This window comes from Ruegeria sp. CDSA193, assembly GCF_059611885.1.
Genome location: NZ_JBXWPN010000002.1, coordinates 515,221 through 559,460 on the forward strand (window position 1 = coordinate 515,221; position 44,240 = coordinate 559,460).

At 53.8% G+C, this 44,240-nt stretch carries 41 protein-coding genes and 3 pseudogenes (1 of these 44 running past the window's edge); 18 read left to right on the plus strand and 26 right to left on the minus strand.

All coding sequences use genetic code 11. The annotated features are described in order from the left end of the window. From AC2FLG_RS05340 to AC2FLG_RS05365, 6 genes are all read left to right on the plus strand, one after another. On the plus strand, positions 1-13 hold the 3' end of the coding sequence (locus AC2FLG_RS05340; protein WP_496705321.1) for a glycoside hydrolase family 25 protein. 704 nt of this gene lie to the left of the window's left edge; only the last 13 of its 717 coding nucleotides appear in the window; its start codon lies beyond the left edge, outside the window; the stop codon is at positions 11-13. Between the two features lie 371 nt (positions 14-384). Then, complete coding sequence (locus tag AC2FLG_RS05345; protein WP_496705323.1) at positions 385-1,218, plus strand: type IV pili methyl-accepting chemotaxis transducer N-terminal domain-containing protein; 834 nt, start codon at positions 385-387, stop codon at positions 1,216-1,218. Positions 1,219-1,434: 216 nt separating this feature from the next. Continuing rightward, positions 1,435-3,048 (plus strand): phosphate ABC transporter substrate-binding/OmpA family protein, encoded by a 1,614-nt coding sequence (locus AC2FLG_RS05350; RefSeq protein WP_496697221.1) that lies wholly within the window; start codon positions 1,435-1,437, stop codon positions 3,046-3,048. 82 nt (positions 3,049-3,130) lie between these two features. Beyond that, positions 3,131-4,768: a phosphate ABC transporter substrate-binding/OmpA family protein gene (locus AC2FLG_RS05355; protein WP_496705325.1), complete on the plus strand. Its 1,638-nt coding sequence runs from the start codon at positions 3,131-3,133 to the stop codon at positions 4,766-4,768. Positions 4,769-4,869: 101 nt separating this feature from the next. After that, entirely contained in the window at positions 4,870-6,690 is a 1,821-nt protein-coding gene (locus AC2FLG_RS05360; protein ID WP_496705327.1) for a serine/threonine protein kinase, read from the plus strand. Between the two features lie 175 nt (positions 6,691-6,865). After that, the gene (locus tag AC2FLG_RS05365) at positions 6,866-7,687 is read left to right on the plus strand and encodes a PP2C family protein-serine/threonine phosphatase (RefSeq protein ID WP_496705329.1); all 822 of its coding nucleotides are present in this window, start codon (positions 6,866-6,868) and stop codon (positions 7,685-7,687) included. A gap of 100 nt (positions 7,688-7,787) precedes the next feature. On the opposite strand, the gene AC2FLG_RS05370 is transcribed toward AC2FLG_RS05365, so the two are convergent. After that, entirely contained in the window at positions 7,788-8,300 is a 513-nt protein-coding gene (locus tag AC2FLG_RS05370) for a cold shock domain-containing protein (protein WP_496705331.1), read from the minus strand. Positions 8,301-8,748: 448 nt separating this feature from the next. On the opposite strand from AC2FLG_RS05370, the gene AC2FLG_RS05375 reads away from it, so the two are divergent. Continuing rightward, on the plus strand, positions 8,749-9,045 hold the full coding sequence (locus tag AC2FLG_RS05375; RefSeq protein ID WP_496702388.1) for a hypothetical protein: 297 nt from the start codon (positions 8,749-8,751) through the stop codon (positions 9,043-9,045). A gap of 149 nt (positions 9,046-9,194) precedes the next feature. Here the strand turns inward: AC2FLG_RS05375 and AC2FLG_RS05380 are convergent, their stop codons facing one another. From AC2FLG_RS05380 to AC2FLG_RS05400, 5 genes are all read right to left on the minus strand, one after another. Then, positions 9,195-9,818: a class I SAM-dependent methyltransferase gene (locus tag AC2FLG_RS05380; RefSeq protein WP_496702492.1), complete on the minus strand. Its 624-nt coding sequence runs from the start codon at positions 9,816-9,818 to the stop codon at positions 9,195-9,197. 9 nt (positions 9,819-9,827) lie between these two features. Then, entirely contained in the window at positions 9,828-10,574 is a 747-nt protein-coding gene (gene pssA / locus AC2FLG_RS05385; protein WP_496705332.1) for a CDP-diacylglycerol--serine O-phosphatidyltransferase, read from the minus strand. Positions 10,575-10,586: 12 nt separating this feature from the next. Then, positions 10,587-11,261, minus strand: a complete 675-nt coding sequence (locus tag AC2FLG_RS05390) for a phosphatidylserine decarboxylase (protein WP_496705334.1) — start codon at positions 11,259-11,261, stop codon at positions 10,587-10,589. A gap of 347 nt (positions 11,262-11,608) precedes the next feature. Further along, positions 11,609-13,042, minus strand: coding sequence for an NCS1 family nucleobase:cation symporter-1 (locus AC2FLG_RS05395; RefSeq protein WP_496705335.1), 1,434 nt, complete (start codon positions 13,040-13,042; stop codon positions 11,609-11,611). Between the two features lie 222 nt (positions 13,043-13,264). Further along, positions 13,265-14,722 carry an NCS1 family nucleobase:cation symporter-1 gene (locus AC2FLG_RS05400; protein WP_496705336.1) on the minus strand — a complete coding sequence of 486 codons (1,458 nt, stop codon included), beginning with the start codon at positions 14,720-14,722 and terminating at the stop codon, positions 13,265-13,267. Between the two features lie 109 nt (positions 14,723-14,831). On the opposite strand from AC2FLG_RS05400, the gene AC2FLG_RS05405 reads away from it, so the two are divergent. After that, entirely contained in the window at positions 14,832-15,398 is a 567-nt protein-coding gene (locus AC2FLG_RS05405; RefSeq protein WP_496705337.1) for a recombinase family protein, read from the plus strand. Between the two features lie 46 nt (positions 15,399-15,444). Here the strand turns inward: AC2FLG_RS05405 and AC2FLG_RS05410 are convergent, their stop codons facing one another. Next, positions 15,445-16,398: an autoinducer binding domain-containing protein gene (locus AC2FLG_RS05410; RefSeq protein WP_496705338.1), complete on the minus strand. Its 954-nt coding sequence runs from the start codon at positions 16,396-16,398 to the stop codon at positions 15,445-15,447. Positions 16,399-16,852: 454 nt separating this feature from the next. After that, positions 16,853-17,319: pseudogene (locus AC2FLG_RS05415) on the minus strand (IS6 family transposase); the annotation flags it as partial. A 178-nt stretch (positions 17,320-17,497) separates the two neighbouring features. On the opposite strand from AC2FLG_RS05415, the gene budA reads away from it, so the two are divergent. Continuing rightward, on the plus strand, positions 17,498-18,292 hold the full coding sequence (gene budA / locus AC2FLG_RS05420) for an acetolactate decarboxylase (protein ID WP_496705340.1): 795 nt from the start codon (positions 17,498-17,500) through the stop codon (positions 18,290-18,292). A gap of 123 nt (positions 18,293-18,415) precedes the next feature. Further along, positions 18,416-20,068: an NAD-dependent malic enzyme gene (locus AC2FLG_RS05425; RefSeq protein ID WP_496705341.1), complete on the plus strand. Its 1,653-nt coding sequence runs from the start codon at positions 18,416-18,418 to the stop codon at positions 20,066-20,068. Positions 20,069-20,165: 97 nt separating this feature from the next. Here the strand turns inward: AC2FLG_RS05425 and AC2FLG_RS05430 are convergent, their stop codons facing one another. Next, positions 20,166-21,389 carry a YbfB/YjiJ family MFS transporter gene (locus tag AC2FLG_RS05430; RefSeq protein ID WP_496705343.1) on the minus strand — a complete coding sequence of 408 codons (1,224 nt, stop codon included), beginning with the start codon at positions 21,387-21,389 and terminating at the stop codon, positions 20,166-20,168. 145 nt (positions 21,390-21,534) lie between these two features. Here AC2FLG_RS05430 and AC2FLG_RS05435 point away from each other — a divergent pair. Next, a pseudogene (locus AC2FLG_RS05435) lies at positions 21,535-21,741 on the plus strand (isochorismatase family protein); the annotation flags it as partial. Between the two features lie 900 nt (positions 21,742-22,641). On the opposite strand, the gene AC2FLG_RS05440 reads toward AC2FLG_RS05435, so the two are convergent. After that, positions 22,642-23,946 (minus strand): tetratricopeptide repeat protein, encoded by a 1,305-nt coding sequence (locus tag AC2FLG_RS05440; protein WP_496705344.1) that lies wholly within the window; start codon positions 23,944-23,946, stop codon positions 22,642-22,644. A gap of 135 nt (positions 23,947-24,081) precedes the next feature. On the opposite strand from AC2FLG_RS05440, the gene AC2FLG_RS05445 reads away from it, so the two are divergent. From AC2FLG_RS05445 to AC2FLG_RS05465, 5 genes are all read left to right on the plus strand, one after another. Further along, positions 24,082-24,360 (plus strand): hypothetical protein, encoded by a 279-nt coding sequence (locus AC2FLG_RS05445; RefSeq protein WP_142639695.1) that lies wholly within the window; start codon positions 24,082-24,084, stop codon positions 24,358-24,360. Between the two features lies 1 nt (position 24,361). Further along, a complete protein-coding gene (locus AC2FLG_RS05450) occupies positions 24,362-25,999 on the plus strand; it encodes a sulfatase-like hydrolase/transferase (protein WP_142639693.1) in 1,638 nt (545 codons plus the stop codon). Positions 26,000-26,101: 102 nt separating this feature from the next. Next, positions 26,102-27,769 (plus strand): sulfatase-like hydrolase/transferase, encoded by a 1,668-nt coding sequence (locus tag AC2FLG_RS05455; protein WP_496702366.1) that lies wholly within the window; start codon positions 26,102-26,104, stop codon positions 27,767-27,769. 60 nt (positions 27,770-27,829) lie between these two features. Continuing rightward, entirely contained in the window at positions 27,830-29,074 is a 1,245-nt protein-coding gene (locus AC2FLG_RS05460; RefSeq protein ID WP_496702510.1) for a DUF3179 domain-containing (seleno)protein, read from the plus strand. A gap of 70 nt (positions 29,075-29,144) precedes the next feature. Continuing rightward, a complete protein-coding gene (locus AC2FLG_RS05465; protein ID WP_496705346.1) occupies positions 29,145-29,897 on the plus strand; it encodes an outer membrane protein in 753 nt (250 codons plus the stop codon). Between the two features lie 510 nt (positions 29,898-30,407). Here AC2FLG_RS05465 and AC2FLG_RS05470 read toward each other — a convergent pair. From AC2FLG_RS05470 to AC2FLG_RS05490, 5 genes are read right to left on the minus strand one after another with little or no spacing between them, the layout of a single operon-like run. Continuing rightward, positions 30,408-30,977 carry a TetR/AcrR family transcriptional regulator gene (locus AC2FLG_RS05470; RefSeq protein WP_142640372.1) on the minus strand — a complete coding sequence of 190 codons (570 nt, stop codon included), beginning with the start codon at positions 30,975-30,977 and terminating at the stop codon, positions 30,408-30,410. A 3-nt stretch (positions 30,978-30,980) separates the two neighbouring features. Continuing rightward, positions 30,981-32,039 carry a flavin monoamine oxidase family protein gene (locus AC2FLG_RS05475; RefSeq protein ID WP_496705348.1) on the minus strand — a complete coding sequence of 353 codons (1,059 nt, stop codon included), beginning with the start codon at positions 32,037-32,039 and terminating at the stop codon, positions 30,981-30,983. 3 nt (positions 32,040-32,042) lie between these two features. Then, positions 32,043-32,726 carry an SDR family NAD(P)-dependent oxidoreductase gene (locus AC2FLG_RS05480; protein ID WP_377192788.1) on the minus strand — a complete coding sequence of 228 codons (684 nt, stop codon included), beginning with the start codon at positions 32,724-32,726 and terminating at the stop codon, positions 32,043-32,045. Continuing rightward, complete coding sequence (locus AC2FLG_RS05485) at positions 32,726-33,394, minus strand: cupin domain-containing protein (RefSeq protein ID WP_496705350.1); 669 nt, start codon at positions 33,392-33,394, stop codon at positions 32,726-32,728. Before AC2FLG_RS05485 ends, AC2FLG_RS05480 begins: the two co-directional genes overlap by 1 nt. A 33-nt stretch (positions 33,395-33,427) precedes the next feature. Continuing rightward, positions 33,428-34,048, minus strand: a complete 621-nt coding sequence (locus AC2FLG_RS05490) for a glutathione S-transferase family protein (protein WP_496705352.1) — start codon at positions 34,046-34,048, stop codon at positions 33,428-33,430. 355 nt (positions 34,049-34,403) lie between these two features. On the opposite strand from AC2FLG_RS05490, the gene AC2FLG_RS05495 reads away from it, so the two are divergent. Continuing rightward, a complete protein-coding gene (locus tag AC2FLG_RS05495; protein ID WP_496705354.1) occupies positions 34,404-34,799 on the plus strand; it encodes a hypothetical protein in 396 nt (131 codons plus the stop codon). Between the two features lie 79 nt (positions 34,800-34,878). Here AC2FLG_RS05495 and AC2FLG_RS05500 read toward each other — a convergent pair whose 3' ends face one another. From AC2FLG_RS05500 to AC2FLG_RS05550, 11 genes are all read right to left on the minus strand, one after another. Further along, complete coding sequence (locus AC2FLG_RS05500; protein ID WP_496702351.1) at positions 34,879-35,322, minus strand: YqfO family protein; 444 nt, start codon at positions 35,320-35,322, stop codon at positions 34,879-34,881. An 80-nt stretch (positions 35,323-35,402) separates the two neighbouring features. Next, positions 35,403-36,107 (minus strand): ArsR/SmtB family transcription factor, encoded by a 705-nt coding sequence (locus AC2FLG_RS05505; RefSeq protein ID WP_496705355.1) that lies wholly within the window; start codon positions 36,105-36,107, stop codon positions 35,403-35,405. A 1,107-nt stretch (positions 36,108-37,214) separates the two neighbouring features. Further along, positions 37,215-37,472 (minus strand): hypothetical protein, encoded by a 258-nt coding sequence (locus AC2FLG_RS05510; RefSeq protein ID WP_496691457.1) that lies wholly within the window; start codon positions 37,470-37,472, stop codon positions 37,215-37,217. A 13-nt stretch (positions 37,473-37,485) separates the two neighbouring features. After that, on the minus strand, positions 37,486-38,187 hold the full coding sequence (locus tag AC2FLG_RS05515) for a NapC/NirT family cytochrome c (RefSeq protein WP_496702294.1): 702 nt from the start codon (positions 38,185-38,187) through the stop codon (positions 37,486-37,488). 29 nt (positions 38,188-38,216) lie between these two features. Beyond that, the gene (locus AC2FLG_RS05520) at positions 38,217-38,654 is read right to left on the minus strand and encodes a nitrate reductase cytochrome c-type subunit (protein WP_496702553.1); all 438 of its coding nucleotides are present in this window, start codon (positions 38,652-38,654) and stop codon (positions 38,217-38,219) included. Between the two features lie 12 nt (positions 38,655-38,666). After that, positions 38,667-39,584: a quinol dehydrogenase ferredoxin subunit NapH gene (gene napH, locus AC2FLG_RS05525; protein ID WP_496705356.1), complete on the minus strand. Its 918-nt coding sequence runs from the start codon at positions 39,582-39,584 to the stop codon at positions 38,667-38,669. After that, positions 39,581-40,399, minus strand: coding sequence for a ferredoxin-type protein NapG (napG, locus tag AC2FLG_RS05530; RefSeq protein ID WP_496702557.1), 819 nt, complete (start codon positions 40,397-40,399; stop codon positions 39,581-39,583). The genes napH and napG overlap by 4 nt, the downstream gene beginning before the upstream one ends. A gap of 27 nt (positions 40,400-40,426) precedes the next feature. Continuing rightward, positions 40,427-42,919, minus strand: a complete 2,493-nt coding sequence (napA, locus tag AC2FLG_RS05535; protein WP_496702287.1) for a nitrate reductase catalytic subunit NapA — start codon at positions 42,917-42,919, stop codon at positions 40,427-40,429. Continuing rightward, on the minus strand, positions 42,916-43,209 hold the full coding sequence (locus tag AC2FLG_RS05540; RefSeq protein ID WP_496702285.1) for a chaperone NapD: 294 nt from the start codon (positions 43,207-43,209) through the stop codon (positions 42,916-42,918). Before AC2FLG_RS05540 ends, napA begins: the two co-directional genes overlap by 4 nt. Continuing rightward, positions 43,206-43,721 carry a ferredoxin-type protein NapF gene (gene napF / locus AC2FLG_RS05545; RefSeq protein WP_496691462.1) on the minus strand — a complete coding sequence of 172 codons (516 nt, stop codon included), beginning with the start codon at positions 43,719-43,721 and terminating at the stop codon, positions 43,206-43,208. The genes AC2FLG_RS05540 and napF overlap by 4 nt, the downstream gene beginning before the upstream one ends. 183 nt (positions 43,722-43,904) lie before the next feature. After that, a complete protein-coding gene (locus AC2FLG_RS05550) occupies positions 43,905-44,123 on the minus strand; it encodes a transposase (RefSeq protein WP_496705357.1) in 219 nt (72 codons plus the stop codon). Positions 44,124-44,128: 5 nt separating this feature from the next. On the opposite strand from AC2FLG_RS05550, the pseudogene AC2FLG_RS05555 reads away from it, so the two are divergent. Further along, a pseudogene (locus tag AC2FLG_RS05555) lies at positions 44,129-44,240 on the plus strand (IS110 family transposase); the annotation flags it as partial.

Genomic DNA, 44,240 nt, shown 5'->3' on the forward strand with positions numbered 1-44,240 from the left:
TCGAAACTTATAATTGTCACAGTTCGATTCACCAAAATGTTCAGTTGCTAACTTGGGCAAACCCAAAAAACCGTAGTGCAACTCTGCAAAGGATTTGTGTGATCCCGGTTGGTTAGGATTGTTTTTGACCTGTCGTATGCGTCGAACAAAATGGCCCATCTACCTTATGAATCACCAGTTCTGGCTCGGTTTGGGTGACGTGGCGTAAGTCCCGAAATCAACACAATTTGATCTTGGGCGTTCCACATTGCCACCCGAAAGAAGAGGTCACGTTCGAATGTGGTGGGTTAAATGTGAACAGGGGTAAGGTTAACTGCAATGAGAATGAATCGACGAGTCTTCGTTAACTGCGCATCAGTCGCGACAGTTGCGACATTATTGCCAGTGGGGGGAAATGCACTGGCAATGGCCGCAGGTCAGGTAGCACACCGTATACTGGCCGCGGATAAGCTGAGTTTCCTCACAGAGAAGGTCGCCAAAGCCGTTGTGCTTTTGAGCCTCGGTGCTGAGGTGGAAAAAGATCTTGTAGAGCTGCAACATGCTCATGATGAGTTCGACAACATCCTTTTGGGGTTCCGCGAAGGCAAAGGGTCTTCCGGTGTGGATCGCGAAAGGTTTGTGTCCGTCAACAATGCTCTGAAAGAGGTAGAGACGCTTTGGGCGCCCTATCGCACAGCGGTTGAAGAAATCATCGCGGCCGGGTCTGTCGATGACGAACATCTTCATATGATTGTCGACAATGACGAGGTTCTGGAAAAGGCCTGTCACCATGTTGTTCGCAAGCTGGAAGAAGCTTACGGGGACGTGGACATTGATCTGGCGCTTGCGATTGCGCTGGACTTTGCGGGTCGCCAACGAATGCTGACGCAGAAAATCTGCAAAGAGATCGCTCTGGCTGCCACAGGCAAAGACACCGTTGAGCACCACGAGAAGTTCAAAAAGAACGCCAAGAAGTTTGGCAAGATCGTGGATGTGCTGATCGAAGGTGGTAGCAGTTCGATAACAATCGCCAAACCGCCAAGCAAAGCTGCGCGTGAAGCATTGACCGAAGTGCAGACGCATTGGGTCAAGTTGCAGCCCGTCGTCGAACAGCTGGACGGTGTTGATGTTCCGAATGTCGCAGATGTAACCTATTTCTGCGCCGAGATGGACGTTCTTGAAATCGAAGCCGAAAGGGCCGCGCTTCTGTACGAAGAGGCAATCAAGCTCGATTCCTGATCACCATCAGGGGCTTGGGTAACGCCTGGGCCTGAGTTCGGGGATATTTGCAATCCATGGCATTGCAATCACCGAGAAACTGTAAATCGCGCGATTTGGCTCATTCACCTCTGCAACGCATATCCACAAACCGCAGTGCAGCCACATTCGCGTCTTTTGATGCACAAAAACATGCATCAAAAAAACACCAAATGAGTGCTAACTCGAGGAGTTAAGATGTTAAATTCGACATTCCAGCGGCTGTTCGCCGCCTCTGTAATCACAGGTTGTATCACCACAGGCTCACTCGCGCAAGAGGTGCGTCTGGTCGGGAAAGACAGCAATATCGATGTTATTGGCAATCTTTTGTCGTCGAAAGACGGGAAATATCTGGTCGAAACCGATATTGGCGAGTTTGTGATCAACCAGGATCTTGTGACCTGTGAGGGCGAAGCCTGTCCGACCGAACAGACATACGTCTATGATCTTGAGATTTCCGCACCGGACGAAATCGCCGAAGTTCTGGTTCCGATTATTGCCGAGGGCTATGCCGCGGTCGCGTTGGAAGCCGAAGCCCAGCTGTATGACGAAAACGGTGAACCGGTTGATACCGAGACTGTCGATGTGGGCGACCACAAGTTTGGCGAAGAACATGACTTTGCCTTGGTGCTGAACGATCTGGAAGGCGACGACGTTGCCACGTTCGGCATTCATACGGCGAATGGTGCGCGCTTGTTCGAGCGGATGGCCAAGAAAGACGCGTCGATCATCTTCTCGGAAACACCGGCCGGTAAAGCGGATCGTTCAATCGTATCCGAAGGCGGTGGTGGAAATCTGCGCGATTTCGATCAGGAACGCGTCATTGCCGTGGACGGATTTGCGATGATCGTGAACCCTTTGAACCAGATCCCTGATCTGAGCGTTAAGCAGGCGCGCGATATCATGTCCGGCGACATTACAAACTGGTCCGAGGTTGGCGGGTCCGATGCACCCATTCACGTGTATTCCTTCGACCCTGACACCGAGGCTTATCACCACATTGAAAAGCTTCTGTTCAAAAAGTCGGACAAATCTCTGACAACTGAATCCAGTATCGTCCATGACAGAACCGAATTGACGACCGCGATCATGGAAGATGTCGCTGGCTTTGGTATCGTGAACTATGCGGCCAAGCGCTCGGCGCGCGCTGTTCCGCTGCGCACAACCTGCGGGATCATTCAGGACCCGAGCACCTTTAACCTCAAGACCGAAGAATACTATCTGCAGGAACGGGTTGTGGTCTACAACCGCGCGGATATCGACGGCTATGCGCGTGAATTGGTTGATTTTCTGGACACTGACGGGCTGGATGGACTGGTTGCAAAGGCTGGATATATCGACCTGTCGATCACAGCGGACAGTCAGGAGCGAGCTTCTGAACGGCTGGCGGCCGAGCTTGAAGAAGGTGAAAATGAATACGAGGCCGAACTGGTCGAGAGCCTTCTGAAAAACATGAATACCCATGATCGTCTTTCGACAACGTTCCGTTTTGCGCCCGGCTCTAAGCGTTTTGACAACAAGGCCGAGCGGGATTTGGCACGGATGATCAAATACCTGGGTGAGAGCAAACCAACCGAGGTCGTTATAGTTGGGTTTACAGATAACAAAGGCCCCTTTGACTCGAACCTGCTGATTTCGCAGGAGCGCGCCGAAGCCGCATTGGATCATCTGATCGAAGTGGCAACGGGTGGCGAGCTTGAAGGCATAACGCTGAAGGCATCCGGATACGGCGAGCTGGAACCCGTGGCCTGCAATGACAGCCCGCGTGGCCGCGCAATCAACCGCCGTGTTGAAGTGTGGATCAAAGAATAATCACATGATTGGAAGCCGCGGCCATTGTGCTGCGGCTTCCGCGTCACGCGTTAAAATTTATCCGGGGTTTTAGACGAGTATGATGAGTTTGTCCAAATACGCAGCTGCAGCAGGCTTTGTGGTCATTGCTTCTTTGGGGCATGCGCAGGATGTCACGCTGACCGCGAAAAACGGGTCCAGGTCGGTGACAGGTGAGCTGGTAGATATCCAGCCAGGGAAATTCATTGTCCGTTCCAATGTTGGTGTGCTTTCTCTGAACGCGTCTGAATTTCTTTGTCAGGGTTCAGGCTGCCCGAAAAGTTTGCCTTCGGATACCGACATGGTGGTTTCTGGCGCAGGAGGTCTGGCGGATATCCTCCTTCCTCTTGTCGTAGATGGGTTTGCCTCCGAGCGGGAACTGTTCTCGGACACCTTTGATCTGCAGGGTGTACCATTGGGAGAGCAGCACGGATTTGACACAGATGCCGGCAAGGTTTCGACGATCGAAGGACGAAAGGCCTTTGATATCCTGATCACCGATGACTCGGCTGAACCAGTTCACAATATCCTTGTCAAAGAAGCGACCGGGCAGGACTTGTTCGAGTCTCTCATTGCCGGTCAGAGCGATTTGATTATCAGCGAGGAGCCGGTTTCAGCTGAAATGTATCGAAAGGCCAGGAAGAGTGGTCTTGGCGATCTTACAGCTTTGCAGCAAGAGCATGTGCTGGCGGTTGATGGCTATACGGCTTCGGTCAATCCTGCAAATGGCACGAAGGCTCTGACGGTTGATCAGATTTCGCAGATATTGTCCGGTGAAATTACCAACTGGAAACAGCTCGGCGGGCCAGATCAAAATATCAACGTCTACTCGCTGCCCAAATCCTCTGGGGCGTTTCACCGAATTGAGGGTTTGATCCTGTCTCCATTTGGGCGTGAGTTGTCCCCCGGTGCCGAAATCGTAAATTCTGATCGCGCACTTTCCCGTGCAATCGAATCCGACCGGTATGGCTTTGGTGTCATGCGGTATTCTACGATCCGCGATGCGAGGGCGGTGCCTCTGCTCAGCGAATGTGGCATTGTCCATCTGCCAAACCAGTTTTCGATGAAAACCGAAGAATATGGGCTACAAAATCGGGTGACCGCCTATAATGGTCGCGATTCCGGAAGCTTTACCACAGCCTTGGTGTCCTTTTTGGATAGTCCTGAAATTGACGGGCTGGTTTCAAAGTCCGGGGTCACAAGCTTGTCTGTTGTCGAACAGGAAGAGGACGCAAAGTTCGAACAGCTGAAGGCGAGCATCGAAGCCATGGCGGTTTCGGCAAATTCGGCTGAGATACGGTCCTATGTTGCGGAAAAATTAGCGACCAGGCGCCTTTCAACGACGTTCCGTTTTGCGCCCAGCTCGTCCAGCCTGGACAACAAGGCGAAGCGGGATATCGCCCGAATTGCTGAATATATCCGGGATGTCGAACCCTATAAGATCGTTTTGGCCGGTTTTGCCGATGCCGGCGGCAGCTTTGGCAAAAACCGTCAGCTTTCGTTGGCGCGCGCCAAAAAGGTGCTTCAAGAGCTGAACAAAACCATCGAACCAAATGGCACTTTGGTCGAGGTGCGTGGTTACGGGGAAATGGCCCCGGTCGCGTGCAACACCAACTCGATTGGCCGTGCCAAAAACCGCCGTGTCGAAGTTTGGAGCGAACTAGAACGGCCCGATGCCGAAGTAACCGCATGGGGAGAGTAAAGCATCATCCCCAGGTTCCTGACACCACTTTTGTACAGATTTTGTGAGCAACAATCGGCCGGCACCGGAACCAGCTGACCAAGGTAGGGTAAATATTTCCAATGGTACAACCAGTCCACTCAAACGAACATTTCCCGGACGAACTCGCTCCGGGCACCCGGCTATTGGCCGGCCAATACACGATTATTCGATTTCTCAACAGCGGCGGTTTTGGCATCACCTACTTGGCCAAAGACAGCCTTGAGCGCACGGTCGTGATCAAAGAGTGCTTTCCCGAGGCAATCTGCAGACGGAGTCAAACGGCCGTTCGTCCCCGTTCACAGTCTCATACGTCTTCCTATGAGGCACTTGTCAGGTCGTTCGAAACAGAAGCGCGCAATCAGTCGAAGCTTGTGCATCCGAACATCGCGGGTGTGCACCAGGTGTTCCGGGACAACGAAACCGCCTATATGGCGATCGATTTCATCGAAGGCAAAGACCTTCTGGATACGATCGAAGAGCGCGGCATCCTACCTCCGGAAGAAGTGAAAAACCTGCTGCGCACCACGCTCAAGGCGATTGGATTCATACACAGTAAGGGCATGCTTCACCGGGATATCTCCCCGGATAATATCTTGATCGACAAGGATGGCGAGCCCGTGGTGATCGACTTTGGTGCCGCGCGCGAAAGTGCAGCTAAATCCGACCGGGCCATGTCGATGTTGCGTGTCGTCAAAGAAGGGTATTCACCGCAGGAGTTCTATCTGCAGGGCGGTGAGCAGGATCAATCCAGCGACCTTTATGCTTTGGCTGCTACGTTTTACCATGTCATCAAAGGGTCCGCTCCGCAGGATAGCCAAACCCGTCTTGCTGCCTTGGCCCAGAACGGATCGGATTGTTACGATCCACTAGAAGGCGCCGTAGAAGGTTATCGCCCCGCTTTCCTCAGGGCGATAGACCGCGCTCTCAGCATCCCACCCGAAGACAGATTCAAGTCCGTGCAGGAATGGCAGGACGCGATGGAAGAAAAGATGCCGATCGAAGCAAAGCCCGTTTTGGAATCTGCTGTCGAATTCAACGATACGGTTTCAGTCAACAAGAAGCCATCGCGTGGTCGGTCAGGTCCCATTGCCCTGGTCGCGCTTATCGCCGTCGGACTGGTCGGAGGCGCCGGCTATTATTTCAGTCAGGGTGGAGAATCCGGGCAGGGTGAAACGATGATCGCTGAAACCAATGCGCCAGTAGTCGCCGAACAGGCCAAAGAAACTGTGGTTGCGACGGTGGTCGAGGCCACGCCTGCCGCTGTCGAGCCCGTAGCAGAAGTTGAAACTCCGGCCCCGGCTTCGCCCGGCGTAAATTGGATCAGTTGGACCGGCCCCGCCGTTGATTTGCCTTTCACGACTGTCACAACTGCGCAGCCACAGGGCAGCTTTTCCATGGTCACACTTGTGCGCTCTGATCTTGATCAAGCGGCAACGGAATGGCTGAAATCTGGAACAATCATTTATGTGGTAAATGGCAATCTGGTAGTGGATGACGCCTCAATTATTCGTGCGATCCAGTCCAGTCAGACCGCATCGGATAGCGGTGAAATATCTGTGGACTTGCGGATTAGAACCGACGCCGACAGTCCGGTTACCGAACAGACCTTAAACGTCCAGATCGGACATGTGGTCGAACTGGCCAATGGCACTCAGTTCATTACCGTCAGTCAGGGAAATGGGAAGTGGATCACCAAGGTTCTGCGCGCACCATCATCCGTCGTGCCTGTCCGCGTCGGCGACATTGTTGTGTCCGAAGCCGCTTCGCAAATCGCGGTTGAAGGTGAAAACGACATAGCGCGCGTATTTGAGGAACTGACCAAAAATGGTGTGGAACTTGCGCAGCTGACAATTGCCCGTGATGGAGAATTGCAGGCTGTGGATCTGCCGCTCAATCCCTGATGCCTTCATGACCTGTGGTATAGGGTGGCGCCTGAACAGCCAGTAGCGGTCGCACTGGAGCTTTGATTGTCGCCTTTCATGTTTTGGTCCAGATCATTGAGAAGCCCCAGCACTGCAGGAAAGTACAGAATTTATTTGGAAGGGTTTTCTTCTTTCACTTTCGGAGAGATTTCTTATGCAGATTGGAAATGCTTTAAAACATCTGGCACGGGAACGTGCTGTCGAATTGTTTGACGTTGCGACAGCGATCAACCAGGGCGCACGTGACTATCAGGAAGATGCCATTCTGACCGACATCCCGGCCGGATCCGATTTCGGAATTATTATTCTGTCCGACGGTATGGGGGGGCACGCAGCAGGTGATGTTGCATCGAACCTCATCGTCCATGCGGTGATGAACTGCTGGAGATCCACCGGCCTGAGCTGTGAGTCATCGAATGCTGAGGTCACAGATTTCCTTCATCGCGCGACCCAAGAGGCAAATAGCCAAGTTCACCTTGCCAGCATCAAAGAGCACAAAACCAAAGGCATGGGGGCGACTTTGGTTGCGCTGGTCTGCATCCAAGATCGTGTGTTTTGGCTTTCGATTGGGGACTCGCCGCTCTATCTCTGGCGTGACCAAAAGCTGATGCAGCTGAATGAGGATCACTCGATGGCGCCTCAGATAGATATGATGGCGAAACTGGGAATGCTGGACCCCGAAGCCGCGCGCTGTCATCCCGACCGGAACACGCTTATATCTGTCGTTTATGGCGGGGATATTGCCAAATTGGATTGCCCCGCTGATCCGCTGATACTTTGTGCCGACGATATTCTGATCGTCGCCTCCGATGGCCTTCAATTTCTACGCAATGATGAAATTTTGGATGTTGTCACACAAGATTGCGAAAAGCGCAGCGCTGCTATCGCGCAAAACCTGATGGGGGCTTTGACAAAGTTGAACCATCCTGATCAGGACAATGTGGTGTTTTCGGTGGTGAAGTTCGGCGCGCCGTAAGGCCCAGCAGCTTTGGCGATGAAGATGGGTCTGGGCAATTTTCGGGCGCTAAATCCGTGTTTGCGATGCACTTTGGCTGCCGACTATTCTCGGGACTATTTCATGTCCAGGCCTGAACCGAAACCACAACTCTGCCGCCGGGTTCATCGCTCACCTCAACGCCCAATGCCTCTCCGACGCTCACCAATCCAAGACCGGCTTCTGCTAGTGTGTTTGCGTGCAAAAAACAGTCCCTGCCGTCATTGAAAACATTGACGAACCCATAGTTCTTTTCCTGACTAAACCACTTGACCCTGGCCGGCAGAACCGAGGTCGAGGCTATCTGCCGGGAGGCATTGCCATTCTGCTTCGTCGCTGCGGGGGCGGCTTCTGACTGGATGCGCAGGATTTCGACAATTTGGAACCCCTTTGTCGCTTCGCGTGTCAGTGCCTCTACCGTGCATCCAGTGGCGATTGAGGTCTGGCCGAAATCGTGCAGCGCACTTTGATGCAGCAAAGCATCCTTGCCGGTCACAGAGCAGGTTAAAAAGCCATAGCCTTTTTTAGCCGAAAACCACTTCAATGTTCCTGTGATGTGCCCCAGTGAAACATCACCTAGTCTTGATCCGTCCATAACCGGTTACCATTAAGCGTCACAACCTTCGCCTGCAAACCTGATCAGTAAATGTGGTATTTATTAGTCATGTTTAAAAATATCTGCCTGACGCAAAGTCAAATTTGCAGTTGCTATTCCCGGGCGCCGGGCCGCGTGTGATCTGAGCGACCGGGTCAGAGCAAGCGGTGCAGATATACCGCTCTAATTGGCTCAATCCGATCCCTCGCGGGTTTCAAATGACTCTCTCGCTCCCGGGACACGCAAGGTCATAGAAACCTGTGGCGGTTTCTCTGAAAACCGCTGTGTATAGGTAATTGAGAACGACCCCATTGCTCGGATTACAACGAAAGTCTCGGGCTTCGAGGTGGCGTGAGGGTCTGGATTTCTGAAGGTGTTGTGCAGAACTGGGCGTCACCTCGACGCAAGTAAGCCGATCACCTTCATAGTGGACATCACGGGTCTGAAAATGCGTAGCGGCGACGGTTGGCATGAAGAAAAGCACGGCATCAGGAAAGCCCGCAAAGCCTGGCGCAAGCTGCATATCGGGCTTGATCCGGAAACCGGCGATATCCCCGCAGCGGAGGTGGTCACGGAACATGTGGGCGAGAAACTGCGGCCAGATCTGCTCACCGATGTTGATGCCGATGTGAGCCGGTTTCTGGCGGGTTGTGCCTACGACGGCCATGGAGATCCGAGGACAGTAGCAACCCCTGCATCGAAATTCGCGAAGAAATTGAGCAACAGCAATGAAAACACACCGTAAAAAGCTGAAGACACCGCAAAACGGTTTGGTAGCAAAGCGTTGTGGCTACACGAAGAAGCATCGTAAGCTAAATTTTGTTTAAATATCGAGGAAAGCTGGTGTTTCTCAGTTTCCTGTTTGCAGCCGTACCAAGTTCTTTCACCGAACCGTTACGTGACAACTGATTTTTTCAGTACCAAAAATGTCATCATCCCCAGAGGTGGAAGGGTTCTTTGCTCCTCTACGGCAAGCGCATCCTCTTGCAGAACTGTTTCAATATCGAAATCAGAATGCCAGCCAATCGTATTTGCGACCGGAGCAATCGCGCGTTCCAAGGATGCGAGCAACCCCCGCTTTCGTTGGAAATGGTTGGTAATCACTACTTTTCCACCCGGTTTACAGACCCGCGCTATTTCCGCCATTACCCTTTCCGGTTCCGGTACGACGGATAGCACGTGCATTGCCGCGACCGTATCGAAATAGTTGTCGGGAAAATCAAGCGTGCGGGCATCCATTTGCCTCAGCTCGACAACATGGTCCAGCGATAGATCTTTTGCTTTGTCGCGCGCCTTTTGCAGCATGTCCTCACTGAAATCGATTCCGGTCACTTGCGTTTCGGGCCCGTAATGTTCCAGCGAAAGTCCGGTGCCGACGCCAACCTCCAGAACTTTGCCTGGACGTCTATTGATAAAATCAACCGCCTGCTGCCGCCCGACATTGGTAACTGCCCCAAACGTCTTGTCGTAGATGGGGGCCCAGCGAGCATAGGAAGTTTGAACGGCTTTGATGTCCATATCGAGTCCTTAATGGTTAGAAGGTATTCCCCTGTCGAGCCACGCCCAGGCGACCGTGCCCACATATCCGAAACAAAGCACAATCAACGTAGCCCAGGCGAAAGTCAGCAATGCGGCCCCCGCAACAGCGACACCGATGAGAAAAAACTTTGCGTTCTCGCGCGAGATTCGCGTCGTCTTGAATGACCAAGTCGGTATTTGGCTGATAAGCAGAAGACCGATGATCACCATATAAAGGCAAATCAATATACTGGGCAGCAAAGGGGCATCGGCGAAGGCGAAGGACAGATACATTGGCAACATGACAAGCAGCGCCCCTGCAGGGGCGGGTACTCCCTCGAAATAGGCCCCATCTTGATCGCAGGTTTCGGATTTGCCGCCCACATTGAACCGGGCAAGTCGCATGACGCAGCACACCGCAAAAAACAGAACCGCAATCCAAGCCGCACTGCGTATATCCTGCAAGGCCCAGAAATAAAGAACGAGCGGTGGGGCGACCCCGAAGTTCAAGAAATCTGCAAGTGAGTCTAGTTCGGCCCCCAGTTTGCTGTCACTGCTGAGAAGGCGCGCAATACGGCCATCCAGCCCATCCAGCACACAGGCGGCAATTATCAACTGGACAGCGAGCACGTAATTGCCCTGAACGCCAAATCTGATTGCTGACAGGCCCGCGCATATGGCCGTTATGGTCAATGCATTCGGCAACAAATGGATCAGCGCAAACTCGGTCTCTTCCTGTTTGGGTGGTTTTTCCACTGATCCAGTTACCTACTTTTCTTCAGGCATGGGCAAACTGGCAAGGACGGTTTCGCCCGCAATCATCGTTTGCCCTACACGCACTTGTAGGACCATGCCATCAGGAAGATAAACATCCAGCCGCGACCCGAAGCGGATCAATCCAAATCGTTCTCCAGTTTGCATAGCTGCGCCTGGCTTCACGAAGCAGACAATCCGTCTGGCCACCAGGCCGGCAATCTGGACAACAGCCAGATTCTGACCGTTTTTCATACGAATGCGCAGGCTGTTGCGCTCATTATCAGCACTGGCCTTGTCCAGGGATGCGTTGAAAAACTTGCCGGGGCGATATGCAACAGCGGTAATCTCACCTTCAATTGGCGTGCGGTTCACATGACAGTTGAAGACACTCATGAACACACTGACACGGGTGAGAGGCGTGTCAGGCATTCCAAGCTCGTTCGGCGGCACCGCCGCTTCGATCAGCGAAACCACCCCGTCCGCTGGGCTGACGATCAACCCTTCTCCTGTGGGTGGCACGCGTTCCGGGTCGCGAAAGAAATAGTAGCACCAGATCGTGAGGCCGACACCAATCCAGCCCAGAATGTTAGACAGGAGAAACAGGCCGACCGTAATGGCGGCAAAGATCGCGACAAACCGAATACCTTCCGGGTGCATCGGTTTGATGAACGTATCGCGCATGCGCATCGCAATCTTTCCCTTAGGTCAACTGATTGAACTTCATAAGTGGATTGGTAGGGAAGGCAAGTGGGACTATTGCGGTAGGCAACGATTGATGGCGGGGTGTTACAATTTGATGGGTTCTACTGACAGCTTTTTTGATGCCCAGGTATTGGGGGTTGGACCAGGCGCCAGATTTTCGCTGTGGCATTCCGCACCGTTATAGATCCCTGATCCATGCAAAAAGCTCCAAATGCTCCATACTGCGATCTCTTTAGCACTCCATTGCAGGCAGCTTTTGGTCAGAGCCACTGTCAACAACCTCAATACCTGATGGCAGGCGGCGCGCCGCCCGCCATCTATCTTCTGAAAGATTAAGTGTTCTTCTTGGCCATAGCGTTATAGATAACACCGCCAAGTATCGCACCGATGATCCAGGCATATCCTGACAGAATTCCCAGTGCTGGCACCCAAACAGTAGCGACCGAGAATACTGAAGCAAAACCAAAGGCAATTAGTGCCGAGTCATTCCAACCGTTACCATAATGGTAGGCACCGCCTTCCATGTTGTAGAGGTCGTCCACATTCAGCTCTTCCTTCCGAATCTTGTAGTAATCTACGATCATGATCCCAAAGATCGGAGCCAGAGTCGCACCGAGCGTGTTCACGAACCCGGCAATGCCGATATTCGAGATAATGGCCGTCCAAAGACCGCCAATTACCAAGGCAAAGACTGAAGTGGCCAGACCTGCCTGACGGAAGCTGATCTTACCAGGGGCCAGGTTGGCTATGCCATTCACCGCCGGAATGAAGTTCGCGACCAGATTGATGCCAACGGTTGCAGCGAAGAAGGTAATCGCTGCGATGATGGCCAGCAGAACGCTGTCGGTCTTCTCGACGATCTCGGTCGGGTTGATGATTTCTTCACCAAAGACCACGGCGGCACCGCCAGTCGTCAAAAGCGCCAATGCCGAAAAAAGGATCATGTTCAGCGGCAAACCGGCAAGATTACCGGCCTTCATGGATGCCTTGTCGCGGGAATAGCGCGAAAAGTCCGAGAAGTTGATCATCACGGCTGAGAAATAGGCAACCATAGTTCCGAATATGGCGATGAAGCCTTTAACTTCAGATCCAAAGGTGCCTTCTGGGTTGGCGAAGATGGTCGCGGTTGCGTTCAGAAGCTGCCCGTCCGCGCGCTGCCATAGCACGATGACTAAGCCTATCATTACCGCATAGACGAATGGTCCGGCAAAGTTCAGAAATGTCTCGACCCAACCCATGCCGCGCCAGAAAATGACGATGTGGAACACCCATACGAGGAGAAAGGCAAGCCAGTCGATGCCCGTCAAACCTAACATCTCTGCACCACCGCTGATGCCTGTTATCGAACGGATCAACAATGAAAGGGCGGTCGAAGCGAAATAGACCTGAACGCCATACCAGAAGACAGCGACTGTGGCCCGCAATACTGCCGGTAGCTTGGATCCGGTTGTGCCCATACTGGCGCGCGCCAGAACCGGATAGGGGATACCGTATTTTTCTCCGGGCGCGCCGGATAAGTTCACCATCCACATAACGAACAGCCCCGCGAAGATGAGTGCCAGGAAAGCTGTCCAACCCCCAACGCCGTAGGATATAAAAAGTGACGCAACTAGCGAATAGCCAAACAGTGATTGAACATCGTTGGCCCAGATGTTGAAAATTGCAAACGCGCCCCAGGTTTTTTCATTGGGCGTGACCGGATTTAGCGTGTCACCTTCCGGATCTGTAGTACTTGCATTTTTTGCAGTTGTTTCTGCGGTTACCATAATGGTCCTCCCATTTTGATTTCGGAGGGCGAGCCCCCAAGATTTGCGGCAATAGCCGCCCATCGATTCAGGGTTTGTGGCCTGAACCGTTTCCGTTGCATGGTTGCGACGTTCGTTCCCGTGTCGGCTTGTTGTCTGAGACAAATCGATCCAGTCCGATTGCATGTATCTGCAATCGGTTGCTCTGCCCGTAGGCATCAAACTGGTGGATGTCTCAGCCTATCAGCGCTTTGCAATTGCCCAGTAGAAAACACCTCCAAATCCTGCGCCAATCACCCATGCAAAGCCTGACAGCGTATTCAGCATGGGAACCCAGACTGTGAGTACCGAAAATGTAGCCGGAAGGATGAACGACACGATCGCGGCCATATTCCATCCGTTACTGTAGAAATAGGGGCCGTCGCGGGCCGCCGAAAAAAGCTGATCAACGTCCAGCTCACCGGATTTCACCAGATAAAAATCTGCGATGATGATCCCATAAACAGGTGCCAGAATGGCGCCTAATGTGTTCACAAACCCCAAGATACCGATCTGGCTGATCGTCGATACCCAAAGCCCGCCAATCACCAGCGCGTAGGCCGAGGTAATTATCCCGGCAACGCGGAAATTGATCCGACTGGGCATAAGGTTCGCCAAATCGTATGCGGGTGGTATGAAGTTGGCGACGAGGTTGATGCCGACCGTGGCGGCCAGAAATGTCGCCGCCGCCAGGAGTGTTAGTGGCAAGGAATCGACCCTTGCAATTATAGCGGTCGGGTTGGTTAACGCCTCGCCCCAGATTGCGACAGTACCTGCCGTTACAATCAAAGCAATCAGGGAAAAGAAGGCGATATTGATCGGTAGACCGATCAGGTTACCCTTTCGCATTTCATCTTCTGACCGTACGAACCTGGAAAAATCGCCGAAATTGATCACCACGGCCGAAAAATAGGCGGTCATTGTGCCCACGACTGCAGCGAATGCGCCAAGTGAGTTGCCCTTGTAGTCGCCGGTTCCGCGGAAAATAGTGCCGACCTCCAGCCAGAGATCGTTGCCGACTTCGACCCAGATCATGATGGCCAGCGCCACCATCACCGCATACACAAATGGGCCAGCGAAATTGAGAAAACCGACAATCGGATCAATACCGTTCCAGAAAAGTGCAATCTGAAAGGCCCAGACTGCCAGAAAGGCACCCCACTCGATGACGCTGAGGCCCAGAAAGATTGCAGGGCCATTTTCCCCGATCAGTGCGACCATGGCCAAGGCAAGTGCAGTCGATGCAAAATATGTTTGTACACCGTACCAGAAGATGGCCACGACAGCCCGGATGAGGGCAGGGAAATTCGCCCCGCGAACGCCCATGCTGGCTCGTGCCATTACAGCAAATGGAATTCCATATTTGACACTGGGTTTGCCGATCAAGTTGACGAGCCCCATGACAATGAATCCCGCCAACACGATACCCGCAAACACCGCCCAGCCATTCAGCCCGTAAGTCAGGAACAGCGACGCCGCCAATGTGTACCCAAACAGCGATTGAACATCGTTGGCCCAGACATTGAAGAGCTCAAACCAACCCCAATCGCGCTTTTCGATAGGAACGGGGGCCAGGTCCTCGTTGTAGAGGCTGGAATCCTTTGTAGCTTCTGTAAGAGAATGCTGCATTTCGTCCCGGTCATTCGCTGCGGCGATTGTCATTGCACAGATTCAGCGCTATTGTCGTGCAGAACTGCGTGCAATAAAACGGTCATAAATGCGTGCAAAAGTCAAGAACTACTGTGATCCAATCCTACGAGACTGATTTAAAATGGTAAAAATCGGATATGCGCGGGTATCATCGAAATGGTACCGAAGTGAGGTTCAACTCAGTGAGCTTAAACGTCAGGGATGCGACCGCATATGGAGCGATACCGCGCAAGACGGGACCAACCGAGGCGAAACGCTGGAGGAATTTCTGACGGATGTTTCGGCTGGTGACGTAATCGTCGTGTCTCGTCTGTCTGCGATTGCTGACTCGATCGCAGAGCTATTCAATCTGTTAGAACGGCTTCACGAAAAAGGAGCGGCATTTCGGTCAATGTCTGAACCCTGGATCAATACCGCAGACGGGCGCGCGAGTATGGTCTTGGAAGTACTAGGCGGAGTCATCGACTATGAGCTTGGGTTGGCTGACTTGGAAAGCCGTGCAGTGGAAGATCGGCCCAAATCCTTCGGCCTGAGTAAAGGACGACCACAAAAACTGAGCGCAACGGAACGCGAAGAGGCGATTTCCCTGCTATCGATGGGCAAGACTGCGGCAGAGATCGGTCGTATGCTGGGTGTGAGCAGATCCACAATCTCTCGGCTCAAGACTGCGCAAGCCGAACCCGGGTAAGAGAAATTATGTGTAATTTGCGCCTTTGCGCTTTTTCAATGCGAATTCAAAGATACCTGACCCACAATCTTTGATCACGGTTACACCCAAGTTCTTCGACCATCTTTTTTGAACTCAAGTTGAACTCTCTCGCGAGGTCTGTGATTTGGGCGGACCGAAAACTATCAATGTTTCGAGCGAGTCTGCCGTCGTCAAAGGCGATCAACTCATGGGACCTGCCGCCCCAACGGACGATCCCACCGCACAGCCGCTGACGTTCTGGATTGACTATTTCTGCCACGGGGTCGGCAAAGAAATCGCTCCATTTGAGGATACCGGTACTGACAGCTCGGGCAACCGCCTGTTCGATCGTCCGACTCTTGAGCTTGGTAGTGATGGAGGCAGTCAGAACATCGATCGTTCTCGAAGCGTGCCGCGTTTTCCTGGCAATGACAGTCGGTTTCAAACCCGACGCGAACATCTTCAACACATCCAGTTCATCCGCAGACAGGGAATCCGATGGAAAGTTGAATACGGTTTCTATGACATCGAGGGCAAGCAGATGCAGGACCTGCGCTTCCTGGCGTAGGGCAGGGAGCTTTTTCGCGATAAAGGCGCTCCACTCAGGACGAGCCATATTGGACGTGACGGTAAACACGCCGCGCTCGCCAAAAGGGTTGATCACTGGAATGGAAAGACCGTTTTGCCCCACTCCAAACCTTCTGGCCGCTTGAAAAAGCGCTGCATAGTCGGCTTGGTCGTCGAACACTGCCCAGTCGATTGGTGCGATAATTTGGGCGCCGAAACGAATGAGGGGATCGGCCAAAACGAGATTGTTGTCGACGTAATACTTGGCCCATTCCTCTGGAAATGTAGTGCAGCCATGAACGACATTATGATGCTTGTCGATGTGGGCGTAGGAGGCGTTTTCAAATCCAAACTTTTGGCAAATTTCCAGAAGAAGAGCTTCCCCAGATTGCCAGAGATCCAGTTCAGAATTGCCAATATCTGCAATTTTCATAGATCGTCTTTCTGTCCTGCGTTGCCGTCGGGGCGGAGTAGCAACCTAAAACTGAACTAACTATTCGGGAATTCCCGTAGCCAACCGAACATTTGAATACGGGTCTGTTATGGGGACGGTAACAGAGCGGAAAGCCGCTGATGAGACACATGAAATTGACTAGCTGGCAGCGCAAAACTCGTCACGGCAATAACCGTTTTTGTGGTCTTGCGCGGTTCAGTTTCCGTAGGTCGTGGGCATCTTGAGCGTGTGATCTAAGCCCATCCGGCGTCATGTATTTCATCTTGTCAGCACGCGGCCAGGAACGAAATTCAGCCTTCATTTCGTCGACATCTGCAGCAGGGCAGGGGAGCGCAAAAAGCGCCGCTAGGGCTATGTGTCAGATAGCGATAAAGCCGTGAGCGATCACCGCGCAGCAAAAAGGTTCCTGAGACGGAACGCAGATGGTGAGATCATGTCGATGGTGATCCGCGTGCGGCGCAAGATCGTAGATTGGCTTGAAATAGCTTCGCAACTTATCCGTGATCACGACACGGGGTTTGCCGAACTGCGAGATCAATCGCTCTAATAGCGCCTGGCCGCCTTGGCGTTTCGCTGTGGTTGGACAAGAAAATCAAGGGTATTCCCATTCGCATCCACTGCCCGCCAGAGTCGGCATTTCCAACCGGTGATCGGTAAACAACTTAGTGCAAATGCCATTTGTCGGTCGCCTTTGGCCGGTCCCGCTTGATGCAGTCGGCGAAATGACGGCCAAAGCGGTTAACCCATTGCCGGGCTGACGATTACACTGCGCTCAGCAAGCAAATACTCGACAGTGGCCGTGCTGTGGGCGAAACGGTGATAAGCCCATACAGCTTAGGCGATGATCTCGCGGGGAAAGTGAAAGCCCTTCCGGCGCGGCATTGTCCGTGGCGTTCTCATGATGATCGGTTATCCCGGCGCAATCCCACGATCATCTTTGCAATGCCCTATGAAGCTGTAAATTATCAAATAATCTCTTGTGTTGCCCGATCTCGAGAGGCACGCGATACTGGAAAGCAAGACAGTTTCGAATGGTCGAAAATGTATAGACGCCAGGCAGATAGATTGGTGAAACAGCATGCGACAAGATAAAGAGCTTACTTTTGCAACGGCCCTGGCTAGTCATTCCAGAGAACGGGGTTTCCAATCGGAAAAACATGCACATGAGTATTATCAGGCTTCGTTGCTGAGCGCAGTTATGCAGGGCGTTTACGACGGGACCGTTTTCATCGAACAGCTGCTGGAACATGGAAACTTCGGCCTGGGTACGTTCAATGCGCTCGACGGAGAAATGATCGTGTTGGATGGCGTTGCCTATCGCCTCGACGGGAATGGCAATGCTTCGGTCGCAAGCGACAAGGCTCTGACACCTTATGCTGCCGTCATCAATTTCGAACCAGCGGTTTATCTAACTTTGGACAGAGAAACACAAAAGGATGCTCTTGAGGCCCAGCTTGATGCATTGGCGGAGGCAAGAAACCTGTTCTATGCCGTTCGATTTACCGGCGACATTAAACACATAAAGTACAGAAACGTTCTACGGCAGGAGAAACCATACAAACCTCTGCTGGAGGTCGTAAAAACGCAGGCTGAGTTTGAGCTGAACAACGTCGAGGGGACAATTCTGGGGTTTCGGTGCCCGGATTATGCCGTCGGGATCGGCGTCCCGGGTTACCACCTACACTTTATTTCCAGCGATCTGAGCAAAGGAGGACACGTCCTGGATTACACTCTGACCAACGGTCGAATAGAAATTGATCATACGTCTTCTCTGCATCTTGAACTTCCAGAAACCAGATCATTTTCAGACGCTAATCTGTCTGCAGGCGCTTCGGCCGACAGCATCCTAAGTGCAGAGAGTAACAATACTTAGGCACTTCTATGCAAGATGGTTATATGCAACCGTGCTCTAAGTTCGTTGCAATTGTCGTCTTATAATGCTGACTTTACTGGACGTCGCGTGCAAACAGTGCGTGCCGATCCGAAAGCGTAACCTATGGTCGATTCCGGTCCTGTAAATTTACAGTATTTGACAAACCCACTCTTGAACAAAGGTACTGCCTTTTCTCTACACGAACGAGAAAAGCTTGGATTGCTAGGTCTTCTTCCGCCACACATCGAAACGCTCGAAACCCAGGGAGATCGTGCCTATGCCGCCTTTGAGCGCGAAGAGACACCGCTGGACAAACATGTCTATCTGCGTGGCCTGCAGGATGACAACGAGGTTCTGTTCTACGCTCTGTTGGTGCGGCATCTGACCGAGATGATGCCGATAATTTACACACCCGTTGTGGGTGACGCCTGCAAGCAGTTCAGTGAAATCTATGATCACCCACGCGGATTTATCATTTCGTACCCAGAGCGTGGCCGGATCGATGACATACTTGAGAACGCCATCCTGCCCTCTGTCGAAGCCATTGTCGTTACCGACGGAGAGCGGATTTTGGGTTTGGGTGATCAGGGTGCAGGTGGTATGGGGATCCCTATCGGGAAACTGTCGCTCTATACCGCCGCCGGCGGAATTCCCCCTTCTGTGACACTCCCCGTGGTACTGGATGTCGGCACCAACAATCAGGAACGGCTGGAAGATCCCCTTTATATCGGCTGGCGTCATGAGCGCATGACCGGGGATGACTATTTCGAGTTCGTCGATCTTTTTGTGCAGGCGGTAATGCGCAAGTGGCCGGATGTGTTGCTGCAATTCGAGGATTTTGCACAGCAACATGCGGCACCCCTGCTTGCGCGGTATCGCGATCAGCTCTGTACATTCAATGATGATATCCAGGGCACGGCTGCGGTAACGGCGGGCACTTTGCTGGCTGCCTCAGATGTCACCGGCATTCCACTAAAGGACGCTACCATCGCGTTCCTCGGCGCCGGGTCAGCGGGAGTGGGTATCGCAGAACAATTAGTTCAACTCATGATCCGGCAAGGACTATCCGAAACCGAGGCGCGTGAGCGCGTCTACATGGTGGATCGGAATGGCCTGTTAACCGATGCGATGACAGATCTTCTGCCGTTCCAGAAGCAGGTTGTCCAACCCTTCAACAAAGTGAGGAACTGGTCCAATGGTGAAATTTCCCTGTTGGATGTGATTAATCAGGCCAAACCCAATATTTTGGTGGGTGTCAGCGGTCAGGCAGGCTTGTTCTCTGAAGAAATCATCCGTGCAATGGCGGCTCAGACTGATCATCCTGTCGTGTTGCCGCTTTCGAACCCGACATCGCGAATTGAGGCCGCGCCCGCAGATATTATCAACTGGTCAGATGGCCTTGCAATAGTCGCCACCGGAAGCCCGTTTGATCCCGTTGTCTACAACGGCAAGACGCACCATGTCGCGCAATGCAATAATTCCTACATTTTCCCGGGTATGGGCTTGGGTGTGCTGGCGGCAGGCGCGCGCCGAGTCACTGACGGAATGTTCATGGCCGCCGCCGAGGCCTTGGCTGCATTATCGCCTGCGAAGTCTGATCGCACCGCAAGCCTGCTGCCCGATGTGGAGGACATTCGCCAGGTCAGCAAGGCTATTGCATTTGCCGTTGGTCAACAGGCGCAATCGGACGGGGTTGCGCCTAAATCCTCAGAAAATGACCTGAAAGCGGCGATAGAGGCGAAGTTCTGGATCCCGCACTATGAGGCAATGGCCTGAAGCAGACCCGCGCTGGAGTGACCAGAGCGCTATTCTTCGCGCAGTCAGAACCCATCTAGTCTGTTGTAGTGAATGAGCGCAGTTCGGAACAGGACGGTTACGCCACCGCACGCCCGAGTGGTTTTTGCATCGCAGCACAAAGGGCACCCACCAGCAGGACGGCAGAGGCCACTACAAGGCTATCTCCAATTTCTCCGGTTATGTCTCCGATGACGCCGGCTCCGATCGGTCCGAGTGTTTGTGAGATAGCGAAAACAACTGTAAAAAAGCTTACGGTTGCACCCCAATCCTGCTGATCCAGATTCTGGCGGACAAAGCTGGTGACAGCACTGGGCGGCATAAAGACCGACAGCCCAAACACGAGCGCCGACATGATCAATCCATATCCGTTTGGAACAAGGATCGGCAGGGCTGAACCACAAGCGACGCCGGCTAAGATCAACGCCAATGGCGTCCCAGAAGCGAAGCGGGCTAATATCCCACGCCAAACAAATGGCGACGCCATAATGCTGAATCCAAGGATCATCCACGTTGCCGTGGTCAACAGGGCACTGGAATGCTGCTCCTTCATCCAGACAGCGATAAAAGTTACGTAGACTATGTAACCCAACCCAAACAGCGCGTATCCGCCGAGTTCGCCTAACATCCTGCGCACCGGAGGAATGGAAGGAAGCGCTGCGTCGTGCTCGGCTTTGTTTAGCTTTGTGGACGCCCAAACGGAAAATGGACAAATGATCAGAGCTGCAATCCCAACTCCGATCCACGCCCAGTCCCAGAATTGCGGCCCGAAAACGTCCAGCATAGTCGGAAGGGTTGCGCCACATAAGGCGATACCAAACCCACCGCCGCCGCCAAAGTACAAGGCGATAGCCAGTGCATTCCTTCGGGCGCAGTTCTGGAACAGCGATGCCGCCAGAACGCCGCCTGATACAAAGGAAAGAGCGCCGAACAACCCGACCAATGTACGACAAGCGGTTTGAAATACGAGGTCCTCATTTAACCCGGTTATTAACAGACACAGTGCGGTCGCCACAGTGCCGCCAGCAAACAGCCGTGACGGCGAAATATGGCGGATCAGGAAAAGTGTTAGGATTGCACCCATTATGTAGCCAATCGAATTGGCGGTGTTTAGCCAACCAGATTGAGTGAGGTTCCAGCCGAGGCTACTTTTCATTGATGGTAGAATTAGGCCGTATGCAAAGCGGCCAAAGGCGTTGGATATGCTGACGCCAAGCGCAAGGCCCAGCAATATGAGCCAAGGGTTAGTAGTTTTTGCCGAATTCATGAATATTCTTCCAGGTTGAACAACACCGTGCCCCATTGTGGGTGGCTGTGCAATCTCAACAGATCCTAGTCAGCCCCGTGCGGCTTAACCTGAGAAACAGCAGATTAAATATTCTCAACAAGCTGCCGCGCTGCTTTCGTCTACGCTATGTGAGTTCAACTGAGCAACGACCTGCCAGTTTGGATGGCCGGGTGTTGAGCTTGCTTCAGAGGTCGCTCGACTGCGAGACGACATTCTGCTTCGTCGCAATCGTCTGTCGGCTTTTCAGTCGGCACCTCCGAGTCACCTGACTCCTGGTGAAACGCTGTACGTTTGTGGCATTTCGACGAGCATATGCGTGTCGTCGACGGCCATTGCGGGCGAATCTATCAACAATCTCTTACAATAGCACGCCACCACGACCGGGAACCGCTCGAGAAACGCAAACCTTGCGAATGCTGCGATCGGTCGTCAACGACCGCTTTGGGGAAGCTGCACTGCGGCGCTAACCAAGCTCACGAACGCCAGGTATGTGCCCGTCCGGGAATTCTGTTTGAGGTGGGGCAGGGGATAATGCTGCACCGGCTGTGACGGCCGCTCTGAGCCCAACGTCACGAATGCTGCGCTTTGCGCGAGCGTCCGCTTTTCACCGGTTGTCCAAGAAGCAGAACTACAGAAATACAAATCTTCCAACTGGCATCGCGATGTTGGATCGGCTACGGGACGGTTATGTGCGGATTCTCTTCCAAACTCTCTGTGGTGTATTGTGACTGCTTTGACAGTCGCACTCATAGCTGAGGGCTTTGCGCATCGGACAGCTCCCACGTCTACGACCCCGGAACTCACCGCCTATATCGCAGCAGGCGGGCAGTTGAGCGGCATCTGCGGAAATATAGATGGCGACAGCGCACCAGTGACCGTTGATTGCGAAGCTTGCCGCATCAGCAACACGTCCGTTCTGCTTCAAGACAGTTGTCCACGCTTCGTACAGACCACAGCAACGCGAACTTTCGAATTTATCGCCAAACGCGTTGCCGAGCGCAATGATCTCGATCCCACGCGTTTGACCCGCGCCCTGCCTCACGCCTGATTTCATTACCTTTTATTGAAATCAAAGATGCCCGTATCCCGCTGGATGCGGCGCGATTGTGCTTGGAGGCCGTTAAATGACTATTACCGATACACCTGCGCAGTCCGGGGGCGGCGCAAACAAACTCTACTTCGCGGCATGGCGCTGGCATTTTTACGCTGGTCTTTATGTCATTCCAATCTGAGCAAATTGATTGTGACACATCCTACTGCTTGAGAATCAGGGTCTGATGGTTCCTGACCAACCCGCAGCCTTCATTGCACTGATCAGCTCTTGAACTGGCTGTGGGTCTACAAACACTCGAGCCTTCAGTGCTTCGAGAGGGAAGCTTGGCCAAGTGTCCGAAAATACTTTTGCAAGCCGCTGTGCCTCTGCTTGTTCTCCGTTCCTCCAGTGGGCTGCCATAAGGTAAGCTGCGGAAATTGGTCCGAACGGCCCACCACGCGATATTGTTTCATCAAACGTCCTGATTGCGGCAGCATAGTCTCCCGTATGGAACTGAGCCGCACCCAATGCATTGTCAAATACAAGTCCCCCTCCTTGTGGGGCCAGGACTCTATATCGCGCTGATTGAGACAAAACTCGTTCAAAATCAGATGTATAAAGGGAAATCAAGGCATCGAATTCAGCAACATGTGAATCATCGGGTGCCAAACCTAAGGCCCGTTGGGATAATCGAACTGCGCTATCGTAATTGCCCACCCCAAATTCAAACCAGGCTCGCGCTGAAAGCGGCCATGCTGCATCCGGAGCCAATTCCAAAGCATAAGCACTATTCTTGTCGGCAGCGTGCAAAAACTCATCAGAACCTGGATCGCCAGATTTCATGATGGCGAACATGGTTTCGACCTGAGAAGCGCCAGCATACCCCCCGTAATAAAACGGATCTCGTTCAATTGCTGTTTGGAATATCAACAACGCAGGTTGAAGGCGTGCCAAATCTGTAACCGGAAAAATCAAATCCCGGCCAGCGTTGCTTAGGTTCATTGCTTCGACGCGGGCTGGCGACACGTCGTAGATCGCAGTTTTGCCAGTTATTGGAGCAACAGATTTCGAACCGCGGCCGATCAGAACACCGACTAGAATACCGGCTACTAGAAGTGAAAGCGAGATAACGACTGCGTAAGCCTGTCGCCTTCCGCGTAATGGTTGTCTGCTTCGATTGGAGCCCGGCAAAAACTCGGGTGCGTAACTTCCGACAGGCAATGAGATTACCAATTCGTCAGCGATCCCATTACTTTCATAATAAGCTTGGAGTTTTCGCCGAACACGTCCCGCATCCACGCGTACGACGCCTTCGCGTTTCAATAGCTCATCCGCGTCGTATCCATAAACATCCATCGCAATGGTTTTGGCGCGTATCTCGTTGGAACGACCCTCGAGCGATTCCATCACAACATAAGACAGAAAAGATCGCATGCGGGCGGACCCTTTGAATTCATCTGACTTCTGAACCCTATCCAACGCATCGCGCACCTGCTCGGCCGAGAACTGTTGAGTGTCATTCTGTTCCTGATCGTCCATGCTGACGGTCAAAGAACTATCCTTTCGCAATAAGGGTTTGTCGCCATGGTGCTACGGTAGCATGCGGCTTTATACGTTCAATACATATTCTGTTGGATGCATGCTTGGCAAACGATTGCCTGAAGGGCGCTGCCAATGACGGATGATGAGTTCTTTGAATCCCAATTTCCCGAAGCGGGTCGCCTGCTGCAGGACCTGCGGGCAAAAGACCAAGAGTTTGATCGAATTTGCCGCGACTACAAAGAGGTCTTCGCCGAACTGGCGGTGCCGCCAAGGTCGCAGTCTGTTCTTCAGATGCGCTATCTCGCCGATCTGGCAGAAAGCCTTTCGGACCTGCGCAGCAGTATTGACGGACGGTTGCAGGCGCATGGCCTTGATTCGGAATCGGTACGGAACAAAGATTTGGAGGTTTGACATGAGACTTAGATACATTTTGCCTGCGTTGTTGATTGGTGCCGGCTCCGCGCTTGCTCAGGAAACCCCGATTGTTCATGACGGCGAGTTCGAATTCCTTCGCGCGCAGTTTGGTGAGGCATGGGATGCGCAAGACGTTGAAGTCGACGCCAAGCTGACCGAAATTCGTGCGGCCAATGGCGGCAAGCCTCCTAATTTCCTCTACATCTTGATCGATGATGTAAGCTTTGGTCAGATGGGTGACCGCAAGATGAATTACGTCATGGGGATCGAGACACCCAGCATCAATCAGTTGGCTACCGAAGGCATGTCGCTGATGCGCATGTATACCGAACCCTCTTGTACTCCCACACGTACCGCCATGCTGACGGGGCGCCACCCAATACGCGCCGGTGTCGAAGAGGTCAAAGTGGCTTTGGTTGGAGAAGGTCTTCCGACCAGCGAAGTGACACTGCCGGAGATACTGAAACAAGTCGGCTACAATACGGCGCATATCGGCAAATGGCACCAAGGTGACATTGAGCAATCGTACCCACACAATCAGGGATTCGACTGGGCCGCATTTCCACTACACCAGCAAGTGCAGCTGAGCCTCATGATCCCCGAGGCAATGAGGTCCAACGCCATGCTCGGCTACGTGCCCGAGGGGCAGAACAATCAGTTCCTGCTGGATGAGCGCTTCAAGCCATATGGTCTTGTCACCGGTGTCGAGGCCGAAGCCGGTGGGCCCGCCCTGGAAGTAGACATGTCAGCCGGTGAGGTTTGGACGCAGGCCAAATATGAAGAGATGAACGAACGATATCAACGGCAGGCGCTGGAGCAACTCGAACGTGTAGCCTCCGAGGATGCGCCATTCTTCTTGCAATACTGGCCGCTGTACCCGTTGAACTTCGTCTACCCGGATCAGGCAATTTCACGAAATGGCGGGTTTCATGCCGACAAGCTGCAACTGCTTGATGGATGGATTGGAGATCTCTTGGCCAAGCTTGAAGAAACCGGCACGGCAGACAACACAATTGTTGTTCTGATGGCAGATAATGGTCTGATGTATCACTATGAAGGCTCATCCGGCCTGAACCAACTAATCTATCGCGGAGGCAAAACTCAGCATCTTGAAGGCGGAGTAAGAACCGATGCGTTCATTCGCTGGCCCGGTGTGATCGAACCCAACACTGCAGCTGGCGACATCGTTCATGTTTCAGATATCTTCACCACAATGGCGCGAATTGCCGGAGCCACCGCCTTTATCCCAAGGGACCGTGTGATAGACGGCATTGACCAGACGGCGTTACTGTTGAACGGCGAGGGGAACGGTCGGCGCGACTATGTCTATGTCTACGAAGGCCCTGTCTTGCGCTCGGTCGTTAAACAAGAATTCAAGATGCACCTTCCTGCCCCTGGTCAACCCGGCGCGGCTGCTCCAACCTATAACATCTATCGGGACCCTCGTGAGGAACACCCGTTGGTTGGCTACTCGCTTTGGGCCGGTGCATCTTTTCAGGATATGATAAAGCGCCACCAGAAGATGATCGCCAAATATCCACATTCAGAGATCGGCAAAGGTACCCCCTATGAGGGCATCGAAAACCTGCGTCCGGAAACTGAACTGACCCGTGATGTATTCATGAGCTGGCAGTGACGTCGCAAATTTAAGTAAATATCTGAATATAACGATGTTACAATTGGTTAACGCATCAAAGATCAAACACCGAAGCTCGGCTTCAAACCTGGGGGAGACGGAATGAAACTACAATGGCTTCTGGTTTTTTGTGCAGGCGTTACGGCACCACCTTTGCAAGCGCAGGAAGACCCAATTCAACACGATGCCGAATTCTATATTCTGCAGGCACAACATGCAGAACAATGGGCACAGGATGATACCGCTGTTGATGATGCTCTGGCCGCTTTTCGTGACGGTAACAATGGGCAGCCCCCAAACATAGTCAGCGTTCTGATCGACGATATGGGCTTCGGCGACATGGGCATCCCCGAGCTAAACGCTGTGCGAGGTTATGAAACGCCGAATATCAACGACTTTTCCGATCAGGCGATGCGAATGGTGCGCATGTATACTGAACCTTCGTGCACGCCGACCCGCGTGGCACAAATGACCGGGCGGTTGCCCGTACGCATGGGTATGGGCGACACAACGGTGGACATTGCCGGGTTTGGCTTACCGGAAAACGAGGTCACCTTGGCCGAAATTCTGAAACAGGCGGGTTATGCGACCAGCCATGTCGGCAAATGGCACATGGGCGATATCGCCGAAAGCTGGGCGATGAATCAGGGTTTTGACTATGCCCAGCACGCCATCCACCAACAGGGCCAGCTGACGATCTTCAATGATGATGCGATCAAAGAACAGGTCTCGGTCGCGATCCGTGACTATGACGACAAATATACGCTGGACGGCTGGTTCCGGCCGGACTCTGCCGCGATGATGACAGTCATCGAAGGGGAAACCGGCGGGCCCATCCGCGAAATTCGCATGGAAACCGGCGAACGCTGGAACGCTGCGAAGTACGATGAGATGAACCAGGGGTTTCAGGACAAGACGATGGAAGAATTGGATCGCCTAGCAAATGGTGAAGACCCGTTTTTCTTACAATACTGGCCGATGATCCCGCTGGACAACACCCGTGCCGGGCGGTCGGGGCCAGAGAGCGTTAATGGTGGCCTGTATGTGGACAAAATGCAGTTGCTCGATCAGTGGTTGGGCGACTTGTTTGCGCGGCTGGAAGAGTTGGGCTTGACGGAAAACACTGTGGTTGTGGTCATGGGTGACAATGGCCATTTCACCAAATACGCGCCGCAATCCGGGTTCACCCCGCTGATCTATGCTGGCGGCAAAGGTGACACGACTGAAGGCGGTATACGAGTTGACGCCTTCATCCGCTGGCCCGGTATGATCGAGGCTGACGGGTTGCTTAACAGCATCATCCATGTCTCGGACCTCTATACCACTTTGTCGCGCTTTGCCGGAGCAGATCAGTATATTCCGCGGGATCGCCTTGTGGATGGGGTGGACCAGTCGGCCGCCTTGTTGTTCACCGATGAATCCAAATCTCGCCGCGATCACGTCATCGTCTATTCGGTGAACAAGCCCGAGGCGGTCGTGAAAGACCAGCTAAAGCTGAAACTGCCGGGACCAGGCGAAAGCGCCATTCTTGCAAAGTTCTTTGATCTCTATCGGGACACGCGCGAAGAATACTCGGTCTCGACCGAGGTTGGCGCCTGGGGAGGGCAGGAATTCGCACGGATTTTGGGCCGCCACATGGCCCGCAAAGAAAAATTCCCCGATACCGCGCCCGCCTATGGCGTGCCCTATGAAGGGATCGAGAACATCCGCCCCGAAACCCAACAGGCAGTTGAGGCTTTCATGATCAAGCGCGCGTCACCACAGAAGTAAGCCTAATCCTTCGCAATAAACCTGTGAAGGACTGTGTTAATCAAGGTCGAGGGTCACAGCATGTTTGGTAGCATAATATTCGCACTGGGATTGATTGTGTCTCTCGGCATCGGGTTTGTCTATTTTCGCGATCTGGGCGACGTCTCTCAAATGCTGCTGAAGGTAAAGCGCGAGAATATGGTGCGCTTTATCCGCAATGAATATCGCCTGATCGGTATCGGACTTGGCGGGTTTGCAGCGGCAACACTTGCGCATTTCCTTTTGGGCGGTGGCCCTTTCTGGCTTTGGCTCATAGCGGCTGTGCTTACTCTTCTTCTTTATGGGTTTCCCTACGTTTGGGTGCATTTGGGTCTAAGGAACCAGCTCAATGACGCACAGTACTTTCCAATTGAAGAAGCCCGCAAATATGTCGGACCAACTGCGCCTGTCATAGTCATCGAAAACAACGGCCAAGCGCGCGCGCACCCGGATGCGCAGATTATGCGCCCTCATCTGGCCGGGAATGTAGATGGCTTGGGTGGCGAAGACGTGGTCATGACCTACTGCGCTATGGCCAATCTGGGTCAGGGTTACATTCCGCGAATAGAAGGACGACGGTTGAATCTCGAGGTTTTGGCCCAGCATGGCAATAACCTAATCCTGCGCGATAACGACACGGGCGAGCCGATCCAGCACATCTATGGTTTCCGCGAGGCGGACCGCGACCCTAACTCCGACGGTCCTGCCTGCCCCCTTCGACCCGAAGCGCAAATGGAGCCCTGGCCAACCTTTCGAATGACGTTCCGCGGGTTTCAGAAGGCCTATCCTGACGGTGAGGTATTTCTGAACAAGCCATCCCCGAACCCATTTTTGCGCCTGCTGGATATGATGACCGAGATCACGTTTGGCTGGGGCATCGGACGCCAGCATCAGGAAGACGCGCCCGTGATGGACAACATGGATCGTTCAGACGATCGGTTACCAAATAAAACCTACGTTTGGGGAATTACGATCGGTAAGGATGCGGTTTGCTGGACTGATGATTTCATCGTCGAGAACGAGTGGATCGTGAACGCCAATGTCGGCGGACGAGATGTCGTGGTCAGCTTGGATCCAAAGTATGAAAGCCTAGGCGTTTGGTACAACGACTTTGGTCAACCTGTGAGCCATTGCGATTTTTGGGGCCATTCAGATCAGGGTCAGCTAAAACGTGTCGAAACCCTGCGCGCAGGCGCATTCTGGCATGTCTGGTCCGAGTTCTTCCCGAACACTGATATTAATCGTGTCGGCAGCGGTTCCATGGCAACCGAAGGAGCTGTAGAATGAGGCCCATGGCCAAACAACCACAAACCAAAGACCATTTATTCAAACTTGATTGTTTGACGGGAGGGACAGAATGATTTCGTCAATTTGGGTGAAAAGCTGCGCTTGCGGAGTAGCTTTTTTTGCATCTGTGGCCACAGTGGCTTCGGCTCAACAATCCGATTGGTCATATGAGGCCACAATCTACCTGTTCATGCCGGAAACAGAGACTACATTGGACACACCTTTGGGCACTCTGGACGGTACGCTCAGCTTTTCGGATGCGTTGGAAAACCTCGATTTTGCCTTTATGAGTGCGTTCTCGGCCACCAACGGACGTTGGCTGATACTTGCAGATTACAACTACACAGACTTATCGTTCAGCAACAGCGCTCCTGGACCTGTCGGCTCGGGTCTGGAGACATCATTTACCACACAATACCTGAGTGGTTATGTTGGCTACAGAGTGTATGAAGCGCCAACTATCACCGTTGACGTCGCCGGGGGTTTCCGGTGGTTCAGCACCGAAACGGAATTTACCCTTCTACCCGGCGCGGCACCGGGGCGCACAACAACGGCAGACGATAGCTGGACCGACCCTGTCATCGGCGCCAGAGCACGGGTACAGTTCTCGGATAAGTGGACGGGCTCCGGTTTTGTCGACTACGGAGGCTTCCGCAGCGACAGTGAAACCTGGCAGATTCTGCTGACGGCAGATTACGCAATCAACGACAGGTGGCTGATCCGCGGTGGCTATCGCTATATCTCATTCGATCATGAAATCGACGGCAACGATTTTACATTTGATCAGTCGGGGCCTGTGCTAGGCGCAACTTATCGGTTCTAAAATTCTTTGTTGGCGAACCCGAGACAAGGTTGTGATGTTACGAACGTCGTTTGATTGGCGCGATTCAATTGTAAAAAGGTTTAGAGAATCAAATTCGCATGTGCCCTCAGATTTGTTTTCGTGCCTGGCCCCAGATCTTGACCTCCGGCATCGATAGCTGGATGGAGTTTGTTGTAGCCTTAGAAAGGCTAGCAATGAATGAGACAAGTCTGAGGTAGCGATGCCACTTTCGACCGCGGAGTGAGAATTCACCTAGGCTAGCTTTCGCAATCGCAGCGAATGTCTGAAATGCGGGTTGTTAACGCAATATTTCAAAGGGCTGATGGATGTCGGCTAAGGGCCGTTCAAATCGATGGCGAGTGGTTCTTGAACCGAAATGCTGCGCTGCACCCAAGGTCTTGAAAGAGCCCAAAACGACCAATGCTGCAGAGCGCAGCAATGTCTGTTTTTGAACGTGCTCAAGTCCTAACGGACAAAAGCCAGCGTCAGGACGAAGGGTTGCGCATTGGTTTATTGAACCAATCGCTTGGACAAAATCTGGACTGCCGCTTCAAACCTTTGCGGGTCCTGTGCCACTCGGGCTGCCAGTTGTGCGCCCTCGAGCAAAGGCAGTGTTGCGGCGGCTTCTGCTGCCGGATCGGCAACATGTAGGATCGTTCCATCGCCCTGACCCAGTGAAAATACCCTCGCAAGCCATTCGGTCATCATTGTGCGAAAACGGTTCATCTCGGCAATCGTGTCTGCTGATAGATTTTCTGTACTGGTCGAAAAAGACACGCACAGGCACAAGCTTTGACCACCTTCAAGTGCGCCACGATACCGCTTGATCAAAGCGGCCAAGCGCGTCGCCCCTGTTGCATGGTCTTGATCAATCTCGCCACAGGCGGTTTCCAAATCTGAATAATACCGCTGCATCAGCGCGACGGCCAAAGCTGCCTTGCTGGCGAAATGATGGTGAATGCTGGCCTTTGTGATTCCGACGTCGGCGGCCAGGTCGGCATAGCTGAACCCATCAAAGCCACGCCTGCGCGCGGCCCGTTCAGCCGAATTGAGCAGAGTTGTCTTGGTGTCGGTCGCCATGTGTTATCCAAGATTTTGGGCGTTTAGGCTGTGTAGGACATTCTCTGCCGCTTCCAAAGCGCCTTCGATATAGCCGCCGAAAACCGGGGCGACCTCTGTTCCTGCGAAATGCAGCTTTCCGTTCCACAGATTGCTCATCGCCTTCGGTAGACCGTATGTCGGATGGGCATATAGCGGTGCCTTATCCGCCTCAGTTGCAGTGTAGGGATCAATGGCCCAGTCTTTCAAGTAGAGCTTTTGGGGCTCGGCGGCTTCAGGCCCGAACAACCGTGTTAATTGAGCGTGCAGGTGCTGACGCAGCAGTTGTTCGTCCGCGCGACCTTGGGGCGGTACACCGATGAAGCCAAATAGCGCGTATGGTCCACCCTCAGGGGGGGATGCATCATGGATTTCGACCATCGGTCCTTTCCGGCTCATTGCATCACCGGACAGTCCTTGTTTGCGCCAGAATGGTTTGTCGTACACCGCAACAGCCTTGGCCTGACCTGCCATCCATGTCGCGATGCCTTTCATGGTTTGGGCGGCTTCGGCAGACAATGCGGGCGAAAATGCGATTTCGGCCGCAACACGTGGGGGCACAGCGAGGACAGCTTGATCCGCGTGGATCTGTTCGCCCTTTGCCGTTGTTGCAATGAATTGATCGCCGGACATGTCAAGTTTAACAACCGGCGCGTTTAGCTGTTTGCGATGATCCGGCAGGCAGTTGGCCAATGCGTCTGTCAGAGCAGCCAACCCTCCCTTTAGCCGCCATGACCCTTCCATTGATGAAAAACCCTGCCCGCGTTGCACGTTGCCATGTTCATCCTCAAAGGTCTGAGCGCCATCGGCGAATTGGTCGAACTTTGTCAGACCAAACCGATCAATCAGAGCTGCAATACGTGGCTGGCCCGGCCAGAACCAGGCAGGCCCCATGTCAAAGTAGCCTGCCTCCAGATGCTGCGTCATGATTCGCCCGCCAAACCGCGGGCGGGCCTCAATCAGCATATAGTCGCGCCCTTGCGCCTCAAGACGTTCGGCTAAGACAAGCCCTGACAACCCGCCGCCGACAATCAGCGTTTGCATGCGCTAGAACCCTTCGGATGCTGGGCGCAGATCTAGCTCGTGCGTCCATGTGGATTTGGGTTGGTGGGCGAGGCTACAGTAGGCCTCTGCGATGTCCTCGGGCTTCATCATCTTGCCCGGATCAAGGTTGTGCAGGTCCCGAGATCGCGCTGTATCAATGATACCGTCCAGAATCGCGTGGCAGACATGAACACCTGCTGGTTGATACTCCCGTGCAAGCGATTGCGTCAGGCCGCGCAAGGCGAATTTTGCGCTGGCAAAGGCCGAGAATCTTGTACCACCCCGCAAGGACGCTGTGGCGCCAGATACAATGAACGTACCACCGCCAGCGCGGACCATCGGTTGCAGTGTCGATTGGGCAAGCAAAATGGCAGACTGCACCATGGATCCCCACGTGCGTTGATAATCAGCAAGCCGGGTTTCTGCGAAAGGCGCGATGATCAGTTCGCTCGTGTTGTGGATCACAACCTTAGGCGGGCCATGTTCTGCAATAACCTGTGCCAGGATGCTGGGAACGGCACTCTCGTCCGTCAGGTCCATCTCAAAGAACTGGCCAATCACCGTTTCAGGTTGGGTGCGTCCCAAGCCAACGGCAGCAAAGCCATCTTTTGTGAAACGGGACAACAGGGACTGACCAAGGCCAGCCCCCGCGCCGGCCACAAGGACCAAAGGTTTTTCAACACTCATCAGACGGCAGGCGGTTTGGCGTGGGGCAAATGACCCGTCTTGATCCACAGCCTTGCCCCATCAGGGCCAGCCGTTGCAGACAGTTGATCGCCTTCCGGCAGTCGCAGCCATGCTCCTTTTTCAAGCGTATCGCTGCCTTCGGTGACGGAACCGGCAATCACCAGCATTTCGATCCCACCCACATCGGTATTTTCCAGTGTCGCGCCTGCATCAAGGTGGCTGTAGGTCACTGTTTCACGCGCATTACGGTGTAGTTCAGCCGTTGCGACACCATCCACAGGATCGGTCAGTTCTTCGGCCATGGTTTTGCGAAACTGATTGCGGTCGGCCATGTCGAACTGCCACAGCTTTACAAAGATCGTGCAGCCCGGCTCTGACCTCGGCGTATGTGCAGTGGTGGGAGGATTGCGCACATATGTCCCTTCGGGGAAGTCGCCATGTTCGTCCTGAAATACACCATCAAGCACGATGAATTCTTCGCCACCTGTATGGGTGTGTTCCGAAAATTTGCTGCCCGGCGCATAGCGCACAATCGTCGTGGCACGGGCAACTTCGCCGCCGATGCGGTCCAGCATACGCCGATCCACACCGGGCATAGGCGAAGCGTTCCACTCAAGCTGTTCAGAGTGAACAACCACGCGTGTTTTAAAGTCTGCGTTCAGTTCCATGTTTTTCCTTTCGGCTTGAGTGGTATCGCGTCTTTAACCTGCGATGCTGGGCCGTGCCGAGACCTTTGCCCGCCATGCCGTCAGATTGGAGAGTGTTTCTGGAATGTCGACCTTGGCAAAGTCCGCAAAGGCAAGACCGGCAAACGCCGTGATATCAGCAACCGAAAACTCAGAACCTGCCAGATATTCATTGTCAGCCAGAACTTCATCCAAGTAAGCCATTGTCTGACCAGCAACTTGCTTTTGCTTGTTACCCCATTCAGCACATTGATAGGTCTCAAGGTCTGGACCAAGACCTGGTGTGGCATGGTGAAAGTAGGTTCCCACAGCATTCAGCAGACCATTTTCTGCACGCAGGTTCATCATCGAAATTTGCGCACGTTGTTTTGGTGTCTCTCCGGTCAGCGACGGGCCTTCGAAATGATTGTCGATATATTCTGTAATCGCATTGCACTGCGAAATATGTGTACCGTCCGCCAGCTCAAGGCAGGGCACAACGGCATCGGGGTTCTTGGCTTTGAAGGCCTCGGTGCGATGTTCGCCACCCTTCACGTCAACCGGAACGAATTGGACCTGGTCTGTTGCGCCTTTTTCAGCAAGCGCAATGCGCACACGTGCGGGGTTTGGGAAACCCTCAGTATCATAGATTTTCATGTTGTCTCTCCTTGGGAACAAATACCAACCTACTAGTTGGTAGACATCTTGGACAAGATATACTTTGGTCGTTGCGATCACAAAGTTGTTACGATGATAAGTTCAGCAGCCTCTGGGTTTGATGCCAGCTTCCTTCGAGCGGTCATTTGTGTCGTCCTAAAGAATGACAATAAAGTCCCTCAATGTGTGAGTTCGAGCAGCGCCAAAGTTTGCACTTGCAGCGAATGACCGGAATGCGGGCTGCGACCGCAGAATGCCAGCAGGGTGCCGAATGTCTCTTATGGGCCGAACCAAGAGTTTTCTCGGTCTGCTAGAATGCCCCCTGAGACGCATACGAAAACCTACGGTACCCGATATGCCACAGCTGATGAACCTGCATGAGCTCATTAAAGATCAGGACCTGGCACCCGACCTCATCGGGCATATTGATGGACTTTTGGTGTTAAAAAGCAAAACCAAGGAAATGGGCCGTGGACAACGCATAGCGATCCTTGACGATTTAATACACGATCAAATGGCGTGGGCAGCCGTGGTGAAAAAGAACGAAGATCGCCTCGACCTCATGGCCGAGGGTAATAACTTGCTGCGGTACATCGTTAGGGAAAATGCCACGGCCAGAATGCCATTATCGAAGGCATGTGACAGCAGATCGGGCATTCAACGAGAGACCGGTGCATATAACACCCGAACCGCGATGTGCCGGAGCTTTCCGCTATTGCCTTGTTTCCAGGAAATCAAAACCGGACCCTAGTACAGCGTGCGGCGAAGGTTCCAAAGGAGCCCTTCCTACTTATTCGTTGGGGTTCGGAGATTGCTGAGTTCAACCTCACTTACCAGTGCTCTTTTGGCACCCAATCTTCGGTCTCGTTGTTCCAGAACCTGTTAGGATTGTCCTCGTCCATTCCCCGGATATGGAGCGTCCGCATGCACGGTTCTACGAAGATCACCGGCTCTTCGTAGGGGTGTGATGAATAGATGTTTCTTAGAACCTGCACGGTTTTGGCTTCGTTACTGTCCAGAAAGAATGACAGTTCCACACAGGGTACCTCGACAACCTTTGAGGTTGCCATATTGCGCCCACTCCCCAGGGATCTGAATTTTTGCATTCCCGGCGCGGTCTGATAGGTGACGCAATCGTAGTCGCCATATTTCAGAACGTCATCGACCAGAACCGCGTCAATGATCTTTTGCGCATGTGTATCTGGCACCTGGACAACGATCCGCAGACCGTTTTCGGGAACGAACCTGTCATTTTCGAGTTTGGGCAATGTCATGTTTATCTCCAGCAGCTTCTGCCGAAATAGCTCGTATTGGCGATGCTGTGGAAAATGACGGTTCGTTATCGGCCGAACTGTCAATTGTCGTCCGAGCCGTCCAGAGCCTTTCTGCTCAGGCCAAACCAGCGTTCGAGCGCATCGAACCCGTCGTCGGAAATGGTAAGAGCGCGACTACCGGTCCTGCGCTCCAACCAATTCGCTGTCAGTGACTTCTGCATGATCGCTGTGGCCAGCGGGCCGGAAATGTGGTGCCGACGCTCCGTCCAGTCAAGGCAGAGTTTTGCCGGAGGTTTACCCGATGAAACTCGTGGCGGCTCGATCCCGATATCATCGAGGAAATCCTGATAGCGAGGTCCGGATGTCAAAGCGTCATCTCTGAGATTCAGCACATTAAGGGCAACAAGGCGCTTCGTCATCAGGACGCCGAGCTTACCAGCAATGTGATTGTAGCAACTGCGTGCGCGTTGTGTGTCTGTCGCGATCCGGCCCGGCCGAGACAGGTGGTCGGTCGGTGACAGGGTAGCCAATCCTTCCAGCACCCGGGCAACGTCAGCACTTGCCACCCAGTGATAAACATGCCGGCCGCTTCGCAAAGAAGCGGTCAGACCGGCAACTTCGAGTTGCTTCAAATGGGCACTCGCGGTCTGCGGGCTTACCTTGGCCGCACAAGCCAGCTCTTTGTTGGTGAATGCGCGCCCGTCCATCAGTTCGCACAGGATGCGGGATCGGCTGGGATCGGCGAGCGCGGCCCCGATTATATCCAGTCTCGGTTCGATTGCCATGCAAGACAGATTAAAGACAGAAAGCGAATGCAGCCAGTAATAACCGTTCGATGGCGAACGAAATGAGCTTTAAAGCGGACGCTATCATGTGTCTGTGTTTGTCCCGCTAGAAAGCCACTGGCGTTAGTCCCACTGAATCGCCACTACTCAACCAGAGATCGCTTCACATAACACCGGTTCAGGACGTTCGCAGTTTGTTACAGCGCAGCGATTCAGCCGAAGATTGCGAAATCTGCCGCTCCTGACGTGGGGCGTCGACAACCGCAATGCGAACAACGTTGACCTTCTTAACGCTTACCTCAAGGCTAGGTTTCGGAAACTGAATGCCCAAAGCAACAACAATGTCTGGGCCTTGTACTTTACCAATCCGGAAAACGGGTGGTGAAATAATTGGGGATACGGACTGCAAACAGGCGCTTCAGCGCAGACCTATAGGCAATGCCTGTGGTAACTTTTGCCGGGCTCCCATCTTTCGGAGAATAGACGTCCAGACAGTATACACTGTGCCGAGTGAGCGTTGATGCTAGGCGTCGACGGTAAACTCGACCTTGCGTTTGATCTTCAGGCCGGACGTTCGAGTGCGGCTGCGGCATCCCATAGGCAAGAGCTCGCGTTGTTTTTTGCGCAGTACAAAATGGTGGGAGTAGGACAAGCAGAGCGCTGATCCTGCCAGGCCAAATCATGGCTCCTAGGATTATGCGCTTAGGGGCGCCATTGTGCGCAACAAGATATGGAATCAATCTGCAGTGGACTCATTGAGGCCTACTTGCCTGAATCAATTTGGCCGAAACACTATCTTTTAGGGTTTGATATGGAATCTATTTTATTGCAGCTAGATGTCGGGATACCGGTCCATTGCAAGGCGTGGTCGAATACTCCAGTGGCGCGTGGGCTGCAACTGACAATCTACACCAACGCGAGCAATGGTCCCTCGGCACGGATTGCTCGATAGTTCTGACGGCTTCCATCTCCAAATCCTATCAGATGAGAGATCAGGGGATGTCCATTCCATCAGAGCCCTTCTGCACCTAGTCGCTATCTACCCCAGAGCATCGGGTATAGGACCAATCCTAAGCCGCCATTGTCCAGCACGCTCCGGTCTTTCTGTTAGACCGTTGCCCCTTTGATACGGATCGCAGAACCCAGTGTCCCGGCACACAGACCCACAACAATGGCGATCAGAAGTTCGGTCGTTGCAACATTGGCAAAGTCCCAATGGGCAAACAGCAGCGTCCCAACAATGCCGATCAAACCGCCCATCATGGCCCCCAGCCAGAGGCGGCGCGTCATCATGCCAAGCGCAATGCCCAGAATGCCTGGAAGGCCGATGATGTTGCCTCCGATTGTTCCCAGAAGTTCCAGCATGACTTACCCCTTTTCAGTCCGACTGTGTGGTCAGGTATGACCGGATTTCTGTGCTGCCGTCAGCAACCTGTTGTTGCAAGTTACCTGCAGATTTATTAGCCAGCGCATCGGTGATTTTTTGGTATTCTTCCTGATAACCCTGCGGCAGGCTGTGTGCGATGCCTTGGTGGCAGTCGATGCAGGTCATGTTGTTGTCAATTGCCCGCTGATGTTCCGATGCAGCGCGTGCTTCTTGAATGGTGAAATCCATATAGTCAAAGTTATGGCAGTTGCGGCACTCGCGGCTATCAGAGGCCTTCATCTTTTTCCAGACCGCCGAAGCCATACTTAGCCGATGCGCTTCGTATTTCTCAGGCGTGCTGATGGTTCCGGCAAGCTCGTGATAGACATCTTTAACAGCCATGATTTTGGCCTTGATCTTGTGGTTCCATTCATGTGGCACGTGGCAGTCAGAACAGATCGCGCGGACACCGGAGTGGTTGTTATAGTGGATCGTCTCGCGGTATTCGCCCAGATTGGTTTCCATCGTGTGGCACGAGGTACAGAATTCCTCGGTATTGGTCAGTTCCAATGTCCAGTGGAACCCACCCCAGAACAGAATACCGGCCAGAAACCCGGCGAGGATCAGAAAGCCCGAGCTGAACATAACAGCCGGGGTCCAGATCGCGTTCCAGAGGCGGCGGATCCAACCGCGGTTTTCGGGGGAGTCTGCCATCTTGGTGCTCCTTTCAGACATGCGTTGGATTAATTGCCGGACGAGGGTTCAAACACGTTGTCGACCAACGCAGGCGCATCTGCCTGAGGCACGTGGCACTGGTTGCAGAAATAACGGGTCCCGGCGATGTGATCCAACTCATTGCCGTCACGATCCAGATAATGGGTCATCGACAGGGTCGGCGCATTGCGTTCCCCGGCTTTGGTCCAGTCATGGCAGGACAGGCATTGATTGGTGCGCACGTCAATCTGGTATTGCTCGATCGAGTGGGGGACAAGCGGTGGTTGCTGGCGATAGTTGCGCTGCATCCGTCCTTCCACGTTCTTGTGAATCCGGTCCAACGGAATGGGTTCATCCACCTCGGCGCCACGCAGGGTTTGCACCGGCGCAGATTGCGCAAGGACGAACCCGCTCAGGAATATAACGGGGATCAGGGCGACGACACCTGTCAGGATTGGCTTGTTCATCTCGGCACTCCCTTAAATAGGTCTGGCTACGCGCGGTTCAGGCGCGGGAACTGGATCGGAAGGTGCGGCGACTTGGTCGTCGAACCGGTGAGTAAATTTGAAGACATCAACTGCACAGACATCGATACAGCGACCGCATTTTGAGCAGTCGGTTGACAGGATCAGCGGCGTGGCACCCGGCTTGCCCTTCAGCGCGGGCGAAATGATGTGGTTTTCGGGGCAGACGGCGTAGCAATCCATGCAATCGTCACAGGCCGAGCGGTTAACCGCGCTGACCCGTAACAGGCTTTTGGTGCCGATCAGGCCATAAAACGCACCGACCGGGCATATGTGGCCGCACCAGCCGTGACGGGCGACAAGCACATCAAAGACAAAGATCGCAACGACCATGGCCCAGACAAAACCGGCCCCAAAGATCAGTCCGCGATGCAGCATGGTGATTGGGTTGATAATCTCCCATGCGATCACGCCGGTGAGGCCCGAGACGATCAGCACGGTGGCCAATATCCACAACCGCGTGCGCCCTTTAGGTTGCCAACCTTTCGGCAAATCCAACCGCCTGTGCAACCAGTTGGCGGCGTCGGTCACTGGGTTGATCGGACAGACCCACGAGCAATAGACGCGGCCTCCGACCAGCGCATAGGCCACCACGACGATCAAGCCGCCAATAAAAGCGGTCATCGCCGGCCAATGCCCGGCGATGATGCTTTGCAATAGGATGAATGGGTCCGTCAGCGGCAGTACACCCAGGGTCTGCGATCCTGCCAAGGTACCTTTTACGACCCAGATGCCGAACCAGGGTCCCAACAGGAACAGGACCAGAAAGAACAGCTGACTGATACGGCGCAGTATCAGGTATTTATGCGCGCCGACCCAGCCTTTGACCGCCACGGTTTCTTGGCCTATGGGCATATGTGTGCGGATGGTCATTGTCCCACCCCTGGAAGATCATAGCCGGGTTCAAAACCACCCGGTGCGATCAGGTTGTCGACCCCCGGGCCGGGCAGGCGGTCGGGCAGGTCGATTATGCCTTCAACAACCGGCGCGCCCTTGGCATCTTTTTCTTCCCAACCTTTGCGGTAATGATCCGCGCTGCTGCCCCGCGCAAGACGTGCCGGCAATACCTTGATTGCGGCTTCTGGCAGAACACAGCTTTTTTCGCACATGCCACAGCCGGTGCAGCGGTCGGCATGTACGGTTGGGATAAACATCGCATGGTGGCCCGAGCGGGCGTTATGCGCTGTTTCCAGCGTGATCGCTTCGTCTATCACGGGGCAGACACGGTAACAAACGTCACACCGCAATCCCAGGAAGTTCAGGCAGTTTTCCTGATCGACCAAAACCGCGACGCCCATTTTGGCATCGTCAATGTTATCCAACTTGGGATCTAGCGCACCGGTCGGGCAGGCGGCAACACAAGGGATGTCGTCGCACATTTCACAAGGCACATCGCGAGCGGTAAAATATGGCGTGCCCGTCGCCCCGGCATCCGACCCAAGCTCGGCCAGTTTCAAGGTATCATAGGGGCAGTCTCGCACACACAACCCGCAGCGAATGCAGGCCGACAAGAACTCCTGTTCTGGCAGCGCGCCGGGGGGGCGCAAAGCTTCGGCCGACAATGCACGGGCGTCGCGGGCCAGCCAGGCCAGCAGTGACCCGGCGACCACACAGCCGCCTGCCGCACGCGCCGTATCCTGAAGGAAGCGGCGACGTTTCGGCGAAAGAGGTGTCTCGGCGAGTGGCATGGGGATTACCTTTGCGATCCGTGCCGATTACGCGCGCTCGACCTTACAGGCGCATTTCTTGTAGTCGGTTTCCTTCGACAGCGGACAGGTTGCATCCAGCGTCAGCTTGTTGGTCAACTGGTGTTCATCAAACCAGGGCATAAAGACCAAGCCGCGCGGCACCTTGTTACGCCCGCGTGTCTCAACCCGACTGGTGACCTCACCACGGCGGGTCGACAACACGATTTCCTGCCCGCGGCGCAGGCCGCGATCCTTGGCGTCTTGTGGATGCATATAGACAACTGCCGACGGGAAGGCCCGGTGCAGTTCCGGCACCCTGCGTGTCATCGAGCCTGAATGCCAATGTTCCAGCACGCGACCGGTCGACAGCCACAGATCATATTCTTCGTCCGGCTCTTCTGCGGCGGGTTCGTAGGGGGCAAAGATGATTTTTGCCTTGCCGTCCTTGTGACCGTAGAATTTAACATCCGCGCCTTCGGGCACATACGGATCGTACCCTTCGCGGAAGCGGTAAAGGGTTTCTTGCCCGTCTACGACCGGCCAGCGCAACCCGCGCGCCTGATGGTAGGTTTCGAACGGTGCAAGGTCATGTGCGTGGCCACGGCCAAATTCGGCATATTCCTCAAACAGGCCTTTTTGAACGTAGAACCCGAAATGCTCGGATTCGTCGTTGTCAAAGCCTTCCGCAGTTTCGGCTAGGGGGTACTTATCCACCGATCCGTTGGCGTAAAGCACATCATACATCGTCTTGCCGCGGTGTTCGGGCATCTTGGCCAGCAGCTCTTCATCCCAAACCTCTTCAACGGTGAAGCGCTTCGAAAACTCCATCAATTGCCACAGGTCCGATTTTGCTTCACCTGGCGCTTTCACCTGCTGACGCCAGAACTGCGTACGGCGTTCCGCATTGCCATAGGCGCCTTCCTTTTCGACCCACATGGCGGTGGGCAGGATCAAATCGGCAGAGACAGCCGTGACCGTTGGATAAGGGTCAGAGACTGCGATGAAGTTTTCCGGGTTGCGATAGCCCGGGTAACCTTCCTCGTTGATATTGGGTGCCGCTTGCATGTTGTTGTTGCACTGCACCCAATAGGCATTCAGTTCACCATCCTTCAGCTTCCGGTGCTGCAAGACAGCATGGAACCCGGGCTTAGGTGGAATAGTACCTGCCGGGATATTCCAGGCGGTTTCGCAAATCTGACGGTGTTCGTCATTTGCCACCACCATGTCAGCAGGCAGGCGGTGGGCGAACGTGCCCACCTCACGCGCGGTTCCACAGGCCGAGGGCTGACCGGTCAGCGAGAAAGGCGAGTTGCCGGGTTCTGAGATCTTACCAACCAGCAGGTGTACATTATACATCAGCGAATTCACCCACGATCCGCGGGTGTGCTGGTTGAAGCCCATGGTCCACAAGCTCATCACTTTGCGGTTCGGGTCTGCATATTGTTGCGCCAGCTTCTCAAGTTTATCGGCGGGCACGCCAGACAGTTCGGCGGTGTATTCCAACGTATAAGGCGCGACCGCCTCGGCGTATTCTTCAAAGCTGATCGTCTCGAGCTTGCCCGAGTTTGGGTTCTCTGCCTCTTGCTGCAGCGTGTTTGTATCGCGCAGACCATAACCGATATCGGTGGCGGTCTTGGTGATGTTGACGTGTTTGTTGACAAACTCTTCGTTCACCGCGCCGTTCTGAATGATGTAATTGGCGATGTAATTCAGGATTGCCAGATCGGTCTGCGGGTTAAACACTAGGCCATTATCGGCAAGCTCGAACGAGCGATGTTCGAATGTCGATAGAACATGCACTTCGCATCCGGGCTTGGTCAGGCGCGTGTCGGTCAGGCGCGACCACAGGATCGGGTGCATTTCGGCCATGTTCGATCCCCACAGCACGAAAGTATCCGCGTGTTCCAGATCGTCATAGCAACCCATCGGCTCGTCAATTCCGAAGGTACGCATAAAGCCCACGACCGCGGACGCCATACAGTGCCGCGCGTTGGGGTCGATATTGTTGGACCGGAACCCGGCTTTCATCAATTTCGAAGCAGCATAGCCTTCCCAAACCGTCCACTGGCCTGACCCGAACATGCCGACACTAGTCGGGCCCTTCTTGGCCAGCGCCTCTTTCCATTTGGCAGCCATGACGTCAAAGGCTTCGTCCCAACTGACCGGCTCAAACTCACCGTTCTTGTCATATTCGCCGTTGGTCTTGCGCAGCAATGGGGTGGTCAGGCGATCCTTGCCATACATGATCTTGGACAGGAAATAGCCCTTGATGCAGTTCAGCCCGCGATTGACCGGCGCGTCAGGGTCACCCTGAGTGGCGACAACACGCCCGTCCTTGGTACCTACCAGCACAGAACAGCCGGTGCCACAGAACCGGCAGGCGGCCTTGTCCCAGCGAATGTCAGGGGTGCCCACCTGCGCGGCGGCCTGACCAGTGGCCAAAGGAATACCTGCGGCAGAGGCCGTCGCTGCGGCCGCTGAGGCCTTGAGGAATGTCCGACGAGTTTCTGATATGGTCATAGCGTGGGCCTCCGGCTGGTGGTTTGGCTTGGGGCATCGGGATGCGGATGGCTGTCCGCAGTGTCCTCGAAATGGTGGTACGTTAACGTCAGAGAAATCACCCCGGGGATCTGGTGCAGGTCCATGATGATCTCGGACGCAAGGCGTGTCGGCGTGTCTTCGACAACAATTACGAAACGGCCGTCTTCGGCCTCGGCGTGGATTTCGACACCGACCGTGACTTTCATTGCCTCGGACGCCGCCAGTGCCTGCGCTGGTGCGATATGTAAAAGGCATCCGCAGATATTCATTGGCTGACTTCCGTTTGAGATATGGTTTTGCGTTTCAATGTGACGGCATCGACCGGGCATGACACCATACACGACCCACAGCCAGTGCAGGCGTCGAGGTCTAAAGATGGATCCGCGCGGCCACCCATTTGCAGCCTGAAGCTGATGGCGTTCTGATCGCAATTATCCTGACACACTCGGCAGCTGACACCGTTGACAGACAGGCAGGACGCAGCTTCGACCGACGCGCGCCACGGCCAATCTTGCAGGCGTTCTATGTCCAGGGCATCCGTGGGACAGGATTGAGCGCAACTCCCACAAAAAGTGCAGGGACCCTCGGTGGGTTGAAACACCGGATACCCATCCTGACCAATGGCAATCACACTTTCGGGGCAAGCTTCGACACAGTCGCCACATTTACTGCATTGATCTGCAAAACCAGGCACAACCGAACCCGGAGGTCGAACAAGATTACTGTCCTCCTGGAATGCGGTGACGCCCAAAAACGCGCGTCGGCTGGTCAGTTGGCTCATATCGCTTTGACCTGGCTACCTCTGATTCCTTTTCTGAGTTTACTGCATAATCGTTCTGAGGCTGGTACATTTTGATCCAGATCATTATTTGAGCGCATCGTTCTTAAACGTTTTGAGCTATTTGACGTCTGGAATGCCACCATCCGTACTGCTTGAAACCAGATGAGCGATGACACAACAAAGTCAAACCGCCATCTGTCTCAAACCATCTGATGACGTATAGCCGTCCATTGCCAACCGTTGCCACGTCGACAGGTGATTGGGCCGTAGATCATGTCGTCGCGCAACTTCATTGACCTCAAACCCAGGACCAACGACTTGGCCACAACACGACCCTTGAACGGTTCTGAAGGTGTAGACGCCCCGGCTGGCCTCGGTGTGCCATTGTGGGTTTGCAAACATCCTGAATGGAGGCGTCACTGGAAGAGATTGGCCTGAATTTGGCGAAGAATGTGTTCCAGGTGCACGGAGCGGCTAGAACAGGTCACCCGGTTCTTCAGAAGAAACTGCGCAGGGGCC

Bases quoted from the DNA above. Each gene is read 5' to 3' on its own strand.
- AC2FLG_RS05475 (WP_496705348.1), bottom strand. From the start codon at position 32,039: ATGCAAACGCTGATTGTCGGCGGCGGGTTGTCAGGGCTTGTCTTAGCC.
- AC2FLG_RS05410 (WP_496705338.1), bottom strand. From the start codon at position 16,398: ATGAAAATTGCAGATATTGGCAATTCTGAACTGGATCTCTGGCAATCT.
- AC2FLG_RS05430 (WP_496705343.1), bottom strand. From the start codon at position 21,389: ATGGGGCACGGTGTTGTTCAACCTGGAAGAATATTCATGAATTCGGCA.
- AC2FLG_RS05365 (WP_496705329.1), top strand. From the start codon at position 6,866: ATGCAGATTGGAAATGCTTTAAAACATCTGGCACGGGAACGTGCTGTC.
- AC2FLG_RS05515 (WP_496702294.1), bottom strand. From the start codon at position 38,187: ATGGCAGACTCCCCCGAAAACCGCGGTTGGATCCGCCGCCTCTGGAAC.
- AC2FLG_RS05490 (WP_496705352.1), bottom strand. From the start codon at position 34,048: ATGAAAATCTATGATACTGAGGGTTTCCCAAACCCCGCACGTGTGCGC.
- napF (WP_496691462.1), bottom strand. From the start codon at position 43,721: ATGAGCCAACTGACCAGCCGACGCGCGTTTTTGGGCGTCACCGCATTC.
- AC2FLG_RS05510 (WP_496691457.1), bottom strand. From the start codon at position 37,472: ATGCTGGAACTTCTGGGAACAATCGGAGGCAACATCATCGGCCTTCCA.
- napA (WP_496702287.1), bottom strand. From the start codon at position 42,919: ATGACCATATCAGAAACTCGTCGGACATTCCTCAAGGCCTCAGCGGCC.
- napH (WP_496705356.1), bottom strand. From the start codon at position 39,584: ATGACCATCCGCACACATATGCCCATAGGCCAAGAAACCGTGGCGGTC.
- AC2FLG_RS05350 (WP_496697221.1), top strand. From the start codon at position 1,435: ATGTTAAATTCGACATTCCAGCGGCTGTTCGCCGCCTCTGTAATCACA.
- AC2FLG_RS05400 (WP_496705336.1), bottom strand. From the start codon at position 14,722: ATGACAATCGCCGCAGCGAATGACCGGGACGAAATGCAGCATTCTCTT.
- AC2FLG_RS05360 (WP_496705327.1), top strand. From the start codon at position 4,870: ATGGTACAACCAGTCCACTCAAACGAACATTTCCCGGACGAACTCGCT.
- AC2FLG_RS05440 (WP_496705344.1), bottom strand. From the start codon at position 23,946: ATGGACGATCAGGAACAGAATGACACTCAACAGTTCTCGGCCGAGCAG.
- AC2FLG_RS05375 (WP_496702388.1), top strand. From the start codon at position 8,749: ATGCGTAGCGGCGACGGTTGGCATGAAGAAAAGCACGGCATCAGGAAA.
- napG (WP_496702557.1), bottom strand. From the start codon at position 40,399: ATGCCACTCGCCGAGACACCTCTTTCGCCGAAACGTCGCCGCTTCCTT.
- AC2FLG_RS05395 (WP_496705335.1), bottom strand. From the start codon at position 13,042: ATGGTAACCGCAGAAACAACTGCAAAAAATGCAAGTACTACAGATCCG.
- AC2FLG_RS05370 (WP_496705331.1), bottom strand. From the start codon at position 8,300: ATGGACGGATCAAGACTAGGTGATGTTTCACTGGGGCACATCACAGGA.
- AC2FLG_RS05500 (WP_496702351.1), bottom strand. From the start codon at position 35,322: ATGACATTGCCCAAACTCGAAAATGACAGGTTCGTTCCCGAAAACGGT.
- AC2FLG_RS05550 (WP_496705357.1), bottom strand. From the start codon at position 44,123: ATGTTTGCAAACCCACAATGGCACACCGAGGCCAGCCGGGGCGTCTAC.
- AC2FLG_RS05505 (WP_496705355.1), bottom strand. From the start codon at position 36,107: ATGGCAATCGAACCGAGACTGGATATAATCGGGGCCGCGCTCGCCGAT.
- AC2FLG_RS05495 (WP_496705354.1), top strand. From the start codon at position 34,404: ATGCCACAGCTGATGAACCTGCATGAGCTCATTAAAGATCAGGACCTG.
- AC2FLG_RS05460 (WP_496702510.1), top strand. From the start codon at position 27,830: ATGTTTGGTAGCATAATATTCGCACTGGGATTGATTGTGTCTCTCGGC.
- AC2FLG_RS05380 (WP_496702492.1), bottom strand. From the start codon at position 9,818: ATGGACATCAAAGCCGTTCAAACTTCCTATGCTCGCTGGGCCCCCATC.
- AC2FLG_RS05485 (WP_496705350.1), bottom strand. From the start codon at position 33,394: ATGGAACTGAACGCAGACTTTAAAACACGCGTGGTTGTTCACTCTGAA.
- AC2FLG_RS05405 (WP_496705337.1), top strand. From the start codon at position 14,832: ATGGTAAAAATCGGATATGCGCGGGTATCATCGAAATGGTACCGAAGT.
- AC2FLG_RS05540 (WP_496702285.1), bottom strand. From the start codon at position 43,209: ATGAATATCTGCGGATGCCTTTTACATATCGCACCAGCGCAGGCACTG.
- budA (WP_496705340.1), top strand. From the start codon at position 17,498: ATGCGACAAGATAAAGAGCTTACTTTTGCAACGGCCCTGGCTAGTCAT.
- AC2FLG_RS05450 (WP_142639693.1), top strand. From the start codon at position 24,362: ATGAGACTTAGATACATTTTGCCTGCGTTGTTGATTGGTGCCGGCTCC.
- AC2FLG_RS05455 (WP_496702366.1), top strand. From the start codon at position 26,102: ATGAAACTACAATGGCTTCTGGTTTTTTGTGCAGGCGTTACGGCACCA.
- AC2FLG_RS05445 (WP_142639695.1), top strand. From the start codon at position 24,082: ATGACGGATGATGAGTTCTTTGAATCCCAATTTCCCGAAGCGGGTCGC.
- AC2FLG_RS05390 (WP_496705334.1), bottom strand. From the start codon at position 11,261: ATGCGCATGCGCGATACGTTCATCAAACCGATGCACCCGGAAGGTATT.
- AC2FLG_RS05465 (WP_496705346.1), top strand. From the start codon at position 29,145: ATGATTTCGTCAATTTGGGTGAAAAGCTGCGCTTGCGGAGTAGCTTTT.
- AC2FLG_RS05425 (WP_496705341.1), top strand. From the start codon at position 18,416: ATGGTCGATTCCGGTCCTGTAAATTTACAGTATTTGACAAACCCACTC.
- AC2FLG_RS05355 (WP_496705325.1), top strand. From the start codon at position 3,131: ATGAGTTTGTCCAAATACGCAGCTGCAGCAGGCTTTGTGGTCATTGCT.
- AC2FLG_RS05520 (WP_496702553.1), bottom strand. From the start codon at position 38,654: ATGAACAAGCCAATCCTGACAGGTGTCGTCGCCCTGATCCCCGTTATA.
- AC2FLG_RS05480 (WP_377192788.1), bottom strand. From the start codon at position 32,726: ATGAGTGTTGAAAAACCTTTGGTCCTTGTGGCCGGCGCGGGGGCTGGC.
- AC2FLG_RS05470 (WP_142640372.1), bottom strand. From the start codon at position 30,977: ATGGCGACCGACACCAAGACAACTCTGCTCAATTCGGCTGAACGGGCC.